The sequence below is a fragment of the Romboutsia sp. D33t1_170424_H2 genome (assembly GCF_015669105.1).
GTDB lineage: Bacteria > Bacillota > Clostridia > Peptostreptococcales > Peptostreptococcaceae > Romboutsia_C > Romboutsia_C hominis.
Map to the genome: position 1 here is coordinate 57,672 of NZ_JADOZQ010000008.1, position 47,768 is coordinate 105,439.

Genomic DNA, 47,768 nt, shown 5'->3' on the forward strand with positions numbered 1-47,768 from the left:
TCATAATTTAGTGCAAAAACTTAAATGAGATTAAATCTGTTTACAAAGTTATTTTTTATGATATAATATTAGTACCTGGTAATAATATAAGGGGGTAAAAATACATGGAAATAAATGAAATAAAAGAACTTTTAAAGACCATAGATAATACAAGTTTAGAATATGTAAAATTAGAAAACTCTGAACTAAAACTAGAAGTATCGAAAAAAAATAGTTCTTTAAAAAATAATATTAAAAATAAAAAAGACACTTTAAAAAATAGCGAAGAAATAGAATTAGAAAGTATAAATCACGAAAATATTAGCGAATATGAAAACTCTCAAAATAAAGATAATTTATATATAGTAAAAGCTCCTTTAGTGGGAACATTTTATCCATCGCCAAGTCCTAATGAAAAAAGTTTTGTAAATATTGGCGATATAGTTAAAGAAGGAGATAAGCTATGTATATTAGAAGCAATGAAGCTTATGAATGAAATAAATAGTGAAATAGAAGGTGAAATAGTAGAAATATTGGTTGAAAGTGAAGAATTAGTAGAGTACAATCAACCTTTATTTAAAATTAGGCCATTATAAGGAGGTATATTATGATTAAAAAGATATTAGTTGCTAATAGAGGAGATATAGCTGTTAGAATAATTAGAACTTGCAAAGAACTAAACATAAAAACAGTTGCAATATACTCTAAAGCAGATAGTGAGTGTTTACATAGATATCTGGCTGATGAATCCATATGTATTGGACCTAATAATATCTCAAAAAGTTATAATAATATAGACAATATAATATATTTAGCTCTTAAACTTGAATGTGATGCTATACATCCTGGATTTGGATTCTTATCAGAAAATCATGAATTTGCTAGAAAATGTGAAGAAAATAATATTATTTTTATCGGACCAAGTAAAAAACAAATGGTTTTAATGAGTGATAAATCTAGAGCTCGTGAAACTGTTATTAGTTTAGGTATAAAGGTAGTTCCTGGTTCTGATGGAGTACTAAAAAACAAAGAAGAAGCTTTTGAAGTAGCAAATAAAATTGGTTATCCAGTAATTATAAAAGCTTCTAATGGTGGCGGTGGGAAAGGCATGAGAATAGTCTATACGCAAGACGAACTGTTTTCAAATTTTGATATAGCTAGTTCTGAATCTTTAGCGTCATTCGGAAGTAGTGATTTATATATGGAAAAATTCATAGAAAATCCTAGACACATTGAAGTTCAAGTATTTGGAGATAGATTTTCAAATGCGATACATTTAGGTGGAAGAGATTGCTCTATGCAAAGAAAAAATCAAAAAGTACTAGAAGAATCACTTTCTAACTACTTAAGTGAAGAAGAGAAGAATAATTTATATAAGAGTGCTGTTAATATCGTAAAAGGAACTAATTATATAGGTGCAGGAACAATAGAATTTATAGTAGATAAACACAAAAACTTTTATTTCATAGAAATGAACACAAGAATACAAGTAGAGCATCCTGTTACGGAAATGATTACAGGAATTGATCTTATAAAACTTCAGATATTAATTGCAGATAATAAGCCTATACCTTTTACTCAGAAAGAGATAGTATTTAAAGGACATGCTATTGAATGTAGAATAAATGCTGAAATACCAGAAGAAGAATTTAAACCATGTCCTGGTGAAATAACATCACTAAATATACCTGGCGGATTTGGAACAAGGTTTGATACCTTTGTTTACTGTGGATATACTATACCTCCTCTTTATGATTCTATGATAGGTAAGCTTATTTGTTGGTCAGAGAGTAGAGAAGAGTGTATAAAAAAAATAAATAGAGCGCTAGACGAAATAATTATAGAAGGTGTGAGAACTAATATAGATTTTCAAAAATCGCTTATAAATAGTGAAGCTTTCTTAGAAGATAGGCATTATACTAAATTTATCGAAAATGAATTTCTGGGAAATAAACAGATAGCAACAACTATATAAGGGAGAAATCATTATGATTAAAAAATTTTTACCATCTAAAGAAACTAAATATATCACAGTTTCTCTAGATAATAAATTTAAAAAGAATAGTGTAGATGATAAATTTTGGATATATTGTGAAGGTTGTAATGATCATGTTTTTAAAAAAGATATAGAGGATAATTTAAATATATGTCCAAAATGTGAAACACATTATAGTATTAAAGCTAGAGATAGAATAAGTTTAATTTCTGATAATGGTACTTTTAAAGAGTTTATGTTTAAAATTGACATTCAGGATCCATTAGAATTTCCGAATTATTTAAATAAACTTAATAATTACAAGGAAAAAACTAAAGAAGATGAAGCTGTTATTTGCGGCACTTGTAGTGTAAATGGAATAAAAATAGTTTTATGTGTAATGAATCCAGATTTCATGATGGGAAGTATGGGCAGTATTGTTGGTGATAAGATAACATATTCTATAGAATATGCAGCTAGTAATGATCTTCATATAATTATTTGTACGGCCTCAGGAGGGGCTAGAATGCAAGAAGGAATGGTATCATTAATGCAAATGGCTAAAACTTCTCAGGCCATTTCTAAGCTCGAGGAAAAAGGATTATTATATATAAGTTTATTAACACACCCTACAACTGGCGGTGTTAGTGCTAGTTTTGCTATGCTTGGAGACATAATTTTATCTGAACCAAATACATTAATTGGCTTTGCAGGTAAGAGGGTTATAGAACAAACTATAAATCAAAGGCTTCCTAATAATTTCCAAACTTCTGAATTTTTACTAGAGCATGGATTTATAGATAAGATAGTTAATAGAAAATATTTAAAAGATACATTATATACTATACTTTCACTACATTAAATAAATAGATATAAATTAGCGAATAAATACAAAAAATTTATTCGTTAATTTTTTAGAAATAAATATTAAATAAATGAATATTTACATTTAAGTTGAATATATAAAAATTTAATTTAAGATATTTCTATGGAGGAATAGAATGGATATAAATACTATTGAGATAAATAAAAAAATACAGAAATTAAAGGTAGATATAAATAATTTAACTGAAATATCCAAATCTAATCAAATAGATTTAAGTAATCAAATAAGAGAATTGGAAGAAAAACTAAGTAAATTAAAAGATGAAGCTAATGTTAATTTATCACCTTATGAAAAAGTTTGTTTAAGTAGAGATATAAAAAGACCTACAACAAAAGATTACGTTGATAGAATTTTCTCTAATTTTATAGAACTTCATGGAGATAGGCTGTTTAAAGATGATTCATCTATAATCGGAGGAATAGGCAATATAAATAATTTTAAGGTTACCATTATAGGTCATCAAAAAGGAAATGATGTTCATGAAAATATTAAAAGAAACTTTGGGATGCCTCATCCAGAAGGATATAGAAAAGCCCTTAGGCTTATGAAACAAGCTGAAAAATTTAAAAGACCTATAATTACATTTATAGATACACCGGGGGCATTTTGTGGTATAGAAGCTGAAGAACGTGGTCAAAGTGAAGCTATTGCAAAAAACTTACTTGAAATGAGTAAACTTAAAGTACCTATCATATCCTTTATAATCGGGGAAGGGGGAAGTGGAGGAGCACTCGGAATTGGTATTGGAAATGATGTATGTATGTTGGAACACTCAGTTTACTCGGTAATTTCTCCTGAAGGACTGTCGAGCATATTATTTAAAGATTCCTCTAAAGCTAAAGAAGCTAGTGAAGTAATGAAACTTACTAGTAAAGACTTATATGCGCTTGGTATAATTGATAAAGTTATAAAAGAGCCATTAAACGGTGCTCAAGAAGATGTGGATTTAGTAGCTAACAAAATAAAAGAATTTATATTAGATAGACTTGATTACTATGAAAAACTTACTGAAGCTGAAATAGTTTCTAAAAGATATGATAAATATAGAAAAATCGGAAAATGCTTGTAGATTTAAAAAAATATACCTATATGATAAATTTAATTATATAGGTATATTTTATTTTGTATTATAAAAAAATACACTAATATAAATTCATTTAACAAATTTATCTATTATGCATGCAGATTTATTAAATTAATATTAATAATAAAAATTAAAATAAATTTAATATTGATAATTGGAAGTAGTGGTATATTTATAAATCTTTAAGATTTAACTAGTCTTTAAATGTATATTTAAGGAATAGTTATTATAATTAATAATATTATGCATATAAATTTATTAAATTTAGCAATTTGTACCTATGCTTATATAGATTTAATTAATTTATATTTATTTGCTAATACTCTTTTTTTGTTTCTATATATTTTGTTTATAAATAGTTTTTCATATTGCATTTTATAGTTATCTTTCTTAAAGATATATTTATACATTAATATTAAAGCTTAAAGATATATTTATACATTAATATTAAAGATTTTTCATCTAATATATAAGTATATTTAATATACTTTATTTTAAGCTTCAAATGCTTATACTTAATCTCTTTACAATGTAATTTGTAAGTAATACTTAAATTTTAGGAATAGTTGAAATACGAAAAACCTAGTGTTATTATATTTTATAGTTATAATAACTTTTCATTTTATAGTTGGAGGTAAATTTTGAAAGATACAAAAATATTAAAAATACATAATAAATCAGATAAACCAGATAACATCGTCATACGTGATAACAATCTTATAGAAGAATGTATAATAATAGAAAAATCATTGCCTAATTTTATGAAAGATTACTTTGTTTATTTAAAAGGATCTGTATCTGTCTCTACTAGACATGCATATTTAAAAGATATAAAATTTTTCTGCAATTACTTAGTTGAATCTCAAGAACTAACAATAGCTAAAGAAATATGTGATATTACCTTAGAAGAATTTAATTTAATAAAAGCAAGAGATGTAAACTTATTTTTAGGTGATTATTGTACTAGATACTATAAACATACATCCCAAGATACAACTTTAATTTATGAAAATAATAATAGAGCCCTTGCTAGAAAAAAATCATCTCTCTCTACTCTATTTAAGTTTATGTTTAGAAATGAACAATTAGACAGCAACATAACTGATGGCTTTAATCCAATTAAACTTCCTAAGCCTCAACCAGATGCTATAAAAAGACTCGACATAGATGAAGTCGCTAAAATGCTTGATTCTGTTGAAAATGGTTATGGATTAACTGATAAAGAAAAAGTTTATTGGAGGAAAACTAAGCTTCGTGATAAGGCTATTTTAGCTTTATTTGTTACTTATGGACTTAGATTAAATGAGCTCAGAGAGCTAAATATTTCTTCTTTTAACTTTTCTAGGGGTGAATTTAAAATATATAGAAAAAGAGGTAAAGAAGTCTTGATGCCAATTAACCATACTTGTGAAGTCGTTGTTAAGGATTATATTTATAATGAGAGGACAAAAAGTGAATTATTGGCTGAAGAACACAAAGATGCTTTATTTTTATCTTTACAAAATAAAAGAATTACACCAAAAGCTATCAGACAACTTGTTAAAAAATATACGTCTATTTCTATGGAAACATCTAGAGATAGTGGTTATAGCCCTCATAAACTTCGTGCTACTGCCGCTACTTCTCTAATTCAAAATGGTTTTTCTATATATGATGTACAAAATCTATTAGATCATGACAATGTCACTACTACCCAGCTTTATGCTGCACATAAAAAACATGTTAAAAGAGATATTGTAAATAATTTTGAATGGATAGATGATAAAAAAGAAACTTCTTTAGACTAAATAGTAAATACTTCTTATTTCGGAACGAATGTTTGAGAAAAGGGAAACATTGTGCTACAATATAAGTATAATGCAATAATTGACTAGGAAGGAGAGATTTTATGTATATAGATTTGAGTAGCAAGCAAATATTAATATTAGAATTTATAAAAGATCAAATAGCCTCAAAGGGGTATCCACCATCAGTTAGAGAAACATGTGATGCTGTAGGGTTAAAATCAACTTCTACTGTACATGCACATTTAAATAAGCTTGAGAAATTAGGGTATATAAGAAGAGATGCTACTAAGCCAAGAGCTATAGAAGTTTTAGATAAAGCTGGATTCGAATCAGATTTTCCTACACCAGAAATGCTAAATCTTCCTCTGGTTGGACAAATCACAGCAGGGTTACCAATACTTGCAAAACAAAATATAGAGGAGTACATAACATTACCAGCTAATCTAGTTAAAGGTAGCAATAACTTTGTTTTAAAAGTTAAAGGTGATAGTATGGTTAATGCAGGTATTTTAAATGGAGACTATGTTATTGTGGATAGAAAAAATACTGCTGTTGATTCTGAAATAGTAGTAGCCCTTATTCACAATGAATATGCTACAGTAAAGACATTTGAAAAAGATGGAGATGTTATTAGGTTAATACCTCAAAATGATTTTATGGAACCAATAGTTCTAACATCCAGAGATGTACAAGTTATAGGCATTGTTACAGGTGTGTTTAGAGTATTATAATAAATTTAAGTATTTATAAGTAAAAGATATGGTATTATAACCATATCTTTTACTTTTGATTTAAAATTTAAGCTAATTCTAATGCGATTTCCATCATTTTTGTAAATGCTACTTGTCTATCATGAGATGAACACTCTTCTCCTGTAAAAGGACAATCTGATATTGTAAGTATAGTAAGTGCATTAACTCCTGCTCTAGCAGCATTCATATAAAGACCAGCTGCTTCCATTTCTACACATAGAACCCCCATCTTCTTCCATTTTTCTAAATTACCTAGTCCTGTATCAGAATAAAATACATCACTTGAAAGTATATTTCCAACAGTTACTGTAGTCCCCTTATCATTAGCTATATTTACTGCTTTTTGTAGTAATTTATAACTTGCTATTGGAGCATATGTACCTGGTAAATTATATTGTGATGCAAAGTTTGAATCGGTACAAGCACCCATACCTATTACAATATCATGTAAATTTAAGTTTTCATTTATTGCTCCTGCTGAACCAATTCTTATAAGGTTTTTAACTCCATAAAAGTGTATTAATTCATAAGAATAAATCCCTATTGATGGTATACCCATACCACTTCCCTGTACAGATATTCTTCTCCCTTTATAATAACCTGTATATCCAAACATCCCCCTAACAGTGTTATATTCTACTACATCTTCTAAAAAGTTTTCCGCTATAAATTTAGCTCTTAGCGGATCTCCAGGAAGTAATATAGTTTCTGCTATATCTCCTAGCTTTGCATTATTGTGCGCCGTTGGTGTATTATTCATATTTTAACCTCCTTAAAACATTAAGTATTAACAAATTTTAACTTATAATTTATTTTTAGCTTATATGATAGTATACTATAATTAAGTGCACCTTTTCTAGGCATAAATACCTGAATTTAAGCATTAACTTAATTAAAATTGTTAATTAGGAGGTGATTTCATAAAAAATAAAACTAAGAGTAACCAGACATTAGCATTACTACTTTTAATACCTATGCTTATATTTTCTTTTTTAGCAACAATAAAATCTGAAGGTATAGAAAAAAATGATAGCTCTAGAGAAGTTGTAAATGAATATTTTAACTCAATCAATAAAAAAGACATATCTAAAATAAATCAAATTATTACAGATCAAGATGAAACTAATTTATTAAGTTCTAAATTAAATTATATAGACAAAATTACATTAAAATCACTAGAAAGAGAAACAAACAACAGTTTATTAAAGTCATATACAAAATATAGCAAAAAAAGCATAGATAATATTAGAATCTATAAAGTTAAGTATAAAGTTGATTATACTGCTCCTAAAAATATAAATAGTACATATGAGTCTTGGATATACCTTTGCCGAGATAATCATAGTTCTAAATGGTTAATAGATGTTTTTGATATGTAAAATTATAAAAAGGTGGTTTATATCCACCTTTTTGTTAATCAACATCAATTTCATACATTAACTCTACTCTTCTTGATGCATCTTTATTTATAGTACCGTCGGTATTTTTTATAAGCTCAGCCTCAGATCTACCTATAGCTTCGATATCCTTTAATACCTTATCTTTATATTTATAATCTCCAATTTCCTCACCTACTATAAATGTAGCTACACTATAAGCCCTTTTTTGGGATAAATCTAGATTGTATAAATAACTCCCAACATCATCTGTATGACCTTTTATTACTATTTTTGATATATTACCCTCATAATTACTATAAAGAGCTTCTACGTACCTTGGAATAAATATTTTAAGCATTTCTTTGGCTTCTTGTTTTAACTCATAACTATCTACATCAAACAATGTACTTTCTCCAAAGGTTACTAATCCGCTCTTTTCATCAATCAATACATTTAATCCATTATCTTTTAATGTGTTTTTAACTGAATCATTTATACTTTTTGCTAAATCTTTTTCAACTGAACCCGTTATAGATTCACTACTAAAAAGTATGAGCATTATAACCATTAGTACAGTTGCTATCATATCTGTAAAAGTTGGCCAAAAGCTACTCTTCTCAAACTCTTTATTAATAGTTCTTCTGTATTTATTTATCATCTTTACCATCTCCAATTAATTTATTTAAAGATGATTTACTTAATTTATTTCTTTTTTTTGAATCTATAGATATGAACTTATTTTGTCTTTTCTTTCTTAATACATCTGAAGTCCTTAATAACTCATTAGATTTACTATAATTAGAGTTACTTTCTTCTATATCATAAATTTCTTCTTGATTTTCAGTCTTATATCTATCTTCTTTCATATAATCCATAGCAACAGCTTCTTTATAAATTTCTATGTAATCAAATATCATATTCAATTTTTCATCTATATCTTGACTTGAAATTGCTATTACAGATGCTAAATGTTTTATTGTTTGATCTAGGTTTATTTGCTCTTTGTTTATGTTACCTTGCATATTAGATATATTTTTTTCATAGTCTACAAGCTTAACTAATAAATCTTGAGCAGTTCTTTCATATAAAGCAAAGTTAGCAGATAAGCTTCTTAAAAATTCTCTCATTTTATATTGATTTTCAACAGACTCATTTATGTTTTTAGAAGTAAGCTTTATATCTAATAATATTTCTTTATTTATATCCTCTTGAACATCATATTTATCAAATAATTTATTAAATCTTACATTCAATATATTAAATTGTTTATCTAATTTTCTAATATCTTGATCAAATACTTTTATAGAGTCTGAAGATCCTAGAAGTAAGTTCTCTAACGTCTTTATACTGTTTATAAATTCTTTATTAAATCTATTTAAATCTTTTGATATATCATCAAACTTCTCTATAGATTCTATTGATTTACTAATTTGCTTTATAGTATCTTTTACCTCTTCTATTTTATTATCTAAGTCTTTAGATTTATTATGAGTTACATCAGAAGTTAGTAAATTTTCGCATTTTAGCATAAACATAGTTAATATTTGTTCACAATCATTACGAGAAAGTATAGTATTTAATACAATAGAGCTAACTATTCCGCAAATACTAGTTATAAACGCAGTTTGCATCGAACTTATAGTCTGAGGAAGTGAATTTATTATATCGCTAGTATTTATACTTAAAAGCATTAACGAAAGTCCAACAAATGTTCCTAATACACCAAGCAATATACAGTTAGATGATGAGCTCTTTATCGATTTAATATTATCAAGTACATATCTTTTTTTAAATGTTAAATTGGAACAAACTTCCTCAATAAATGTAGTTATATTAACTTGAGCATGACTATTTTCTAGTAAGTATAAATCATATTTCTCTTTTATAGATTTATATTTCATACTTCTTTGGTTATGCTCATTTAAACTTATATAATCACTATTTATATAATTATATAAAGCTTTATTTAAGATTACATTTATAATGCTATAAATAAGTATTACTAAAACAAAGAAAACTGTTAATATATTTATAAATAAACTATTCAAAACTTCTCTCCTCCCTTAATATTTATATAATTATATATATGTACTAGCCCAAAATAAAATTCAAAAAAATAAAGTGACTTAAACCTAAGTCACTTTATTAACTATCATAACTAGCCTACATTAAGTTAAATTATTGGTTTTATCTTTGAAAAAGCTATATAACTCTTGTCTTAAGATTATTGTAGGGAGTTTTTAATAGTGTTACTAAATACTATGAAAAATTTCTGTAATTTGTTACTATAAAAAATAAATTCAAATCGAAATATATAAATATATATAATTCGTATGTTTACGTATGTTTATAAGAAAGTTAAAAATATAAACTCGAGTTTTTTTGCCATTTATACATATATTATTATTTAAATATTGTTATATAATTCGTTTTTAAGAATCCCCCTATATTTTAAAAATGTATTATATAAAGACTATCATTATATTAATTAAACATATTTAAGTCATCATTTGTACCTTGATTAACATATTCAACTGTAATATACTTTAAAAGTATTATTTAAGATGAAGAAACAAAGGAGAACGATATGAGGCTAAACAATTACATTAGCTCTACTGGAATGTGTTCTAGGAGAGAAGCTGATAAATTAATACAACAAGGAAAAGTTTCTATAAATGGAAAAATAGCCAAAATAGGTCAGCCTGTTGAGGTTAATGATATTGTAAAAGTTAATGGAAAAAGAATTACTCCTAAAAAGAATAATGTATATATAGCATTAAATAAACCTGTTGGTATAACATGTACAACAGAACGTCATGTTAAAGGTAATATAATTGATTATATAAACTACCCAGAAAGAATATTTCCTATTGGAAGACTTGATAAACCATCAGAGGGATTAATACTTTTAACAAATGATGGATCTATCGTAAATAAAATATTAAGGTCTGAAAATAATCATGAAAAAGAATATGTTGTTACAGTTGATAAGAATATAAATCAAAAATTTATAGAAAAAATGAGTTCTGGCGTTAAAATATTTAATCCTGTTAATAATAAATGGGTTATAACTAAAAAATGCCATGTTAGTAAAATAAATGATCGTACATTTAAAATTATATTATCTCAAGGATTAAACAGACAAATACGTAGAATGTGTGAAGTGTTTGGGTATAATGTTGTAAAATTAAAAAGAGTGAGAATAATGGATTTAACCCTAAAGGGAATACCCACTGGAAAATGGAGAAAACTAACAAGTAAAGAAATGGATAATATATTACAAAAATTATAAAGTGTAGGTTTATATAGATTTTACAATCATATAAATTTTTTCTTTTAAAATAGACTTAAGAAAGGTTAAAACTAAATATGAATAAAAAAACAGTTTTAATAACAGGTGCCTCTAGGGGTATTGGTCGTGAAATGGCAAAAGTATTTGCTAAAAATGAATATAATGTTTTAATAAATTATAATAAATCAGAAAAAGAAGCCAATGAACTTTACGATGAACTAATCTCAAAAGGATATTCAGTAGTTTTATATAAGGCAGATATATCAAATCCTTTAGAAGCAGATGCAATGGTTAAGTTTTGTATCGGTACTTTTGAAAGAATTGATGTACTTATAAATAATGCTGGAATAACTGATTATAAGATGTTTACAGATACAACTAATGAAGATTGGAATAATATAATAAATACAAATTTAAATAGTGTTTTTTACACTACTAAATCTGCAGTAAAATATATGTTATATGAACATAGTGGTAAAATAATAAATATATCTTCTATCTGGGGAATGGTTGGAGCATCATATGAGGTAGCATATTCTACATCGAAAGCTGCACTAATAGGTATGACAAAAGCTTTAGCAAAAGAATTAGGACCTTCTAATATTCAAGTTAATGCTATAGCACCTGGAGTTATACAAACAGATATGTTAAATGGTATACATGAAGATGTTATTGAGGATTTAAAAAATGAAACTCCATTGTTAAGATTAGGCACTCCGCTGGATATAGCTAATTTAGCTTTATTTTTAGCTAGTGAAAAATCAAATTTTATAACAGGCCAAGTTATAAGTTCTAATGGTGGATTTGTAATAAATTAGATAGATTCTATGTAAAATACTTATTTATGATTATAATTAATCTAAAGTATTTTACATAGATTTTACACTTTAAATTAATTTATTTTAGAAAACCAGCATCTTGATTTGTCATAACCTCTTTCGAAAAGCATAATGGACATGTTATTTCTTCATTTGTATAATCTATAGTATAAATACTTCCGCAAATAGCGCACCTAAATTTACAAATAGTATTTACTTTTTCCTTTGTCTCACATTGAGTTATTTTTATGGGAATATCTTCTATGATAGCTATTGTTACTTTTTTTCTAATATCTAATATTAGTTGTGAAATTTCATTTAAAGATAAATTAAATTGCTTAGAACATTTTTTTAAATCAAATTGTTCTAGATTTATAAACTTTAATATATCTAATTCTCTAGATGTTATCTCTATATACTCAGCCTTTTCATGTTGCATAAATTATCCTCCTATCTATAAATATATATAATATCTTATGATTAATATATATTCTTATAAGCTAATACATTAGATATATTTTTATTCATTTGCGTAAAGTTTTTTATATACATCTAAGAATCCAGAAGCTAATTTATCTACCTTTACTTCCCACTCCTTATTTTTTCCTTCATCAGGACAATAATGTATCTGTACATCATCTACAGATACCCCTTCATAATAAATAGCTCCTTTTGTAAGGTAGTTTTTAGCAAGGTGCTTAGCGGTATATAAGACTGATTCATATTGAGTAGAAAATAATTTTCCCTTCGATTCATCTGTATAGACTTCAAATCCAGTTAAATTATTATCTTCAACAGCTCTTCTTGATGTAGCAAATCCACTTTCAAGAGCTACTATAGCTGCCATTGTAAATGCATTTACACCATAAAGTTCCTCGGCATCGATAAATGCCTCTGAAAGATGAATCATAGTAGATGCACCTTTATAATTCTCAAATACATTCTCAAGTTCTTCTTTTTTTACTCCACTTTCAACAGTAATATCTTCTCTTTTATAGGTAATATTTGAGGCTCTATTTTTTTCTATGAGCCTTACATTTTCTTTATTTAAATTTTCTTTAGTACTAGATAGAACATAGCTTTTTATTTTAATATTTTCGTTCACTTTCTCATTTGATGAAGATATAAATATTATAAATGAAACTACAAGTATACATATTACAATAGATTCTTTAATAAATTTCATACTATTTTTCTCCTTATTGAACAATAAATATTGTTTTAATATATATTCAACTCTATAATTTGCATTCCCTTTATATAATTTAATACAAAATTTTGCTATATACTTCATCTTTAATCTTTAATATATATTTTTTTCAAATAAAATGTAAATAAAAAGTCCTAATAAATTAATACTAGGACTTTTTATTTACATTTTATTTAATTGTTCTTATATTTACAATTGGTTTTCTTAACATATAATCTTTATCTACTTTAACATCTAACTTCATTTTAACAATTTGTCTTGCATGTGGAGCAGATTCTATCTCTTCACCATCTTCATTGTACATTTCAAGAATTGTTGCATTAACTGTTTCTTTAAATGGACCTATAACTTCTATTTTATCTAACACATTCATTTTGTTTCTTTGCTCTACTATATAAAGGCCAGTTTCTTCTTCATAATCTCTAACTATTCCTATAAAATCATAATTTCTTATATATGAAGCCGAATCATAGTTGTGTGCTTTTTCGCTTGGTCTATCAATGAAAAATCCAGTACTATAATCTCTATGACTTCCTTTTTTAAGTTCTTCTAGCCACATAGGATTAAATTTCCAATCACTAGGGTTTTTGTAATACTCATCAAGTGCCATTCTGTATGCTCTAACAGTAGTAGCCACATAATACGCCGTTTTCATTCTACCTTCTATTTTTAAGCTTGTTATACCACTTTCAATTATTTGTGGTATGTATTCTATCATACATAAATCTTTTGAATTAAAGAAAAATGAAGAATCTATTTCATCTACAACTTTTTCATACTGACCAGGATTAACTTCATCAACTAAAGTATATTTCCATCTACAAGGTTGAGCGCAAGCACCTCTGTTTGCATCTCTTCCTGTTGTATAATTACTTATAACACATTTTCCTGAATATGACATACACATAGCTCCATGAACAAAAGCTTCTATATCCATATCTTCAGCAGCATTGTCTCTTATTTCTTTTATTTCCTTAAATGATAATTCTCTAGCCATAACTACTCTTTTAGCACCTTCTTTATACCAAAAGTTTGATGCTAATGAATTAGTTGTACTAGCTTGAGTACTAATGTGTATTTCCATGTTAGGTATTGTTTCTTTAACTATAGTAAATATACCAGGATCACTTACAATAACTGCATCTACATTTATTCTATCTAATTCTAATAAATATGCTTTTAGTTGGTCTAATTCTTCATTTCTTGGTATTATATTTACTGTAACGAAAACTCTCTTTCCTCTTTCATGTGCAAATTCTACACCTTCAGCCATTTGCTCTATAGTAAAGTTTTTAGCAGCCGATCTCATGCCAAATATTTCTCCACCAAGATAAACAGCATCTGCACCATAAGTAAAAGCTATTTTTAATCTTTCTAAGTCACCTGCTGGTGCTAGTAATTCCACTTTATTCATATATGTCTCCTTAATCTTTTATATCTTTATTTTAATTTAATTAAATTAATTTATATTTATTATAAAATAATTATAATGGGGATTTAAACTCTGTAGTTCTACTTTATTCTACATAATTTACCTAAATATAAATTTATAAAACTTATATTAATATTTTATACAACTATTCATTATACATTATAATTTATTTTTTAGAAAGGTCAGCATTACTCATTTTTTTTGACTTATCAATACAGTTATCTATTGCTTTTATTATAGATTTCCTAAAACCTTCTTCTTCTAAAGATTTTACAGCTTCTATAGTAGTTCCTCCTGGAGAGCACACCATATCTTTTAATTCACCTGGATGAATATTTGTTTCTAATACCATCTTAGCCGCTCCCATAACAGCCTGAGATGTAAATTTATAAGCCATATCCCTTGACATACCATGAGATACGCATGAGTCTGCCATAGCCTCTATAAACATAAATACATATGCAGGAGATGAACCACTCGCTCCTATAACAGCATGTATTAAGTTTTCATCTACTACTTCACTTTTTCCAAATGAATCAAAAATACTCTTTACATCTTTTAAATCTTGATCCGATATATTTTTATTTTTACAAAGTGCACTCATACCTTCGTTTACAAGCGCTGGAGTATTTGGCATAGTTCTTATTATTTTTTTATCATCGCCTATTATATTTTCTATAGAGTATATAGTTTTTCCAGCTGCAATAGTTACTATTATTTTATTATCTATTACGTCTTTAATATTATCAAGTATTATATCATATATATTAGGTTTTACAGCAATAACAATTATGTCTGACCTTAATACAACTTCTCTTGAATCTTTTGTTGTATTTATATTAAATTCATCTTTTGCATTATTTAAAGTATTTTCACTTAAAGCTGACGCATATATGTTTTCAGGTCTAATAAGCTTTGAATTTATAATTCCTTTAATCATAGCTTTAGCCATATTACCACAACCTATAAATCCTATTTTTTTATTCATATCATTCTCCTTATGTTTTTATTTATATATAAACAAGTATAACAAATCATTGATATTATTACATGCAGATTATATAAAAAATAAAGTCACAAGTTTTACTCGTGACTTTATTTTTAACAAAATTTCATATGGTTTTTAATTTTAGAATTATTTATGTTTTATAAATAAAGCTTTGTTTCTAGCCTTCTATCATACTCAGACCATTCATCATCGCTTGTATTATCTTTTATTTGAACTATCTTATTCATAGTAGCATCGACTGAATCTGCATAATTTATTATAAATGATTCTTCCATGTTAGCTGGCCTTGGAGAACCATATTCTATTTTACCATGATGTTGAGTTACACATCCTTTTATTCTTCTTATAAAGTCTTCACTAAATGTATAATCTATATTATTAAAAGCTCTATCTAACATTTGTACTCCAATTACTATATGTCCTTCTAATTCTCCTTGTAGAGTATACTTAAATGGACCATGGTATTCAAGTTCATATAATTTACCTATATCATGAAGCTTAGCACTTAATATTGCTATTTCTTTTCTTTTGCAAGAGTATCTTTCACATAACACTTTTGTCAAGTACATTACATTTAAAGTGTGTTCAGCAAGACCTCCTATATAATTATGATGCATGGATACTCCACCTATAGCTTCTTTAAATTTATTTAAAAATTCTTCATCTTTGAAAAAATAATCATTTAATAGTTTACCTTCTGTAGATATTATATATTTTTTTGATATTTCTTCTATTTCATTTAGTATATTTTCTATAGGCTCTTTAGTTGTTGGTAAATAATCCTTGAGGTCATAATCCTTAATTTCATCAAATTCTTCTATATCTAATATAGAATTCTTCTTACAATCTATAGATAAAACTTTACCTAATGGTACTCTGTAAGGAAGTTTAGCTTTAATATGACCACTTTTATCACTCATATTAAATACATATTTATTACCATCCCTATGAAGATATTTCATAACCATAAGAGAGGTTTTTATTTGTTCATTATTTTTAATATCTCTCAAAAAGATTTTTTTATTACCCATAAAATTCACTCTTTCTTTAAAGATCATTATTTAAGTAAGTTTCTATTCTTCTTTACTTGCATCAGTGTTTTCATCTTTTCCTCTTTTTACCTTCACAAAGTATTCAGTATGAAGCAATTCATGTGCCTTATGGCTTAATGGATGATCTAAGTGATTGTCGTAGATTGCTCTTACCTTAGGATTATCTTTGGATACTCTAAGGTCTAATGATCTATCTATGGAATTTAAACCTTCAGCTCTTTGTTGAAGAGTTTCAAGTCTTTTTTTAGCTTTAGGTTGTCCACCTCCACCAACACATCCATAAGGACATGCCATTATTTCAATAGCATGAAAAAATTCTTCTTTATTTCTTATTTTATCAAGGAGTTTACCAGCTTCTCTTAAACCATAGGCAATACCTATTCTTAATGTTAAATCATTAACTTTAACTTCTGCTACCCTTAGACCATCCCATCCTCTAAGAGATTCAAATTCAACTTTTTCTAGTTTTTTACCAGTCATATTTTCATAAAGAGTCCTAGTCGCAGCTTCTATAACTCCTCCTGTTCTACCAAATATTATTCCTCCTCCTGTGTAGTCACCCAGTACCGAATCAATAGGAGAATCCTCTATTTGACTTAAATCTATATTTGAATCTTTAAATAACGTCATTAATTCACTAGTTGTTATAACGTAATCAACGTCATAATTAAGATCACGTGAAAACTCTGCCCTTGAAGCTTCGTATTTTTTTGCTATACAAGGCATTATAGAAACCAATGTTACCTGGTCTCTTTCTAGCCCTTTTTCTTTTGCCCAAATATCTTTTGCAACCGTTGCAAACATCTGCATAGGTGACTTAGCAGATGATGGTACGTCTAACATATCAGCATAATTTTGTTCTATAAATTTAACCCAAGCAGGACAACAAGATGTAAGTATTGGAAGTCTTACACTTTTATCACCTGAGTAATATTTTTCAATTCTCTCTTGAAGTTCAGCAGCTTCCTCCATAATAGTTAAATCTGCAGCCCAAGTGGTATCGAATACATAATCTACGCCAATCTGTCTAAGCGCCGATGATATTTTATTTTCCACATTAGTACCAGGTTCAAGTCCAAAAGCTTCACCTATTGCAACTCTAACAGCAGGTGCCATTTGAGTTATTACTAACTTATTTGGTGTAGCTAGATCTCTTAAAAATCTAAAAGTATTATTTCCTGTAGTTATAGCATTTACTGGACAAGCAGCTACACATTGTCCACAGTGGGTACATCTTGTATAATCTATGTAATGTCTACTTTTTCTTTCTCCTTCAATACAATCAACCGGACAAACTCTTTTGCAAGCTCCACATCCTATACATTTTTTAGTTATAGATAGCTTTATAAGATGGTTACACTGAAATGTATAACATCGGTGACCTTCTATATGTTCTTTTATCTCATCATAAAACTTATCTATAATTTCTTCCATTATATTGTGTTTTTGATTAACTTTTTCTTTTACTGTACTTGCAAGTCTTCTTAGAAAGAAAATATCTCTCATATTCGCTCTACCTTTGCTGATTCTATCAAGTAGCTTCCACATTCTTATTATCTCTTTTTTAGCAACTAAATAGTTATCTAAACTACCATCTTGCATCTTACCTAAAAGATAATCTATATAAAATTTAGCATATTGTATTATACAGTCTTCGTCAGAAAGAATTATTATAGTTTGACTTGTGTTTTTATCAAATAATTTAAAATCTAATTCTTGATCTAAATTATCTTCAGTTATAAATCCTCCAAATGGCATACCTAGTTGTGCTGCTTTAAATCCACTATCATTTAATAGCCCTCCTGCCATAGTTATTATTTCAGCAAGTGTTGCACCTTTAGGAACTTCTATTATACCTGGAGAATTAATTTTTCCAGAGATAGCAATTCTTCTTTTACCTTCTTTTGTTAATTTTTTTAATTCTTCTTCACTAAAAACGCTAAATACAGAACCAAGTGAACTATGTATTATAGTTTGTCTTTCATTTGCCATGTCTGCACCTCTTATATAATTTTTATAATTTACTATTTAATTTTCCCGTAAGTTTTAATCTTATTCTTTAAAAAGATAAAATAAAAACCTGATGCTATCAGGTTTTTATTTTATCTTTTCTATTAATTTTTTTAGTAATATCTGTTTTATTTCATTATTTATATTTACAGATTCTTGGGGTTTCTTCTTTGAATTTTTCTGATTTATCTTTTTAGTCTTAGAATTTTTGTTGTTTTTTTTAGACATTTTACCCCTCCATTTTATAATTTTCTTTTAGTATATATATATTCAAAAAAATATATATAGTTACATAAAACAAGATAATCTGTCGTTTTAAAAAACATATATAATATATTTTAAGTATAATAAAAAAAGTGCAACTAAATTAGTTACACTTTTTTATTTCATTATATACCCAAGTCCTCTTCTAGTCTCTATATAATCCTTAAGACCTATTTCTTCTAATTTTTTTCTAAGTCTATTTATATTTACAGATAGTGTATTATCATCAACATATAAGTCTGAATTCCACATGTAGTTCATTAATTCTTCTCTAGTTACTATTTTCTCTTTGTTTTTTATAAGGTAAGATAATATCTTTATATCATTTTTACTAATTTCTAAAGAACCTATAGATGATTTTACAGTTCCCTTTGATAGGTTTAAACTTAAATCCTTGAATTCAAGAATATCCATATTTTCTGAATCATTATAAACTCTTTTTAATACAGAACTTATACGTGCTAAAAGTATTTGTGTATTATAAGGTTTAGTTACAAAATCATCTGCACCTAAATTTATACTCATAAGTTCATCTACTTCATTGTCTCTACTTGTAACTATTATTATTGGTATATTAGAAATTTTTCTTATCTCTCTACATATATAAAATCCATCATATATAGGTAAATTAATATCTAATAATATCAAATGTGGTTTTTCATTTTCTATATCCTTTATTATATTTTCAAACTTGTCTGATGCAAATACTTCATAACCATATCTATTAAGTAATGCTTTTAACTCTTCTCTTATAGTCTTTGAATCTTCTATAATCATTAGCTTTTTCATATTTTGTCTCCTTATATGACTACTTAACTTCAATTATACATACATTAGTCTGTGGTGGTATACTTAAGGTCATAATGTTAGAATGATATGCGACTACAAAGTCTCCTATATTTAAATCTTTAACAGATATTTCATTATACTCGTTATCTAGTATTAAAGTTTTATCAGAATATACAAGCCTTGTATAAGTGTATATATTACCTGGCTCTTCGCCTATAGTTATAAATATATACTCACCGTTTTCAAAACTAGTTATATCAATTATAACTCCTTTTTTATAGCTAGCATATTTCATAATATACCTCCTAAAACTCATTTTAATGTATGATATTCTTTAGATTTATATTATGTTAATCTATTCTTTTTAAAACTTTCTAGAGAACATCCTTTATAACTCTTAATGCATTTTTATACATCATTTTATCGATTTCACATTCTTTAAATCCAGCTTTTTTTAGTGAGTAATAAAGTTTTTCCATTTCACCTATATCATAAACTTCGACTGCATTTTCTATTCCATCAAAATCACTTCCTATAGAAATTACATCTATTCCACCAATATTTGCTATATGTTTTATATGATATATTATATCATCTATTTTAGTTATGGAGCTTTTTCCTGTAAAATAACTACAGAAATTTATTCCCATAACACCACCACTATTTGCTAATATTTTTATCATATCATCACTTAGATTTCTAGTTACATTAGTTATACTTCTAGCATTTGAATGTGATGCTACAAATGGCTTTTTAGATATATTCGCTACATCATAAAACCCTCCATCATTTAAATGAGAGACATCTATTATCATATTAAGTTCGTTCATGCATTCAACTACTTTTTTCCCAAATGGCTTTAAAGAATTGTATCTAAAATCGTGATTATTATGAGGATAACCTATTTCATTTTCATAATTCCAAGTTAATGTTATTAATCTAACACCTTTATCATGTATTTTATATAAATTATCTATATTTCCATTTATAGCTCCTCCTTCTTCGATTGAAAGAATTGCTGATATTTTATTATTATTAATATTAGATACTATATCCTGATAACTTGTTACTAGACCTATATACTTCCTATTTTTAATTATCTCTTTATTAAATTTTTCATACATGTCTTCAAACCTTTTATATGGATCTAACCTATATTTATTTAGGTCAAAATATAATGCAAATACTTGTAAAATAGAATTTGATTTTCTTAACTTTTTTATGTCTACAGAAAAATTATTTTCATATAAATCTTTATCTTCTTCCAACAATCTATCTATTGTATCACAATGTAAATCTATAAGCTTCATAATAGTCATCTCCCTTATCTTAATTATATATTAGATTATAGATTTAAAATAAAAATAAAGCTACTAATTTAGCAGCTTTATTTTTATTAATTATTTTATATTATTCACTATACCTGTTAGTATACTATCTAATTCCATACTTATTTCATTTACTCCATTGTGAGTTATATTTATTATTTCTTTAGTCATAGGAAGTTCTCCAAGTAACTTTAAATTCATTTCACTCAAGAATTTTTCAGTTTCTTCTCCTTCAAATAACTTTATTTTTTTATCGCAATCAGGGCATTGTATATAGCTCATATTTTCAACTACACCTAATATATCAATATTTAGCATTTTGGCCATATTAACAGCTTTGGCAACTATCATTGATATCATATCTTGAGGAACTGATACCATTACTATTCCAGTTAAAGGAATAGACTGCATAACAGTTAGTGCTACATCTCCTGTACCTGGAGGCATATCTATTAATAAATAATCTAAATCTTCCCACATAACATCCCTATAAAATTGCTTTACAGTATTTCCTATTAATGGACCTTTCCAAACTATTGGCTGATTTTCATTATCTACCATGTAGTTTACAGACATAGTTTTTATATTTTCTTTAGTTATTACAGGGTATATATCTTTACCATTTGGAGATATAGCTCTCTCATTTGATACTCCCATAAGCCTTGGAATACTAGGTCCTGTTATATCAGAATCAAGAATCCCAACCTTATATCCCATTTTATTTAATTTCTTAGCAAGTAGTGCTGTTACAGTTGATTTACCAACGCCACCTTTACCACTCATAACACCTATAACTTTTTTTATATTATTTTTTGGATTATTTTCTATATTACAAGTAGATTGGCTCTTACAACTTGATTTTGATGGACATGAACTACAATTTGACATTTGTATCCTCCTAAAAGTTTTAGTTTATCTAAATTTTAAATTATATATAATATTATTTAATGACTATATACCCATTATATCCTTATATAAACATTTTTAGGCACAAATTTTGTATAGGTTAAAAATCTTTTTATAGATAAATCTATTATTTGAAAGGATATACTATATGAGCAACTTTAGAAAAGATGAATACAAAAAAACTATAGAATATGCTAAAAAGCTTCTTAATAATAATGTAGACATGACAGATATAGTAGCTAAAACTAATTTAAGTAAGGAACAAGTAAAAGATATTATGATAAAAAAAGAAAAAGAGTTAAATGATAAACAAGATAAGTTTTTTACATATATGAAATTTTTTATTTGTTATAGTTTATATAAAGTATTTTAAATTTTCATGAACAAATTTCATCATTTTACTACAAAATAGTTGCATTAAATTTAATATAAATAGTATTATATATAAAGTATGTAAAAGAGGTGAATTAAATGAAAATTTTAGAAAAACTAAAATATAAAAGAAGTTTACTATCTATTGTAATATCAATACCATTGTTTTTTGCAGGATGTACTAGTAAAACTTCTAATTCTAAAGTATTATATAGTCAAATTTCTAATCATAAGAGTAATGTAAGTCAAAGTTTAGATGTAAATTCTAAAGATGTAATAAAAGCTACTGTTGATAGAGTTGTAGATGGAGATACAGTTGAAATAATACTTCCTAATAATAAAGAAGTTGATACTAGATTATTATTAATAGATACTCCAGAAACTAAGCATCCAAATATTGGTGTACAAAAATATGGTCCGGAAGCTTCTGAATTTGCTAAATCATTGCTAAAAAAAGGAGATACTGTTTACTTTGAACTTGATGGAAAAACTTCAACAGATAAATATGGAAGATATCTTGGATATTTATGGTATACATGCCCTGAACACAAAAAATTAGAAATGTATAATGAAAGAGTTGTAGAAGAAGGATTAGCAAGAGTTGGCTATATATACAACCAAACTAAACATCTTGATGCACTAAATAAAACTCAAAGCGAAGCTAAATCTAATAAGTTGAATATATGGTCAATTAATGGGTATGTAACTGATAAAGGATATGATATGTCTAAGATAAATGAAGAGGAAAGTTCTAATACTATAAATTCAAATGATAAAAATGTAGTATATGCTAATGGTGGTAATAGTAAGTCTAACTCCTATCATAAATCAAGAACTTCTCATGGAATGAAGGGCGCTATAAAATTGACTGAAAAAGAAGCTTTAAATAAAGGTTACAGTCCATGTTCTAAATGTTTTAAATAAAAAGTACTATTTACATATATATTTTTTAATTTAATATTATTTATTAGAGAATAAAATTAGAAAAAGTACTTACTAAAGTTATTTAACTTTAGTAAGTACTTTTTCCTTTCATTTTACATGGATATTATTTAATTATCGTATATATTCCATCACAATCAGAGCATTTATAATCTGGCTCTTTATTTTCAGTAATTTGAACTGATATAGATTTACATTTATTACATTTTAACTTATAAATATTCCCTTTTTCTAAAAGTGAATCTATTAAAATATTACCCTTTTTACTCATATTTTTCCCTACCTTTTAATAATATGTATTCTTATATTATCATATATTCTCTTTAAGTATATATATCTTCTTCATCTGGTTTAAATAATGAATTTTTCTGAGATGTATATATAGTACTTCTACCTGCAAACACATAGCTTATTGCACAAACTATAAATAGATATTCTATATTCGAAGAACCAAATAGCTCTATTCCCATTATAAATGATGATATAGGAGTTTTGGTTGCTCCAGCAAATACAGCTATCATACCCATACCTGCTAAAAATGAAATAGGTAATCCAACTATTCCAGCAAGTAAATTTCCAAGTGTAGCACCTATTACAAATAATGGAGTTACCTCACCACCTTGAAAACCTACAGCTAAAGTAAGTGAAGTTAATACTAGTTTTATTATAAATGAATCTTTAGAAACTACTGTTGTAAATGAATCACTTAGTAAATCCAAACTTAATCCTAAATATATTCTGGTTCCAAGTATTAATACAATAATTATAATTATTATTCCGCCTATAAAACTTTTTAAAGTTGAATTTGGTATTTTTTTGCTAAAAAATTTCTTTAATTCATGTGTAAGTTCTGCAAATAGTTTACTAGTAAGACCAAATAAAGCCGCACACAATATTACCTTAAAAAATACATCAACGCCACCTATAACATCAACTACATTGTAATGACTGTGGTGAACATTAAGTAATTTAGCTATAAAATTTCCAATATAACTTGATACAAAACATGGTATTATAGCTTCGTATCTCATTTTGCCAATAGAGCTTACCTCAAGTCCAAATACGGTACCTGCTATAGGTGTTCCAAACACTACTCCAAAACCACTGCTAACTCCACTTATTATTAATATTGTATAATCTAGTCCTTTTAATTTTAGTATTCTACCTATCTTTGCTGAAATACTTGCACCTATTTGTACTCCAGTACCTTCTCTACCTGCTGATCCACCAAATAAATGAGTAATAAATGTTCCAAAAAATACCAGTGGAGCCATCCTAAACGGTATATGGCCTTGACCTTCATTAATTCTTTCAATTATAAGGTTATTTCCCTTAGCTGAGTCTCTTCCAAACTTGGCATATAAGTAACTTACTAATGCTCCTCCTAATGGAAGTAGGTATAAGAGCCAAGGATTAGATTTTCTTGTACTTGTTGCAAATTGTAAACAATTTAAAAATAAAGATATTACTAATCCAACTACAGCACCAGATATAGATGCTAGCACAAACCATCTTAGAAAGGAAATTAATATCAAGCTACTTTCTTTGATGTGAACCTTAATTTTATGCAACATTTTCACCTCTTATTTCGTTAAATTTCTATTTTTGTACTAACAATATAATACTCTTTTTATTATGGAAGTCAACATTTTTTACTTTTTATAAATATGATTTTATATACTTTCACAATAAATATTTTATAAATTATATAGACATACTAACTATAAAGATATGATAGTAGAAAAATTGTTATGAAGAAAAATACTAGTTTAGAATTTAATTCAGAGAGTAATGTCAAAATGACTAATACTACTAAAAAAAGGTTAGAAGGTACTTGTCCTTCTTTTGAAAAAAGATCTAAGATGTTTAAAAATGAGAAAAATAAAAAGTATACAAATAAATTTAAATAATAAAAATAGATTATGGTTATATAACCATAATCTATTTTATCTTTATATAAAATTTAATATATCACTAGGTTCATTTAAACTTATAGTTGCATTTATATTTTTATCTACAGCGCCCCATAAAGCTAAAGCAAAGTCTACTTCACAATTCTTAGAACAATTATAGTCCGATATGGAGTCCCCTACATATAATGTATCATATGGATTTATATTTAGTATTTCCATTACTTTTTTTAGTGGTTCTGGGTGTGGCTTATGATATTTTGTATCTTCTTCTAATACTATAGCATTCATACACTCATGAAGTCCTGTAGGCATAAAGTCAATTTCATATTGAGACTTATTTTTAGAACTTACAATGCCACATATTATATTTTTAGAGTGCATATGTTTTATAATATCTTTAATGTCATCATAGAGTGTTGCCTTTTTTTCATATTCATTTACATACTGAACCCATTTTTCATAAGATTTGTCAATATTATTAAAACCTAATATCTCTAAAGTTTTCTTTCCTGGAAGACCCAAGGCAAATAAAAGACTTTCATATGTCATATCTATTTCTTTTTCTTCTTTAATTAGCTTGATTAATGGATATATGTTCATATTTGCTGTATTTAATATAGTACCATCAATATCAAATATTATATTTTTATATTTTTTCATTATATCCCCCCCTTTCCATTTTATAGTACCTTATTTTATATGTATTTTCTACATATCATTTTAGTATTCTAAATTATTTAGATTATACTTTGATAATTCTTTTTTCAATATTTCTCCCTGTTCCTTCGTTATTATATTTTTAGATACAATATTATCTACATTTTTTATTTTAAGTGCATTTTTTTGATATTTATAGTTATTGATATGAGCTTCATATCTTTTATTTTCCATTTTATCAGATATATATTTGTTTATAGCTTTAGCATCTGTGTTACTTAATACTTTTTCTTGTCTAAGTTTTTCTATACAGATTCTCAATATAAACTCTGCTCTTTTTACTTTTTGTTGCTCTACGGTAAATTTGTACTCCATTATAGGTTCATTTGCATAAGAATTTATATTAACTGATATAACTAAAAATAAAAATACTATACAAAGTATTGATATGTATTTTTGTATTTTTTTCATGTCTTTACCTCCATAATGTAAAAAGTATTTTTAGTTTATATATAAATATTTTACATATTATATGTAGTAATTTATATATAATGCTAAAATAAAAATTCATATTGGAAAAATATAGATATATCAATCTTTTATTAATTTTTTTATGCTATAATAAAACGACTAAAATTTAATTAGGATGGTGATTTTATGAGAACTAAAACAAAGAAAGGTTTTATAGGAGCTTTAGTTGCAGGAGCTTTAGCTTTAGTTGGATGTTCTTCAAATGATGAAATGGCTGATGAGGTTAGAACTCCACCTGAAAAGCTTCCTATTGCTACTATAATATTTAAAGACTTTGGAACTATTAAGGCTGAACTATACCCTCATATAGCCCCAAATACAGTTAGTAACTTTATATACTTAGCTAATAATGGTTTTTATGATGGCTTGACTTTTCATAGAGTAATAAAAGACTTTATGATTCAAGGTGGGGACCCTGATGGCACTGGTATGGGTGGCCCTGGATATAGTATTTATGGAGAATTTACTAAGAATAAGTTTAAAAATGATTTAAAGCATACTAAAGGAGTATTATCTATGGCTAGAAGTCAAAATAAAAATAGTGCTGGAAGTCAATTCTTTATAATGACTAAGGATTCTCCTCACTTAGACGGCCAATATGCTTCTTTTGGTAAGGTTGTTAACGGGATAGATGTAGTTTCTAAAATAGAAAATGTTGAGACTGACAAAAATGATATGCCTACTAGAAAAGTAGTTATAGAGTCAATTAAAGTAGATACATTTGGTACTACTTATGATGAACCTAAAAAAATGTAGTCATATTCTACTTGTAGAATAATTTATTAAACTATAATAAATTATTTCAAATAAAGACCACTTCTTGGATAATTTATCTAGCCAAGAAGTGGTCTTTATTTATATAAAGCTTTTTAACCAGTTTTTAGTTTCTTCATCAGAAAATGTTACTTCTACTGTATTTAAGTATATATTTTTATACTCTATTTTATTAATATTAAACTTCCTGAATATTAAATCTATCTCATTTGTTAAATCTATATTAGATACTGTTCGATTATCTGTATTTAACGTTACATATATTCCATCTTTATAAAAATCATATAATGGATAATTATTAAAATCATCTATTGCTTTAGTTTGAATATTACTTGTTGGGCACATTTCAAGATATACTTTGTTTGATTTTACTAAATCATAAGCTTCTTTCATATCTTTTATTCTAACACCATGGCCTATTCTTTTTGCACCTAGTAAATTTATAGCATCTATAACATTTTGACCACTTGCAGCTTCCCCTGCATGTATTGTTACATTATATCCATACTCTCTAGCTTTATCTATTACAGGTTTAAATTTATTGCAAAATCTTTCTTCCTCACATCCTGCTAAATCTATAGCTACTACTCCCTTATTTATAAATCTTTTCCCTGCTTCTACAACTTTAAGTCCATCTTCTACACTCATAGTTCTTAAACAAGATAATATTACATTACCCTTTATATCATATATATTTTGAGCTTCTTTTATTCCGTCTATTACACTTTGTATTATCTCTTCTACACTTAGTCCTTTATTAGTGTGTAAAAGTGGTGCAAACCTAACCTCTATATATTTTACATTTTCTCTTTGTGCATCTTCTAAAAGTTCAAAAGCTATTTGCTTTAAGCTTACTTTACTTTGCATTACTTTATTTGGTAAGTCAAATTTCTCTAAGTATTCATTAAGCGATGCACAATCTTTTTTTATCATTACCAATTCTTTTATTTCATTTTCTTTATATGAAGGTATCTCTATATTTTCCCTCTTTGCTATATCTATTATTGTTTGTGGTCTAACACTCCCATCTAAGTGACAATGTAGTTCTATTTTGGGTAATCTTCTCATAATAAATTGCCTCCCTAATGTTTTATATTTTTAGTTTTTTGTATAAAAAAATTCTTGATCACAAAGAAGTTTATACATTAAAATCAAGTAAAACTCCTTCGTAATCAAGAATTATAGGTTCTTGGTAGAAACTCCCAAACCATATTATTGGGATTATACGTAGACTATTTAAATTGTTTATTTCTAATGATTTTATTATCTTTTTGTAGTATTGTCAACATATTTTTATATTAATAATCCATTTTTTTATGTAAAATAAAGTTAATACATTTATTTGGGGGATTAAGCCATTGCATGAAATTAAATACAAAAATAATTCTATAAAATATTCTATAATAAAAAAATCTAATATAAAAAATATTTATATTAAAGTTAAATATCCTGGTATAGTTACTGTAACTTCACCAAGTGATATATCTAATTTCCATATTAATGATTTATTAAAATCTAAGATTCATTGGATATTAAATAAATTACATGAACTTGATGAGATAAATTTTAGTACAAAAAAACTTGAACTTATAGATGGGGATAATATTTATTACCTTGGAAGTCCATATACATTAAGAATTAATAATAATAAATTCTTATCTAAAAATAGTATATATTTAAAAGAAAATGAGTTTATAGTAGACATAAGTTCTCATATAGGTATATCAAATAGACGTAATGTGATTTATGAATTACTCAAAGAATGGTTTATAACTTCTGGTAATAAAAAAATTAAAGAAAGATTAAATATATACTCTAAAATTTTAAATATATATCCTGAAAATATTAAAGTTAAAGAACAAAAGACTACGTGGGGGACTTGCTCTTCTCTAGGTAATATATACATAAACTGGAGGATATTTTTAGCGCCTATTGATATTATTGATTATGTATTAGTGCATGAGTTATGTCATTTAAAACATATGAATCATTCAAAAGAGTTTTGGAACTTAGTTGAAAGTGTAATACCAAATTATAAAAATAAAAGAAAGTACCTGAGAGATAATTCAAATAAATTAAAAATATAGTTATCTTGTAATACTAGGTAAAATTTATCTTAACTAAAAATGTATATCATCATTAACTTTGGCAAAAATTATTAAATACATAATTACTTACTTTCTATATGTAAATGAAGTATTTAATTTTAAAAGCTGGAGGATATAATGAATAAATTTAAAAATGAAAATATACTAATAGGTGCATTTCTTATTTTATTGTCACTATTTTTGCACTATATACATTACTTAATATTTAAAGATGCTCATCACACTTTGATATTTTTATTTGCAGATATAGCCTTTATACCTATGGAAGTATTTTTCACAACATTATTTATAGACAAATTACTAGAAAAAAGAGAAAGAGCGCATATAGTAGAAAAGCTTAGTTTACTAATAGGCGTATTCTTTACAGAGATAGGAACTAAATTACTGAATCAGTTTACTATTTGTGATAAAAATATTAGTAATATTGGAAATATGGTTGATTTAGATAGACTAATAAATGATGTTGATTATTTTAAAAATATTAAATTAATTACATCTAAATATGACTATAAAATTGATTTAAATAATATTGACTTAACTGTAATAAAAGATTCTCTTCATGAAAGCAAGAACTTACTTGTAATTTTAATAAGTAATGAATATTTACACGATCACGAAACTTTTACAGAAACTATTATGGCACTTTTTCACTTAAAAGAAGAAATTGATACTAGATACAATATAGATATTAAAGAATATGAAAAGGAGCATTTGGAAAGTGATATATCTCAAGTTTATCGATATCTAACTTATATGTGGTGTCATTATATCAATTATTTAAGTTATAATTATCCTAGTTTATATGTAAAAGCACTTATAAACAATCCTTTCGATACTCGCTCTAAGAAAGAAAAAGATGAAGTATATTTAAAGCATTTTAATGTATATAAATAATTTATAAACTTAAAAGATTATATAGTACTTAAAAACTAAAAAAATAAGCAATATACCAAAATAAGTATATTGTTTATTTTAAATCCATTCATAAATAGAATATTGTAATTATCATCTAGAAAATATAAATATATAATTTACTTTTTACAATATGACATACAACTTTTGGCATATGCTTAGTATACACTTATATTCTACAAGTAAATATATAAGCATAGAGCTACAAACTTGTTTAGTATATATGAACAACTAGTATAATTGGACGTAAGTGACCTGACCAAAGTTTATACATTTTGTCTTTGGCCTTTTGTATTAAAATTTATATATAAATATATGTAGAAGTACATAAAAATACTCCCAAACTATTACTCTGGGAGTATTGCAACAAATGCACTGTAATTATACTTTTCAAACTGGTTACTTAGCCCTTGAAATGTTTTTACACTACATCCACTTAATAAGAGATCAAGAAGCTAAAATAGCATTCTTGCATTTATTTGTACTTTAATTGCTCCAAGTTGATTTGCTAATTATATTTTACTAAGATAAAATGTAGCTAATATATAAGATTTTTTTATTTAGTATTTTATTAGAATTATTGTCTATATTCTGTAAAGTCGTAAACATCCATTAATGCCTCGCCAAATCTTTGATAGTGTACTACTTCCCTTTCTCCTAAAAATCTAATCATATCTAGCTTAAGCATACTTATCGCTATATTGGTTGTATGAATTTAAAGCGTTTTTATCTTCTGGATTATTATCTAAATATAAATTTAATTCTATACAAGCAAAACTATATTCTAAAACTTTATCTAAAAGATCTCTTCTACTTAATCTCATTAACATCTATCCTCTCTATGTTTAAATTCGTGAATTTATTTTTTAATGCTGGTATATATATAGTGATTTTAATAGTTTTTAATAATAGTAAATAATCAAATTGATCTTATTTTCATAGATAAGATTTATAAATAATCATTCTGAGTTCTCTATAAATTTTGAGAATATAATATCAATTTAATATATAATTTTCATTCTTTAGACACTTTGTGAGCATGTTCAATTAAAAAACATAAAGCATCAAATTTTTCGATAAGATATGACGTATACTTATATATCAATAGACTATAATGGACCACTGAAGTACGATCTATCCATGATTAATTTAATCATAAGATTAGATATAAATTAAGCCAGTTATACAGTAAATGCATATGAATCATTTTAGATAATAATATGATTTTTTAATCTAAAAGCAAATTATTAAATGTTTGTATAATATTTTTTATAATTTATTTCTTATCATATAAAACACATTGAGTAGAATATTACATTTATTCAATAGGTTAAGAAAAAATAATTATACTTATAAAAAGGGGACATTTTTATTAAATCATCATAATAGGAAAATAAAACGTTAAATTTAAGATTTAAGAGGATGGACACTCTTAAAAATAAGAAGTGCAAATATGAAATTATTATTTGAAAGGTTAAATTATCTAAAATCATTTAAAAAATTTAACTTTTTGACCTTTATAGAACCTAATTACTCTGAAATAGTTGACATAATAAACTTATTAGAAGATCACCCTGTAACAGCTAAGAATTAATAAAAATACTTGATAACTTTCAAAAACATATAAAATGTATTCCTGGTAAATCTACACAAAAAATATTAATAAAGGAATTAAGTATTCTATTTTCACATTTCTTTTTAACTGTTGCTTTTCTAGTCTTTTTTGTATAACTTCTAATATATATTTCTTTATCATATAAGATTTCTTCATTTTGTTCTAAGTCTAAAATTCAATTCTGAGCTAATGCATTTTGTTTTAAGGGCTGTATTATCTGAAAGTTATAGATTAAAAGAGATCAATGAGAATACATGTAATTTTATATAAAAAGATGAATTTGAAGCACATGTTTATACTAAAGAGGAAACATACAAACGTTACATTAGAGTTATTATCTGGAACAAATATTAAAACTGTTGTTAATAGATTAGGACATAGTGATATTAAGATTAGTATGAATAAGTATAGTCATGTTTTAGAAGAAATGGACAAAGAGACTTCTAAAAATCTTAGTAATATTTTATTTAAATAATTGTCAGTTTTTATATAAATGTCAGTTTATTGCTAGCTAGTTTACTGCTATTAAATAATATTCAATATAAAAAATAAATAAGCAATATACCCAAGTTTACTGAGAAAGTATATTGCTTATAGAATGTATTCTACTCGTAAACAGAGTATTGATCCCAAATTTTTTCTAAATCACTAAAGTGTTCTTTTATGTCTTCTTTTTCTTTCATACCAACAGATACGATTAAAGCATTCGCTATACTTAATGCAGGTACTAGTGAATCAACAAATGATGCCATATTACTTTTTACTAATAATACATCATCTGCTAAAGATGCAACTGGCGCAAATAAGCTATCTGTTAATGATATTATATGAGCTCCTTTTTCTTTAGCATAACTTACTATTTGATATGACTTTTTAGAATATCTTGGGAAGCTTATAGCTATTATTACATCTTCTTCATTTATTTTTACTATTTGCTCAAATGCGTCCCCCATATCCATTCTTATTATATGAACGTTATCAAGTATTATATCTAAGTAAAAGCCTAAATATTGAGCTATAGTAAATGAACTTCTCATACCTAATATATATATTTTTCTGGCCTTAAGTATCTTATTTGCAGATTCCTCAAATGCTTTTTCATCTATTGTTTCTAGTGTTGATTTTATATTATCTATATCACCTTTTAGTATTTTATTAAGTATTGTACTATCATCTGAATATTCTTTTGCCATTTCCACTCTTTGAACTGTTGTAAGCTTATTTTTTATGAGTTCTTGTAGTGCTTCTTGAAGTTTAGGGTATCCAGAATAACCTAGTGCATTTGCAAACCTTACTACTGTAGATTCACTAACTCCTACTGTTTCCCCCAATTTGCAAGCTGTCATAAAAGCTACTTTATCATAATTTGATAGTATATATTGAGCTATTAGCTTTTGTCCTTTACTAAGTCTTGGATATTGTGCTTGTATGTCTGAGATAAGTTTTTTACTATCTTTTAAGTCTCTAGTATCTTCCATTTCTTTCTCCTTATAATTTATATATTACTAAAATTTCTATATTCTTTTAGAAATGATTCTATATTCAAATTTTCTTTATTTTTAACTTCTGATTGAGCATCAATTATTATTATACCACTTTTACATATATATTTTAAATATTCATTTTAAGATTTTATATAAAAAATGTATATAATTTTATTTTTATCTAACATTATATAATTAATTCTTTTAAAAAAATTTTTCAGAAATAAATCAGCTAAAAAACCATGCTTAAAGCATGGCTTAATACTCTTTTTTCTTTTCTATCAAAATAAGCTCTGGTGGATTATTTATTTGATTTATAAATTTACATTCTAATACATTAAATTCACTTTGATTTAAATTTTTAACAAAATTATACACATGATTTTTTTCTTCTAATCCACCTTCATGCCCTGTATAAATTGCAAGACTTATTACACCATGAGGCTTAAGTAGCTTTAAACTATTCTCTATAGCCTTTATTGTTGTATTTGGTTTTGTTGTAATCATATGCTTGGCTCTTGGTAAATACCCCAAATTAAATACTACACATGAAATTTCTTTATCAATATATTTGTCCATATTTTCATGACCATCTAAAATAAGTTTTACCCTAGAAGATAAACCTTCTTTTTCTAACTTTTTAGATGTTGATTGTATAGCTTCTTCCTGAACATCAAAGCTATATACAAAACCATTTTTTCCTACTTTCTTAGCAAGATATGTTGTATCGTAACCATTACCCATAGTAGCATCTACAACTATATCTCCCTCATTTATTATTTGTTCTAGATACAATTTATTTATGTCTATTACCTTAGTTAGATATTTAGCTTTTATCATAATTCACCTACTTTATACCCTTTAAGTATTTTATCTCATCACTAGTTAAGTGTCTGTAGCTTCCTACTTCAGTTTCTTTTAAAGTTATTTTACCCATAGCAACTCTTCTAAGTCTAAGTACTGGATGATTTATAGCTCTACACATCTTTCTTACTTGTCTATTTCTACCTTCATGTATTTTTATTTGACATATTGAATAATTTTTTTCTTCATTTATTTTTACTATTTTAAACTTAGCAGGTGCTGTTTTATAATCTTCTATATACAAACCTTTCTCAAAGTTTTCTATTTCTTCATTAGTTGGTACACCTTTTACTATTGCCATATAAGTTTTATCTATCTCATGTTTTGGATGAGTTAATTTATATGTTAAATCACCATCATTAGTAAGAAGTAATAATCCGCTAGTTTCATAATCTAGTCTTCCAACAGGATATATTCTTTCTTTTATATCAGTTATTAAATCAAGTACACTTGGTCTGTCAAATTGATCTTTTACTGTTGTTATATATCCTTCTGGCTTATTTAAAACTATGTATACTTCTTTTTCATCTAGTACTATTTTTTCTCCATCTATTTCTACTATATCTTTAGCTTCATCTACCTGAAATGATAATTCTGTTATAATTTTCCCATTTACACTAACTCTACCATCATGTATAAGTTCTTCGGCTTTTCTTCTTGATGCTATACCACAAGACGCTATATATTTATTTATCCTCATATTACACCTTCTCTTTAATATTTTATCATGCTAATAATTCACTAATATAAGACTTTTTATTATTACAATTATATATAATAATACATTGTTGTTAAAAACAAAACCCTAATTTTTTTTCGTTTATATGAAATACTATTAATATATCTAATTTAAGTACATTTTTAAGGAGAATATTATGATTTCAAAGGAAAATATAAAGTATTATGTATTTATAGCTTTTATAACTATACTTATATATAAGTTTATAGATTCACCAGAAAATTTATTATCTAATATAAAGGGTTTATTCATGATTTTAAGTCCTTTTTTTATAGGTATTTTATTTTCTCTATTGATAAACCCATTTATGGTATTTCTTGAAAAAAAGTTTAATATTAAAAGAATTTTAAGTCTTTTAATATCTTATATTGGTATTTTTTTGTTAGTATCTATCTGTGCTAATATGATAATCCCCTCTTTAATAAATACATTGAGCACTTTATTAAAGGAGATACCTTATTGTATAAATACTTTACATACAGTACTTACTAAGCATATATCTCATTTAGATATATTAAAACTATTGATATATAAAATAGAAGATGGATTAAATATACTATTAAAAGAACTTAATAATTTATCTTCAAAAACTTCTACTGATATCTTAAATTATATACTTAGTATAACTTCTTTATTTTTTAATATTTTAATGGGTATTATATTGTCTTTTTATATTTTATATGATAAAGAAAATATAATACTAAGTTGTAAAAATTTATTATACGCTATTACCACTACTAAAAAAGCTAATTCTTTTTTAGAATTTTTTAAAACCTTTAATTATATATTTTATCATTATATAGTTGGTAGAATATTAGATTCATTAATAATAGGAATACTAGCTTTTTTAGGATTTAAGTTTATAATTAAAATTGATAATGCTATATTTTTATCATTTATAATTTTTTTAACTAATATAATACCTTATTTCGGTCCGTTTATAGGAGCTATACTACCTATTTCTATGACTTTTCTTTATAGTCCCCTTAAGGCATTTTGGGTATTTATATTTATTTTTATTCTTCAACAAATAGATGGAAATATAATCGGACCTAAGATTATGGGAGATCAGGTTGGACTTAGTCCACTTTGGGTTATATCTGCAGTACTTATAGGAGGACCATTATTTGGTATATTAGGTGTTTTTTTATCTGTTCCTTTTGCAGCATTAATAAAAATTTGTTTGGGTAAATACATAAACAATCAGATAAATATTAAAGATTCAAAATAAGAATTTTCATCAATTAAATATTCTTTTATATTATCTATATGAAATAAAATTTACAATTTAAGTACAATAAATAGCTATGATTTGAATCATAGCTATTTATTGTACTATACAACCTTATTTTAAAATTTTATCTACTATAGTTCGTATTTTTTGTTCTACAGTTTGAGGAATAGGTTGAGTATCTGGATTTGTTGAAGGGATTATAGGAGGTGTTCCCGGTTGATTAGGAACTATTGGTTGTGTTATTTCCATATTTTCTTTTGAGTTTTGCTCTTCTTTTTGCTTTTCTTCAGCTTCTTTTCTTCTATTTTCCTCTTCTTTAGCTAGTATTATAGCTTGAATACTTGAAACTTGCTTTTGTGCATAAATTACACCTTTTTTAGAAGCTTCTTTTGCATTTTCTTTCCTTTCTTTCTGAGCTTTTTGATACTCTTCATCTAATTTTATAAGTTCTTTTTTCTTAGTTAATGCCTCATTTTTAATACTTGATGAACCATCTTTTATATCTTCTATACGTTCAAGTTCTTTTATCGCTTTTTTATAATTTCCTTGATTTTCATATTCATTAGCTTTTTCCATATTAACAGCTTGCATATACATAGCTCTGGCCTCATCATCTGCACTATCGACCTGTAATGCATCTGCTAATATGTCCCTAGCTTTATCATATTCATGTTTTTCTAAAGCAACTTTTCCCTGACTAACTAAATCATCGTCTTCTTTAGAACAACCTACCATTACAATTGATATCAATGATAATAGTAAAATTAATTTTAATTTCATTAAATCCCTCCTTATTATTTAGTAATAATTCTATCATATTTGTTGTTCATATAGGAGAAAATATCGAAATTAATATTTTAAAAAACTTTTTTGTTTTATTTTTAGCTAAAGTGTTGTAAATATTCATTTAGAAACCTAACTTTTTAGCTATTATCACTTTAATTAATAACTTTCTGTAATGTGTTGTATATTTGATATTATTAAAAATATGATTAAACATATTTAAAGTGTAGGCATAATAAATATCTACACTTTTTTAATATTAAATACTATATTATATATAAATACAAATCTTTTATATATATCTAAACAATTTATTTAAAAATATATCTACTATTTCAACTTCACCATCTAACTTATTTACCCTACTTCTTTGTAAATCATCTATTTCTTCCCCTGTTATAACTAATACTTTTGGAGTTTCAAAAAAAGGTATTGTTGATTTTTTTATTTTTTCATCCATGTTTTCATACTTAGAAGTGTTTAATTTCTCATCTATTTTTATGTCTATCAAGATTTGCTTTATATCTCCATATTTATCAATATATTCTACAAATAAATCATACTTTGAATTTCCTACTGATATATTTCTATAGAATCTTTTTATATCATATCCATTATTATTTAGTTTGATTGCCACTTCTGATCCAACAACTACCTTTATAAGTTCTTTACCTTTGTATTGTTTACTTCCATTTAGGTAATATACATATGAATTGTCTTTATACCCTGAATAATTTATATTACATGGATACTTTCTAAGTGTATAATCATTGCACATCTTTCTTAAAGTTTTTTTAAAAGATTTTTTTTTGAATTTCTTCCTTGTCCCAAAAACTTTTCCAAATTGATTTTCCGTCATACACCTAACTCTACTTACTAAAATCAATATCTCTTTTTCTATCCCAAGCATATTGTCTATCTCCTTGAAGTTATTTGATATTAAAGGTCATATATTATTATATTAAGCAAGTACTATAAAATTTACAAATTTTAGGTGATTTATTTAAAAATTCAAATATTATATTTAATTAAACTAAAAAGAAGTAGCAAATTTGCTACTTCTAACTTAAATCATTTATTTTCTTTAGTCATGTTACCTATACTTAAGTTATCAAATTCAACTATATCCACAAATCCCTTTTCCCCTTTTTGGTAAGTTATTTTAACCTTATCTCCTACTTGAGTAAGTGGTAAGTCTATAGATACTTTTGATGTTGCATTAAATACTTTATCACCATTATTTTCTAAAGTCAGATAATAGAAAGTATTCCCTGACTTTACATCTGGGCTAATTCTAGATACAGTACCCTCTACTATTTCTGTTGTTGTATCATTTTCTATTTTTATATTATTTCCTTTCGAAGAAAGTGCCTCTCTATAATTCCTAAGTGCTTCTTCTTTTGTTTCTCCAAGCCCTAATATGCTAAAGTCTTCTACTGATATAAATGCAACCATCTTAACTAATCCTGCTTTATCTTTTAAAGATGAAACATATGTAGGAGTTCCAAGTATATTATACATCACAGGGAATGTTGCTTCATAGTTTTTCTCTTGAACTTTACCCTCTGCAGATCTCATAGCTGCTGCTTCTGTTGCACCTGGTTGTTTATATAATTTAGCTTCTTTAGTACGAGTATCAACTAACATAAACCCTATAGTTGATTCATCTCCACCAGAAGAAGTTATCCCTGTATACCAATATGATTTATCATCATTTCCGTAAACTAAAGATGTTCCTTCAGTTGGAACCAAAACGCCTTCTTCTGATATTACAGAATTTAAAAATCCTTTCACATATAATCCCCAATCATTTATTTGATCTGTTACAAATTCTTGAGGCTGTATTCTATCTATCCATTTTGGTGCATTTTTTATATTATACCTCTTAGTTTCTCCAGTTTCTGCATCTACTGTAGCCACCCCAATAGCATTAGCACCGCTATATCCTATATCATGTTTGTATAATGTTGTAACCCAATAAGGTCTGCCTTCATCATTTATTTCAAGTGTAAAATCTGTCATACCTACATTTACAATTCCTTTTAAATACATATGTCTGTGTAAGTCTTGATGTAGATATGCTTCTGGTTGATATACTATCTTAACAGGTTTCCCGTCTATCTTTTGAACTAATCTTACATCTTGAGGATTACTAGCAGATACCATTACATATCCGTTAGTTCCATCCATGGATGTTATCCATTTTATTAAATCTCTATGTACAAGTGGTGCCACCCAATATAAATTTCCATTTACACTTTGTATATGAAATTTACCAAGTTTAGCAACACTTCCTAATGCTGGTACTTCTCCAACTTTTTTGTCTCCCAATTTCATAGCCATATCTTCATCTACTAAACGAATATCTGCTACACTTACAGGACTTACATCTTTTGTAAAGGTGCTTTCCTTAACCTCTCCTAATAAGTTTCTATATGATTTGGAATGAAGTATTGGTGAAGATGTTATAAATGGAACAGCTATATTATAAACTATAAGTATTATAGCTATAAAAAAATTGTATTTTGCCATTTTAGAAGTCTTTTCTGACCTATCAAGCATCATGTCTAATATGCCTGATAAACCAAAAAATAGTATAAGTGTTGATGTAAATGATATGAAGTCAAAACTTAAAACTGGTAGTTTTATGATTAAATATATCAAAATGACTATAAGTGATATTATGTACGGTTTTATTTTCTTTACCATTAAATACTCCCTTTCTTATTATTTGTATTTAATTACATTATATCCATTTGTTGTAAAAAAATAAATACCTCTTTAAAATAAGAGGTATTTATGCATTAACTGTTCTTCTTAAGTACATATCATTTTTATTTCTATCGTAGTATTTAGAAAGTAATCCTTCGTATTCTAGCACTAAACCTTTATAATCATAAAAATCATTAGGCCTTACTTCATAGGAAGGCTTATTCATAATATCTATATCACTTTTTTCTAGCATATCAGCAACAAAATGTGAACATACATATTTAAATTCTTTTTCTCTAGGTCTATCTATGCTTAGATATAAAAGTGCTTTTACATCATAATCATATTGTTCTCTATTTTCACTTACATTCATTATATTCTTGTATAATTTATGATATTGTTCATCAGTAACATCTAACGAGTAAACACGACACATAGTGTTAGTTCTTATAGCGTATAAACCTTCATTTATATTTTCCTCCACAAACCCTGCAAATATAGGAGTTTTAGGATTTAACCTTCCAAATGAATACATAGGTCTTAATTGTTCATTTAAAGATATTGATACATGTGCATATGGGGTTTTACTTATACGTCTTATAAGAAACGATAATACTGTACCTGTATATGTTGTTATAATATATACTTTTTTCATATTACTCTCCCCCTTCATTAAAATATAACTATAAAATTATATCACAAAAATATATATATAGTAAATGTTTTTGTGAAATTATTTGTCGAAAATTATAAATATTATATTTATATTATTTAATTCTATTTAGGTACATTTCCTGTATGTATTCTATTATTTATTTTTCTTCCAAGTATCCAAGATATAATTACAGCTAAAGCAAATACTACTACTTTAATAGGTTCTTGTAAAACTTTATCCAAATCTTCCCCAATGTAACTTATAAGTAAAAACATTACAAATTTTCCAAATACCATTCCTGATATATAATTTTTTATTTCTGTTCCTGCAAATCCAGATGAAATTGTTACTAAAAAATCTGGTATAAAAGGACATGCATAAGATATAAATATAGTGTTAAATCCTTGCTTATGAATCCAAGAAGTTATCCTTTTTACTTGTTCTTTTGATTTATACTTTTGAATGTATTTTAACCTTGAAAACTTATTTGCTATATAGTACAAAATTACAGATGCAATTGCTGAACCTACCCATGACACTAAAAAACCCATCCACATACCAAGAACAAAAGCATTTGCTAGCACTATCGCAATTAATGGAAGTATTGGAGCAAAAGTCTCAAGCATTATAAGTAAAAATCCAACTATTATGGCTAATGCCTTGTGGTCTGTTAATGAATATAGTATTTGTTCCATAGTTAACTACTCCTAAATATATGTTTATTAGTTTAAAAAATGACTATCATATTATTATTATTTAGACTTATCTAGTAAGTATACATTTTTTTATAGCATTTTAGGATTTAAGTTCACTATTTAAACAGAAATTTATCATAATTTTATATTTATATTATAAAATTTAGTCATTCGTATAATAATTTTAAGTATATATATTTAATTATATCTTTATTTTTTTACAATATTAGATTAAAATTAATATTATGGATTATAGTACTTTTTTGTACTATGGATAAAAAATTAATAAATGAGAGGTACTATTAATATGTCAAACGAAAATGTTTCATCTAATTTCATAAAAAACATTATAGTTAATGATTTAGAAACTGGAAAACATGACAGCATTATAACTCGTTTTCCACCAGAACCAAATGGTTACTTACATATAGGTCATGCTAAAAGTATATGCTTAAACTTTGGTCTTGCAAAAGAATTTAAAGGAAAAGTAAACTTAAGATTTGACGACACTAACCCTGTTAAAGAAGATGTAGAATACGTAAATTCTATAAAAGAAGATGTTAAGTGGTTAGGATTTGATTGGAATAATTTATTCTTCGCATCAGACTATTTCGATACAATGTACGAAAAAGCTGTGCTTCTTATAAAAAAAGGTAAAGCTTATGTGTGTGAATTAACACCTGAAGAAATGAGAGAATATCGTGGTACATTAAGTGAACCTGGTAAAGACAGTCCTTATAGAAACAGAACTGTTGAAGAAAACTTAGAATTATTCGAAAGAATGAGAAACGGTGAATTTAAAGATGGAGAAAAAGTATTAAGAGCAAAAATTGATATGTCATCTCCTAATATAAACTTTAGAGATCCTATAATATATAGAATAGCTCATTCAACGCACCATAACACAGGAGACAAATGGTGTATATATCCAATGTATGCATTTGCTCATCCATTAGAAGATGCAATAGAAGGAATAACTCATTCTATATGTACTTTAGAATTTGAAGATCAAAGACCATTATATGATTGGGTTGTTAGAGAATGTGAAATGGAAAATATCCCTAGACAAATAGAATTTGCAAGACTTAACCTTACAAATACTGTTATGAGTAAGAGAAAGCTAAAGCAACTTGTTGACGAAGGTATAACTGATGGATGGGATGATCCTCGTATGCCTACTATATCAGGTCTTAGACGTAGAGGATATACTCCTGAAGCTATAACAAACTTCTGTAGAGAAATTGGTGTATCTAAAGCTGATTCTAAAGTTGATAGCCAAATGCTTGACTTTTTCGTAAGGGAAGATTTACAACCTAAAGCTCCACTTGCTATGGGTGTTTTAAGACCTTTAAAATTAGTTATAACTAATTATCCTGAGGGTCAAATAGAAATGTTAGAAATCGAAAATAATGCAAAAGACGAAACTAAAGGAAAAAGAATGGTTCCATTCGGTAGAGAACTTTATATAGAACAAGAAGACTTTATGGAGGAACCTGTTAAAAAATACTTTAGATTATTCCCTGGAAACGAAGTTAGATTAAAAGGTGCATATTTTGTAAGATGTAATGAAGTTATAAAAGATGAAAATGGAAATGTAACTGAAATACATTGTACTTATGACCCAGAAACTAAGAGTGGTTCAGGATTTACAGGGCGTAAAGTTAAATCTACTATACATTGGGTTGAAGCAACTACTGCTAAGCCTTGTGAATTTAGATTATATGAACCATTAATACTTGATGATGCTCCTGAAAATGAAGGTAAGCATTTCTTAGAACAAATAAACCCAGATTCTCTAGAAATACTTCAAGGATTTGCAGAGCCTACTCAACTTGAAAATGCTAAAGTTCTAGATAAATTCCAATTTGTTAGAAATGGATTCTTCTCTGTCGATACTAAATATACTACTGATGATAAATTAGTATTCAATAGAGTTGTTCCTTTAAAAAGTTCATTCAAACCTTCAAAATAATAAATAAAAAAGGAAGCTAAATTTAGCTTCCTTTTTTATTTTACTCCAAGTATTTTTATTCCATCTTCTATACATTCTATATCCAGAGGAAAATCTGGCCCTCTTTCTCCATCTATATCAGTTAATAAACCATCACAACAATCTATTCTTACTTTTTTAGTTTTAAAATATAATATCTCACTTTCATTGTATGTATCTAAGTGCTCACCCTTTAATATACTTATAAGCACTGGTATTGATTTTGGTATAGGCATTGCTTTAAATATAATAACATCTAGGTAACCATCGTCTACTTCTGCTTTGTATGCCAAATTTAAATTACCTGCTGTTTTTCCATTAAAGACTAACATAAGATACATATCACCCTTGTACATAACTTCTTTGGAATTTACATTTATATTGAATTTTCTTAGGTGAAGAGCTTCCTCTATACCTGTAATATAATAAGATACTTTTCCCATATAATTTTTTAATTCTGGATTTATCTTCTGAGATACATCAGTAAACATCCCTGCACTAGCTACATTTATAAAATATTTATTATTTATTTTTCCTATATCTATACTTTTAGGCTCTGAATTGAGTATATCTTTAACAGCTTTATTTATATCTAATGAAATATTTAACGCTTTAGCAAAATCATTAGCTGTTCCTGTTGGAAGTATAGCAATAGGTATATCTACATTAAATTCTTTCATAGCATTTAGAACTATGTCTACTGTTCCATCTCCTCCTGCTATTAATAAATGGCCATAAGTTTCATCCATATCTAAAAAGGCTTTACTTATGTGCTGATGTTTACTTAATCTATATGGTATAAGTATGTAGTTATATTTTTGATATATTTTTATTATATTATCAAGTTGGTTTGTTATTTTTTTCTCACCTGAGTTTGGATTATATATAAGCTTTACTTTTTTCATATTTCCTCCTTACTACCCTTGGTGATATACATATTATATATTATTGACAAATTATGTATTCATTATGTGTAGGATAAATTGTATACTATTTTAATACCCAAAACTTTCATTTATAAATATTATATGTATTCTATTTGGTATTCTTTGTTTTTTTATAATAGTATATTCACAGCATATTCGTTCACTGCTACTACAGTCCATACAATAGCCTACCTCTTTACATGGCGTCTTAGTATTTAACCTTTTAGCATTCGCAGGGGCAGATACTACTTTATTTCTATTTATAGCTTCATCTATATTTTTTACTATCTTATTTACTCCACATACTACTATAACTTTATCAGGTCCATAAAGCATGGCAGCCACTCTATTTCCCATTCCATCTACATTGTATAACTCTCCTTCTTCTGTTATAGCATTAGTACTAGTGAAGTATGCATCTGCACAGAAAGATTTTCTAAATATCTCTTTCATCTCCTGAGGTGAGAGATTTTCTTCGTATCTATCTAAAAAATTATATCTACCACTTCTTAATAAATCTATAATACCTGTTTTAAATAAAGTCATAGAGCCACCACAAGCTACTAATGACTTTTCATCAACTAACTCTTTTATTATATTTATAATATCATCCGTATCTTTTGCTAAATAACCATTCATATTGTTTTTTTCTAAAGCTTTAATTGTTTTTTCTATTCTTTTTTCATTGATCCAAGTTATATTTTTATCCACAATAATTCACTCCTTAAAACTATATTTTATATAAATTTTTCAATACATGTTAATTCTATCACAGTTATATACTATTTCTAAATATTTTTATATTACATACTTATATGATTAAAATTTTTATATTAAGGGTATATAATAAACTTATGAAATTCAACTTAAAATATTAATCAATTTTACTTTAATTGGTGTAAGTATAAATTAGTAATTTAATTGGTGTAAGTATAAATTAGTAAATAAATATATGAGAGGTGTAAAATGATTACTATAATTTCTCCTACTACAACTATGAATTTTGATAAGAATATAAGATTGAATAAACAATCTATACCTATATTTAAAGATGATATAGATTATTTAATTAAACTTTTAAAATCATTGAAAAAAGAAGAACTATCAAATCTTATGAATCTAAGTGAAGATTTAACTATATTAAACCATAATAGACATAAAAATCTATCTACTAAAAATAATCCAAAGTGCGAAAGTATCTTAGCTTTTGATGGAGAGGTTTTTAATTGCATGAAAATTTATGAATTTACACATGAAGATTTTGATTTTGCTAATGGAAATATAAGAATACTTTCAGGACTTTATGGTATACTTAAGCCATTTGATTTAATAGAACCCTATAGACTTGAGATGAAGTCTAAATTAGTTAATAATCGTGGGGATGATTTATATAAATTTTGGAAAGATAAAATAACTCAAAATATAATGAATGAATTAAGCACACATAAAAACAAAATACTAATAAATCTAGCTTCTTCTGAGTACTTAAAGTGTATAGATTTAAAATCTATAAAGAAAGACTATACATTTATAGATATAAACTTTAAAGAATATAATTCTAGCAAAGACACTTATCAAACTAAAGGTCTTTATGCAAAACGTGCCCGTGGATATATGACATCTTTTATAATAAGAAATAAAATAGATAAAATCTCAGATTTAAAAAAGTTTAATATTGATGGTTATAGTTTTAATGAAAATTTGTCAGATGATAATAAGCTTGTATTTACTAGATAGTATTTTTTAATATTATTATATATCATATTTAAAGTTATATTTTAAAAGTAAAAAAGTGCTTTTAAGTTAGTATTTATACTACTTTTAAGCACTTTCATTATTTATGTGATATATTATTTCTTCCTTTTTGTTTTGAAAGATAAAGCATTTTATCAGCAGATTCTAAAATAGATTCTACTGTTTTTGTATCTTCATCTAACGTGCTTATTCCAAAGCTTGATGTTATTTTTATAACCTTATCTTTCCATTTAAATTCATGTTTTTCTATTTTATCCTTTATAGCTTGTACTCTCTTAGTTACATTTTTTAATGACATATTATTAAATACAATTATAAATTCTTCTCCTCCATATCTTGCTACCCAATCTATATCTTTTCTTATATTATCTTTTAGTATTTTACCTACTTCTTTTAGTACAAAATCTCCACACAAATGCCCATATGTATCATTTATCTGCTTAAAATAATCTAAGTCTAGCATACAAACTGATAATGTCTTATTTTCATTTATACTATCTAATATATTAAAAGGTAGCATTTCATTTACATATCTTATATTAAAGCAACCTGTAAGTTCATCCTTAACAACTATTTCATTTAATCTGTTAACTTCTTTTGTTATATCACTTATACTTTTTTTACTTATCTCTTCTAATATGTTATCCTCCGTTACATCCTTTAACGCTTCTACTATATATTTTGTACAATTTATTTTGATTAAAGTTGCAATTACAAAATATACTTTTTCTTTATTAAACTCTATTTTTGAAAAAGATTTTTCTTCATTATACGCTCTAATTGATATACAATTTTCACATACTTGATTTCTATTCCAAAACTCATAACAAGGTAGCTTTTCTATATCTACCTCATTTTTTATTTGATGTATAACTACTTTTCTTATTGGATCTACTATTCTAATACAATCAAATAAATTATAAAGTATATCTCTTTCATTTATATATTCATATGTATTCATACCTTATTTATCTCTCCTAATTACAAATAAGTGTCTATTATTATTATATTTTTTCATTAAATTTATATTTGTATATATTTCTTCTTAAGTAAATTTTAGCATTGATTTCTATACCTATCAATATAGCCCAACTACTTAAATAAATCCACGTTATTAAAACTATTATTCCACCAATACTTCCATATATAACTTCATAATTTGCATAATAATTAGAATAATAAGAATATCCTAAAGATACTAATATCCATCCAAGAGTTGATATTATAGCACCTGGTGTTGCTTCTGACATTTTTACTTTTTTATTAGGGCTATATCTATATATACTTATAAGTATTATAACTAAGGTTAATATACCTATAGTGTATCTTAGTATATCCCAAATATACATAAATATCTTATCAAGCCCAATAAGTCCAAATATAAAGTATCCTATCTTTTCTCCATATACTAAAAATACCATTGATGAAAATATTAAAAATAATAAGGTTATAGTTGATAATATACTTATAAAAAACACCTTTATAAATGATCTAGTTTCCTCTACCTTATAAGATTTATTAGCACCTCTTATCATAGCTCTTACTGCTCTTGATGATGTCCACATAGTTAGCAGAAAACTTGTTATTATAAAATTTTTGCTTTTATTTTTCATAGCAGAATAAATTATAGCTGATATCATATTAAAAGCACTTTCTGGCATCATATGCTCAAATAATAATATATATTTATTTATTTGAATAACAGGCATATATGCTATAGTACTTATAGTAAACATTAAAAATGGAAAAAGGGATAATAGTAAATAAAAAGACATTTCAGCAGCTTTTGAATTTATCTCTGTATAGTTTGAATTTCTAAATACATCTATAATCTTATCTATCTTTTTCATATGCCCCTCCTTATTTTCATAGTGTAAATTTTTCTATTTTATGGTAATATTTTATTCTAAACTAATAATACATAAGCCACTTAAAATATTCACTATTTTACCATTTTATCATACTTTTTAATAAAGTTAAATTTAGGAATATTTCATAAAAAAAGAATGTAGCTAATATACATCCTTTTTTATTATTTGTATTTTTATAGTTTTCACAAAACTATTATATTTTTTTAATATTTAAATATGTAAGTTTTTTGTATATATGTTTTTTTATTTTTTAGTATTAATTCTACTAGGAACTTATATTAATA

At 26.0% G+C, this 47,768-nt stretch carries 52 protein-coding genes and 1 riboswitch; of the genes, 20 read left to right on the forward strand and 32 right to left on the reverse strand.

What is annotated here, in order from left to right; genetic code table 11:
• Window positions 1-104: 104 nt before the first annotated feature.
• The 6 genes from accB (at window position 105) to lexA (ending at window position 6,442) form a co-directional block, all read left to right on the forward strand.
• Window positions 105-575, forward strand: coding sequence for an acetyl-CoA carboxylase biotin carboxyl carrier protein (gene accB, locus I4U66_RS10235; RefSeq protein WP_092925859.1), 471 nt, complete (start codon window positions 105-107; stop codon window positions 573-575).
• An 11-nt stretch (window positions 576-586) separates the two neighbouring features.
• On the forward strand, window positions 587-1,954 hold the full coding sequence (gene accC, locus I4U66_RS10240) for an acetyl-CoA carboxylase biotin carboxylase subunit (RefSeq protein WP_092925861.1): 1,368 nt from the start codon (window positions 587-589) through the stop codon (window positions 1,952-1,954).
• A gap of 13 nt (window positions 1,955-1,967) precedes the next feature.
• Window positions 1,968-2,816 carry an acetyl-CoA carboxylase, carboxyltransferase subunit beta gene (accD, locus tag I4U66_RS10245; protein ID WP_092925863.1) on the forward strand — a complete coding sequence of 283 codons (849 nt, stop codon included), beginning with the start codon at window positions 1,968-1,970 and terminating at the stop codon, window positions 2,814-2,816.
• 139 nt (window positions 2,817-2,955) lie between these two features.
• Window positions 2,956-3,909 carry an acetyl-CoA carboxylase carboxyltransferase subunit alpha gene (locus I4U66_RS10250; RefSeq protein ID WP_195928834.1) on the forward strand — a complete coding sequence of 318 codons (954 nt, stop codon included), beginning with the start codon at window positions 2,956-2,958 and terminating at the stop codon, window positions 3,907-3,909.
• A gap of 653 nt (window positions 3,910-4,562) precedes the next feature.
• Window positions 4,563-5,711 (forward strand): tyrosine-type recombinase/integrase, encoded by a 1,149-nt coding sequence (locus I4U66_RS10255; protein WP_092925869.1) that lies wholly within the window; start codon window positions 4,563-4,565, stop codon window positions 5,709-5,711.
• 101 nt (window positions 5,712-5,812) lie between these two features.
• Window positions 5,813-6,442 (forward strand): transcriptional repressor LexA, encoded by a 630-nt coding sequence (gene lexA, locus I4U66_RS10260; RefSeq protein ID WP_092925871.1) that lies wholly within the window; start codon window positions 5,813-5,815, stop codon window positions 6,440-6,442.
• Window positions 6,443-6,509: 67 nt separating this feature from the next.
• Here lexA and deoD read toward each other — a convergent pair whose 3' ends face one another.
• Window positions 6,510-7,223, reverse strand: coding sequence for a purine-nucleoside phosphorylase (gene deoD / locus I4U66_RS10265; RefSeq protein ID WP_092925873.1), 714 nt, complete (start codon window positions 7,221-7,223; stop codon window positions 6,510-6,512).
• A gap of 214 nt (window positions 7,224-7,437) precedes the next feature.
• On the opposite strand from deoD, the gene I4U66_RS10270 reads away from it, so the two are divergent.
• Complete coding sequence (locus I4U66_RS10270; RefSeq protein ID WP_092925875.1) at window positions 7,438-7,842, forward strand: DUF4829 domain-containing protein; 405 nt, start codon at window positions 7,438-7,440, stop codon at window positions 7,840-7,842.
• A 34-nt stretch (window positions 7,843-7,876) separates the two neighbouring features.
• Here the strand turns inward: I4U66_RS10270 and I4U66_RS10275 are convergent, their stop codons facing one another.
• Window positions 7,877-8,500, reverse strand: a complete 624-nt coding sequence (locus I4U66_RS10275; RefSeq protein ID WP_092925877.1) for an OmpA family protein — start codon at window positions 8,498-8,500, stop codon at window positions 7,877-7,879.
• On the reverse strand, window positions 8,490-9,890 hold the full coding sequence (locus tag I4U66_RS10280) for a MotA/TolQ/ExbB proton channel family protein (RefSeq protein ID WP_092925879.1): 1,401 nt from the start codon (window positions 9,888-9,890) through the stop codon (window positions 8,490-8,492). The genes I4U66_RS10275 and I4U66_RS10280 overlap by 11 nt, the downstream gene beginning before the upstream one ends.
• A gap of 539 nt (window positions 9,891-10,429) precedes the next feature.
• Here I4U66_RS10280 and rluF point away from each other — a divergent pair.
• On the forward strand, window positions 10,430-11,134 hold the full coding sequence (rluF, locus tag I4U66_RS10285; RefSeq protein WP_092925881.1) for a 23S rRNA pseudouridine(2604) synthase RluF: 705 nt from the start codon (window positions 10,430-10,432) through the stop codon (window positions 11,132-11,134).
• A 77-nt stretch (window positions 11,135-11,211) separates the two neighbouring features.
• Entirely contained in the window at window positions 11,212-11,952 is a 741-nt protein-coding gene (gene ymfI, locus I4U66_RS10290; RefSeq protein WP_092925883.1) for an elongation factor P 5-aminopentanone reductase, read from the forward strand.
• A 79-nt stretch (window positions 11,953-12,031) separates the two neighbouring features.
• Here the strand turns inward: ymfI and I4U66_RS10295 are convergent, their stop codons facing one another.
• The 11 genes from I4U66_RS10295 to I4U66_RS10345 all read right to left on the reverse strand — a co-directional run bounded on the left by I4U66_RS10295 (window position 12,032) and on the right by I4U66_RS10345 (window position 21,934).
• A complete protein-coding gene (locus tag I4U66_RS10295) occupies window positions 12,032-12,391 on the reverse strand; it encodes a hypothetical protein (protein WP_092925885.1) in 360 nt (119 codons plus the stop codon).
• Window positions 12,392-12,472: 81 nt separating this feature from the next.
• Complete coding sequence (locus tag I4U66_RS10300; protein ID WP_176698680.1) at window positions 12,473-13,138, reverse strand: glucosaminidase domain-containing protein; 666 nt, start codon at window positions 13,136-13,138, stop codon at window positions 12,473-12,475.
• Window positions 13,139-13,331: 193 nt separating this feature from the next.
• Window positions 13,332-14,576 carry a peptidase U32 family protein gene (locus tag I4U66_RS10305; protein WP_092925889.1) on the reverse strand — a complete coding sequence of 415 codons (1,245 nt, stop codon included), beginning with the start codon at window positions 14,574-14,576 and terminating at the stop codon, window positions 13,332-13,334.
• Window positions 14,577-14,760: 184 nt separating this feature from the next.
• Window positions 14,761-15,582, reverse strand: a complete 822-nt coding sequence (proC, locus tag I4U66_RS10310; protein ID WP_092925891.1) for a pyrroline-5-carboxylate reductase — start codon at window positions 15,580-15,582, stop codon at window positions 14,761-14,763.
• Window positions 15,583-15,740: 158 nt separating this feature from the next.
• Window positions 15,741-16,634, reverse strand: coding sequence for an HD domain-containing protein (locus I4U66_RS10315; protein ID WP_092925893.1), 894 nt, complete (start codon window positions 16,632-16,634; stop codon window positions 15,741-15,743).
• Window positions 16,635-16,676: 42 nt separating this feature from the next.
• Window positions 16,677-18,647: a [FeFe] hydrogenase, group A gene (locus I4U66_RS10320; RefSeq protein WP_092925895.1), complete on the reverse strand. Its 1,971-nt coding sequence runs from the start codon at window positions 18,645-18,647 to the stop codon at window positions 16,677-16,679.
• A gap of 105 nt (window positions 18,648-18,752) precedes the next feature.
• Complete coding sequence (locus I4U66_RS10325; RefSeq protein ID WP_166505387.1) at window positions 18,753-18,893, reverse strand: hypothetical protein; 141 nt, start codon at window positions 18,891-18,893, stop codon at window positions 18,753-18,755.
• 153 nt (window positions 18,894-19,046) lie between these two features.
• Window positions 19,047-19,718: a response regulator transcription factor gene (locus I4U66_RS10330; RefSeq protein ID WP_092925897.1), complete on the reverse strand. Its 672-nt coding sequence runs from the start codon at window positions 19,716-19,718 to the stop codon at window positions 19,047-19,049.
• Between the two features lie 19 nt (window positions 19,719-19,737).
• On the reverse strand, window positions 19,738-20,013 hold the full coding sequence (locus tag I4U66_RS10335; protein ID WP_092925899.1) for a hypothetical protein: 276 nt from the start codon (window positions 20,011-20,013) through the stop codon (window positions 19,738-19,740).
• A 79-nt stretch (window positions 20,014-20,092) separates the two neighbouring features.
• On the reverse strand, window positions 20,093-21,028 hold the full coding sequence (locus I4U66_RS10340; RefSeq protein WP_092925901.1) for a dipeptidase: 936 nt from the start codon (window positions 21,026-21,028) through the stop codon (window positions 20,093-20,095).
• 90 nt (window positions 21,029-21,118) lie between these two features.
• Window positions 21,119-21,934: an Mrp/NBP35 family ATP-binding protein gene (locus I4U66_RS10345; protein ID WP_092925903.1), complete on the reverse strand. Its 816-nt coding sequence runs from the start codon at window positions 21,932-21,934 to the stop codon at window positions 21,119-21,121.
• 166 nt (window positions 21,935-22,100) lie between these two features.
• On the opposite strand from I4U66_RS10345, the gene I4U66_RS10350 reads away from it, so the two are divergent.
• Window positions 22,101-22,325 (forward strand): hypothetical protein, encoded by a 225-nt coding sequence (locus I4U66_RS10350; RefSeq protein WP_092925905.1) that lies wholly within the window; start codon window positions 22,101-22,103, stop codon window positions 22,323-22,325.
• A 98-nt stretch (window positions 22,326-22,423) separates the two neighbouring features.
• Window positions 22,424-23,248 (forward strand): thermonuclease family protein, encoded by an 825-nt coding sequence (locus tag I4U66_RS10355; RefSeq protein ID WP_092925907.1) that lies wholly within the window; start codon window positions 22,424-22,426, stop codon window positions 23,246-23,248.
• A 124-nt stretch (window positions 23,249-23,372) separates the two neighbouring features.
• On the opposite strand, the gene I4U66_RS10360 is transcribed toward I4U66_RS10355, so the two are convergent.
• Complete coding sequence (locus I4U66_RS10360) at window positions 23,373-23,537, reverse strand: hypothetical protein (protein ID WP_166505384.1); 165 nt, start codon at window positions 23,535-23,537, stop codon at window positions 23,373-23,375.
• A 52-nt stretch (window positions 23,538-23,589) separates the two neighbouring features.
• The gene (locus I4U66_RS10365) at window positions 23,590-24,840 is read right to left on the reverse strand and encodes a chloride channel protein (protein ID WP_202819469.1); all 1,251 of its coding nucleotides are present in this window, start codon (window positions 24,838-24,840) and stop codon (window positions 23,590-23,592) included.
• 177 nt (window positions 24,841-25,017) lie between these two features.
• Here I4U66_RS10365 and I4U66_RS10370 point away from each other — a divergent pair, with 177 nt between their 5' ends.
• Window positions 25,018-25,176, forward strand: a complete 159-nt coding sequence (locus I4U66_RS10370; protein ID WP_166505383.1) for a hypothetical protein — start codon at window positions 25,018-25,020, stop codon at window positions 25,174-25,176.
• Window positions 25,177-25,218: 42 nt separating this feature from the next.
• On the opposite strand, the gene I4U66_RS10375 is transcribed toward I4U66_RS10370, so the two are convergent.
• Window positions 25,219-25,839 (reverse strand): HAD family hydrolase, encoded by a 621-nt coding sequence (locus I4U66_RS10375; protein WP_195928836.1) that lies wholly within the window; start codon window positions 25,837-25,839, stop codon window positions 25,219-25,221.
• A 60-nt stretch (window positions 25,840-25,899) separates the two neighbouring features.
• Window positions 25,900-26,307 (reverse strand): hypothetical protein, encoded by a 408-nt coding sequence (locus I4U66_RS10380; RefSeq protein WP_195928838.1) that lies wholly within the window; start codon window positions 26,305-26,307, stop codon window positions 25,900-25,902.
• A 270-nt stretch (window positions 26,308-26,577) separates the two neighbouring features.
• On the opposite strand from I4U66_RS10380, the gene I4U66_RS10385 reads away from it, so the two are divergent.
• Window positions 26,578-27,123, forward strand: coding sequence for a peptidylprolyl isomerase (locus I4U66_RS10385; protein ID WP_242871358.1), 546 nt, complete (start codon window positions 26,578-26,580; stop codon window positions 27,121-27,123).
• Between the two features lie 99 nt (window positions 27,124-27,222).
• Here I4U66_RS10385 and add read toward each other — a convergent pair whose 3' ends face one another.
• Window positions 27,223-28,209 carry an adenosine deaminase gene (add, locus tag I4U66_RS10390; protein WP_195928840.1) on the reverse strand — a complete coding sequence of 329 codons (987 nt, stop codon included), beginning with the start codon at window positions 28,207-28,209 and terminating at the stop codon, window positions 27,223-27,225.
• Between the two features lie 81 nt (window positions 28,210-28,290).
• A riboswitch (purine riboswitch) is annotated at window positions 28,291-28,390 on the reverse strand.
• 109 nt (window positions 28,391-28,499) lie between these two features.
• On the opposite strand from add, the gene I4U66_RS10395 reads away from it, so the two are divergent.
• Window positions 28,500-29,228 (forward strand): M48 family metallopeptidase, encoded by a 729-nt coding sequence (locus I4U66_RS10395; RefSeq protein WP_176698681.1) that lies wholly within the window; start codon window positions 28,500-28,502, stop codon window positions 29,226-29,228.
• Window positions 29,229-29,366: 138 nt separating this feature from the next.
• A complete protein-coding gene (locus I4U66_RS10400; protein WP_092925916.1) occupies window positions 29,367-30,143 on the forward strand; it encodes a hypothetical protein in 777 nt (258 codons plus the stop codon).
• Between the two features lie 698 nt (window positions 30,144-30,841).
• Here the strand turns inward: I4U66_RS10400 and I4U66_RS10410 are convergent.
• Window positions 30,842-30,985: a spore coat protein CotJB gene (locus tag I4U66_RS10410; RefSeq protein WP_092927473.1), complete on the reverse strand. Its 144-nt coding sequence runs from the start codon at window positions 30,983-30,985 to the stop codon at window positions 30,842-30,844.
• 629 nt (window positions 30,986-31,614) lie between these two features.
• Here I4U66_RS10410 and I4U66_RS10415 point away from each other — a divergent pair.
• Complete coding sequence (locus I4U66_RS10415) at window positions 31,615-31,755, forward strand: hypothetical protein (RefSeq protein WP_176698682.1); 141 nt, start codon at window positions 31,615-31,617, stop codon at window positions 31,753-31,755.
• A gap of 265 nt (window positions 31,756-32,020) precedes the next feature.
• On the forward strand, window positions 32,021-32,251 hold the full coding sequence (locus I4U66_RS10420; RefSeq protein ID WP_242871324.1) for an integrase: 231 nt from the start codon (window positions 32,021-32,023) through the stop codon (window positions 32,249-32,251).
• 130 nt (window positions 32,252-32,381) lie between these two features.
• Here I4U66_RS10420 and I4U66_RS10425 read toward each other — a convergent pair whose 3' ends face one another.
• The 3 genes from I4U66_RS10425 to I4U66_RS10435 form a co-directional block, all read right to left on the reverse strand.
• The gene (locus I4U66_RS10425; RefSeq protein ID WP_092925918.1) at window positions 32,382-33,254 is read right to left on the reverse strand and encodes a MurR/RpiR family transcriptional regulator; all 873 of its coding nucleotides are present in this window, start codon (window positions 33,252-33,254) and stop codon (window positions 32,382-32,384) included.
• A gap of 264 nt (window positions 33,255-33,518) precedes the next feature.
• Window positions 33,519-34,100 (reverse strand): tRNA (mnm(5)s(2)U34)-methyltransferase, encoded by a 582-nt coding sequence (locus tag I4U66_RS10430; protein ID WP_092925920.1) that lies wholly within the window; start codon window positions 34,098-34,100, stop codon window positions 33,519-33,521.
• A 7-nt stretch (window positions 34,101-34,107) separates the two neighbouring features.
• On the reverse strand, window positions 34,108-34,824 hold the full coding sequence (locus I4U66_RS10435) for a pseudouridine synthase (protein WP_092925922.1): 717 nt from the start codon (window positions 34,822-34,824) through the stop codon (window positions 34,108-34,110).
• A 175-nt stretch (window positions 34,825-34,999) separates the two neighbouring features.
• Here I4U66_RS10435 and I4U66_RS10440 point away from each other — a divergent pair, with 175 nt between their 5' ends.
• Window positions 35,000-36,094, forward strand: a complete 1,095-nt coding sequence (locus I4U66_RS10440) for an AI-2E family transporter (RefSeq protein WP_092925924.1) — start codon at window positions 35,000-35,002, stop codon at window positions 36,092-36,094.
• Between the two features lie 114 nt (window positions 36,095-36,208).
• On the opposite strand, the gene I4U66_RS10445 is transcribed toward I4U66_RS10440, so the two are convergent.
• From I4U66_RS10445 to I4U66_RS10465, 5 genes are all read right to left on the reverse strand, one after another.
• Window positions 36,209-36,877 carry a tetratricopeptide repeat protein gene (locus I4U66_RS10445; RefSeq protein WP_092925926.1) on the reverse strand — a complete coding sequence of 223 codons (669 nt, stop codon included), beginning with the start codon at window positions 36,875-36,877 and terminating at the stop codon, window positions 36,209-36,211.
• A 295-nt stretch (window positions 36,878-37,172) separates the two neighbouring features.
• On the reverse strand, window positions 37,173-37,790 hold the full coding sequence (locus I4U66_RS10450) for a hypothetical protein (protein WP_092925928.1): 618 nt from the start codon (window positions 37,788-37,790) through the stop codon (window positions 37,173-37,175).
• Window positions 37,791-37,951: 161 nt separating this feature from the next.
• On the reverse strand, window positions 37,952-39,589 hold the full coding sequence (locus tag I4U66_RS10455) for a hypothetical protein (RefSeq protein ID WP_092925930.1): 1,638 nt from the start codon (window positions 39,587-39,589) through the stop codon (window positions 37,952-37,954).
• A gap of 88 nt (window positions 39,590-39,677) precedes the next feature.
• A complete protein-coding gene (locus I4U66_RS10460) occupies window positions 39,678-40,247 on the reverse strand; it encodes a hypothetical protein (RefSeq protein WP_092925932.1) in 570 nt (189 codons plus the stop codon).
• A 122-nt stretch (window positions 40,248-40,369) separates the two neighbouring features.
• Entirely contained in the window at window positions 40,370-40,942 is a 573-nt protein-coding gene (locus I4U66_RS10465) for a TVP38/TMEM64 family protein (RefSeq protein WP_092925934.1), read from the reverse strand.
• A gap of 307 nt (window positions 40,943-41,249) precedes the next feature.
• Between I4U66_RS10465 and I4U66_RS10470 the strand changes: the two genes are divergently transcribed.
• Window positions 41,250-42,914: a glutamine--tRNA ligase/YqeY domain fusion protein gene (locus I4U66_RS10470; protein ID WP_092925936.1), complete on the forward strand. Its 1,665-nt coding sequence runs from the start codon at window positions 41,250-41,252 to the stop codon at window positions 42,912-42,914.
• A 35-nt stretch (window positions 42,915-42,949) separates the two neighbouring features.
• On the opposite strand, the gene I4U66_RS10475 is transcribed toward I4U66_RS10470, so the two are convergent.
• Both I4U66_RS10475 and I4U66_RS10480 read right to left on the reverse strand, forming a co-directional pair.
• A complete protein-coding gene (locus I4U66_RS10475) occupies window positions 42,950-43,837 on the reverse strand; it encodes a YegS/Rv2252/BmrU family lipid kinase (RefSeq protein ID WP_195928842.1) in 888 nt (295 codons plus the stop codon).
• A gap of 90 nt (window positions 43,838-43,927) precedes the next feature.
• Entirely contained in the window at window positions 43,928-44,569 is a 642-nt protein-coding gene (locus tag I4U66_RS10480; RefSeq protein WP_195237700.1) for a lactate utilization protein, read from the reverse strand.
• A 255-nt stretch (window positions 44,570-44,824) separates the two neighbouring features.
• Here I4U66_RS10480 and I4U66_RS10485 point away from each other — a divergent pair, with 255 nt between their 5' ends.
• Window positions 44,825-45,595 (forward strand): YaaA family protein, encoded by a 771-nt coding sequence (locus tag I4U66_RS10485; protein ID WP_195237699.1) that lies wholly within the window; start codon window positions 44,825-44,827, stop codon window positions 45,593-45,595.
• 97 nt (window positions 45,596-45,692) lie between these two features.
• Here I4U66_RS10485 and I4U66_RS10490 read toward each other — a convergent pair whose 3' ends face one another.
• Both I4U66_RS10490 and I4U66_RS10495 read right to left on the reverse strand, forming a co-directional pair.
• Window positions 45,693-46,574: a GGDEF domain-containing protein gene (locus I4U66_RS10490; protein ID WP_092925944.1), complete on the reverse strand. Its 882-nt coding sequence runs from the start codon at window positions 46,572-46,574 to the stop codon at window positions 45,693-45,695.
• A 43-nt stretch (window positions 46,575-46,617) separates the two neighbouring features.
• Window positions 46,618-47,463: a YihY/virulence factor BrkB family protein gene (locus I4U66_RS10495; RefSeq protein WP_092925946.1), complete on the reverse strand. Its 846-nt coding sequence runs from the start codon at window positions 47,461-47,463 to the stop codon at window positions 46,618-46,620.
• Window positions 47,464-47,768 lie beyond the last annotated feature (305 nt).

What these genes read in the sequence shown, in the direction of transcription:
- accB (WP_092925859.1), top strand. Translation starts at nt 105, where the DNA reads ATGGAAATAAATGAAATAAAAGAACTTTTAAAGACCATAGATAATACA.
- accC (WP_092925861.1), top strand. Translation starts at nt 587, where the DNA reads ATGATTAAAAAGATATTAGTTGCTAATAGAGGAGATATAGCTGTTAGA.
- accD (WP_092925863.1), top strand. Translation starts at nt 1,968, where the DNA reads ATGATTAAAAAATTTTTACCATCTAAAGAAACTAAATATATCACAGTT.
- I4U66_RS10250 (WP_195928834.1), top strand. Translation starts at nt 2,956, where the DNA reads ATGGATATAAATACTATTGAGATAAATAAAAAAATACAGAAATTAAAG.
- lexA (WP_092925871.1), top strand. Translation starts at nt 5,813, where the DNA reads ATGTATATAGATTTGAGTAGCAAGCAAATATTAATATTAGAATTTATA.
- deoD (WP_092925873.1), bottom strand. Translation starts at nt 7,223, where the DNA reads ATGAATAATACACCAACGGCGCACAATAATGCAAAGCTAGGAGATATA.
- I4U66_RS10270 (WP_092925875.1), top strand. Translation starts at nt 7,438, where the DNA reads ATGCTTATATTTTCTTTTTTAGCAACAATAAAATCTGAAGGTATAGAA.
- I4U66_RS10275 (WP_092925877.1), bottom strand. Translation starts at nt 8,500, where the DNA reads ATGATAAATAAATACAGAAGAACTATTAATAAAGAGTTTGAGAAGAGT.
- rluF (WP_092925881.1), top strand. Translation starts at nt 10,430, where the DNA reads ATGAGGCTAAACAATTACATTAGCTCTACTGGAATGTGTTCTAGGAGA.
- ymfI (WP_092925883.1), top strand. Translation starts at nt 11,212, where the DNA reads ATGAATAAAAAAACAGTTTTAATAACAGGTGCCTCTAGGGGTATTGGT.
- I4U66_RS10295 (WP_092925885.1), bottom strand. Translation starts at nt 12,391, where the DNA reads ATGCAACATGAAAAGGCTGAGTATATAGAGATAACATCTAGAGAATTA.
- I4U66_RS10300 (WP_176698680.1), bottom strand. Translation starts at nt 13,138, where the DNA reads ATGAAATTTATTAAAGAATCTATTGTAATATGTATACTTGTAGTTTCA.
- I4U66_RS10305 (WP_092925889.1), bottom strand. Translation starts at nt 14,576, where the DNA reads ATGAATAAAGTGGAATTACTAGCACCAGCAGGTGACTTAGAAAGATTA.
- proC (WP_092925891.1), bottom strand. Translation starts at nt 15,582, where the DNA reads ATGAATAAAAAAATAGGATTTATAGGTTGTGGTAATATGGCTAAAGCT.
- I4U66_RS10315 (WP_092925893.1), bottom strand. Translation starts at nt 16,634, where the DNA reads ATGGGTAATAAAAAAATCTTTTTGAGAGATATTAAAAATAATGAACAA.
- I4U66_RS10320 (WP_092925895.1), bottom strand. Translation starts at nt 18,647, where the DNA reads ATGGCAAATGAAAGACAAACTATAATACATAGTTCACTTGGTTCTGTA.
- I4U66_RS10325 (WP_166505387.1), bottom strand. Translation starts at nt 18,893, where the DNA reads ATGTCTAAAAAAAACAACAAAAATTCTAAGACTAAAAAGATAAATCAG.
- I4U66_RS10330 (WP_092925897.1), bottom strand. Translation starts at nt 19,718, where the DNA reads ATGAAAAAGCTAATGATTATAGAAGATTCAAAGACTATAAGAGAAGAG.
- I4U66_RS10335 (WP_092925899.1), bottom strand. Translation starts at nt 20,013, where the DNA reads ATGAAATATGCTAGCTATAAAAAAGGAGTTATAATTGATATAACTAGT.
- I4U66_RS10340 (WP_092925901.1), bottom strand. Translation starts at nt 21,028, where the DNA reads ATGAAGCTTATAGATTTACATTGTGATACAATAGATAGATTGTTGGAA.
- I4U66_RS10345 (WP_092925903.1), bottom strand. Translation starts at nt 21,934, where the DNA reads ATGTCAAATTGTAGTTCATGTCCATCAAAATCAAGTTGTAAGAGCCAA.
- I4U66_RS10350 (WP_092925905.1), top strand. Translation starts at nt 22,101, where the DNA reads ATGAGCAACTTTAGAAAAGATGAATACAAAAAAACTATAGAATATGCT.
- I4U66_RS10355 (WP_092925907.1), top strand. Translation starts at nt 22,424, where the DNA reads ATGAAAATTTTAGAAAAACTAAAATATAAAAGAAGTTTACTATCTATT.
- I4U66_RS10360 (WP_166505384.1), bottom strand. Translation starts at nt 23,537, where the DNA reads ATGAGTAAAAAGGGTAATATTTTAATAGATTCACTTTTAGAAAAAGGG.
- I4U66_RS10365 (WP_202819469.1), bottom strand. Translation starts at nt 24,840, where the DNA reads ATGTTGCATAAAATTAAGGTTCACATCAAAGAAAGTAGCTTGATATTA.
- I4U66_RS10370 (WP_166505383.1), top strand. Translation starts at nt 25,018, where the DNA reads ATGAAGAAAAATACTAGTTTAGAATTTAATTCAGAGAGTAATGTCAAA.
- I4U66_RS10375 (WP_195928836.1), bottom strand. Translation starts at nt 25,839, where the DNA reads ATGAAAAAATATAAAAATATAATATTTGATATTGATGGTACTATATTA.
- I4U66_RS10380 (WP_195928838.1), bottom strand. Translation starts at nt 26,307, where the DNA reads ATGAAAAAAATACAAAAATACATATCAATACTTTGTATAGTATTTTTA.
- I4U66_RS10385 (WP_242871358.1), top strand. Translation starts at nt 26,578, where the DNA reads ATGGCTGATGAGGTTAGAACTCCACCTGAAAAGCTTCCTATTGCTACT.
- add (WP_195928840.1), bottom strand. Translation starts at nt 28,209, where the DNA reads ATGAGAAGATTACCCAAAATAGAACTACATTGTCACTTAGATGGGAGT.
- I4U66_RS10400 (WP_092925916.1), top strand. Translation starts at nt 29,367, where the DNA reads ATGAATAAATTTAAAAATGAAAATATACTAATAGGTGCATTTCTTATT.
- I4U66_RS10410 (WP_092927473.1), bottom strand. Translation starts at nt 30,985, where the DNA reads ATGAGATTAAGTAGAAGAGATCTTTTAGATAAAGTTTTAGAATATAGT.
- I4U66_RS10415 (WP_176698682.1), top strand. Translation starts at nt 31,615, where the DNA reads ATGAAATTATTATTTGAAAGGTTAAATTATCTAAAATCATTTAAAAAA.
- I4U66_RS10420 (WP_242871324.1), top strand. Translation starts at nt 32,021, where the DNA reads ATGAGAATACATGTAATTTTATATAAAAAGATGAATTTGAAGCACATG.
- I4U66_RS10425 (WP_092925918.1), bottom strand. Translation starts at nt 33,254, where the DNA reads ATGGAAGATACTAGAGACTTAAAAGATAGTAAAAAACTTATCTCAGAC.
- I4U66_RS10430 (WP_092925920.1), bottom strand. Translation starts at nt 34,100, where the DNA reads ATGATAAAAGCTAAATATCTAACTAAGGTAATAGACATAAATAAATTG.
- I4U66_RS10435 (WP_092925922.1), bottom strand. Translation starts at nt 34,824, where the DNA reads ATGAGGATAAATAAATATATAGCGTCTTGTGGTATAGCATCAAGAAGA.
- I4U66_RS10440 (WP_092925924.1), top strand. Translation starts at nt 35,000, where the DNA reads ATGATTTCAAAGGAAAATATAAAGTATTATGTATTTATAGCTTTTATA.
- I4U66_RS10445 (WP_092925926.1), bottom strand. Translation starts at nt 36,877, where the DNA reads ATGAAATTAAAATTAATTTTACTATTATCATTGATATCAATTGTAATG.
- I4U66_RS10450 (WP_092925928.1), bottom strand. Translation starts at nt 37,790, where the DNA reads ATGCTTGGGATAGAAAAAGAGATATTGATTTTAGTAAGTAGAGTTAGG.
- I4U66_RS10455 (WP_092925930.1), bottom strand. Translation starts at nt 39,589, where the DNA reads ATGGTAAAGAAAATAAAACCGTACATAATATCACTTATAGTCATTTTG.
- I4U66_RS10460 (WP_092925932.1), bottom strand. Translation starts at nt 40,247, where the DNA reads ATGAAAAAAGTATATATTATAACAACATATACAGGTACAGTATTATCG.
- I4U66_RS10465 (WP_092925934.1), bottom strand. Translation starts at nt 40,942, where the DNA reads ATGGAACAAATACTATATTCATTAACAGACCACAAGGCATTAGCCATA.
- I4U66_RS10470 (WP_092925936.1), top strand. Translation starts at nt 41,250, where the DNA reads ATGTCAAACGAAAATGTTTCATCTAATTTCATAAAAAACATTATAGTT.
- I4U66_RS10475 (WP_195928842.1), bottom strand. Translation starts at nt 43,837, where the DNA reads ATGAAAAAAGTAAAGCTTATATATAATCCAAACTCAGGTGAGAAAAAA.
- I4U66_RS10485 (WP_195237699.1), top strand. Translation starts at nt 44,825, where the DNA reads ATGATTACTATAATTTCTCCTACTACAACTATGAATTTTGATAAGAAT.
- I4U66_RS10490 (WP_092925944.1), bottom strand. Translation starts at nt 46,574, where the DNA reads ATGAATACATATGAATATATAAATGAAAGAGATATACTTTATAATTTA.
- I4U66_RS10495 (WP_092925946.1), bottom strand. Translation starts at nt 47,463, where the DNA reads ATGAAAAAGATAGATAAGATTATAGATGTATTTAGAAATTCAAACTAT.